Source organism: Streptomyces sp. NPDC045899, from assembly GCF_056431485.1.
The window spans coordinates 14973-72176 of sequence record NZ_JBWKKP010000005.1 but is presented as its reverse complement, the minus strand read 5'-3'; the positions used below and the strand labels follow the sequence as shown (position 1 = coordinate 72176).

Below are 57204 nucleotides of genomic sequence, written 5' to 3'. Positions count from 1 at the left end.
GGCGGACCGGTGAACACCAGCACGGGCGTGGGCAGTCGGGTGTCGACCGCCATGGTGGGCGGACCGCCCGGCTGCCGGAACACCGTGGACGGCGCGGACCAGGGGCGCGCCGGGAACGGAGCGCGGGCCGGGTCGGGATCGGCGGTACGCGCGCTGCGCACATGGTTCGCGACGGCCAGGCTGACCACGCGGTAGCGGGTGACTCCGTGGGCGTCCACGGTGGTGGTGACCAGCCCCCGGACCGGCACCAGCGCCTCCCGCACCTCGTAGAGGGAGGGCGGGGCGCCCCCGGACGTTGCGCACCGGCGCTGGATGTCGGTGTCCGCCAGTCCCCCGCCCCGGGTGTCCGCGAGGATCTTCAGCGCGGGCCGGGTCCAGGGGTTGCGGGCGTCGGCGAGCAGCAGTTCCACCACGTCGTTCAGGGTCGTCGGCACTCCGGAGCCGACCCTTTCGGCCTCGCCGATGCCCTCCAGCGGCTCGCCCCTGGAGGCGATGAACCCGGCGAAGGCGCGTGCTGTGACGATCTGTTCCGTGGGGGCGGCCCGCTCGACGAGCGTCTCGGCGACCGCGTCGCTGAACGCCCGGCGCACGGGGGCGTCTTCCAGGCGGCGGTAGAAGGGCGCCGAACCGAGCGTCTCCTCGCACACGTTGCGCACCGCCCGCCGCCGCATATCGCGGGTGGCGGTGAGCCGGACGGTGAGCGCGGGCCGGTCGTCCGCGGTCAGCTCCCTGGTGTGCCGCCCCGCACGGCAGCCGACGAGCACCCGGCACACCCCTGCGTCGAGCAGGGGCAGCAGCACCTCCCGCACGATGGCCCGGGCATACGGTGTCTCGTCCAGGGCGTCGACCACGATGATCGGCTGGTCCCCGCGGCGGCGGAGCCGCGCCACCACGTCGTCCACACCGCGCGGCCCCTCGTCCGTGGCACCGAGCCGCGCGGCCAGCAGATGGAGCAGGGCGGTGCTGTGGGCGCCGACCGCCGACACCATGAAGGCCACCGGGCGGCCGGATTCCTCCCGTACCCACTGCATGAGCGTGGCCAGCAGGGTGGTCTTGCCACTGGCCTCGGGGCCCAGCACCAGGGCGAGCCGCGGAAAGGTGGCGGGGCCGTCGATCCACCGGGTCAGGGTCCGGAAGGTCGGCGCGTCCCGCGGATACCTCCACAGGGTGCGCTCCGCCGCGCCCCGCTCCGGTGATGCCACAAAGCCGGGGTTGGGCAGGAACCCGGTGTGCACACCATCGGTGAACCGCGGACTCGAGCGCGGCCGCGACACGGTGGCCTCGTCGGTCAGCAGGTCGATGAGGCCGACCACCTCGTCCAGTGAGATGTACGGCTCGGAGGTCGGCTCCCTCCGGCTGCGGTCCGCCAGCCGTTCCAGGGCGTCGGCGAACGCGTCGGTGAGCTTCCCCGGGCGGATCCCCGGCGCGGGGACGACGAGGGTGTCGAAGCCGAGGGCGGCGAACCGGTCCACCGCGATCTCCTGGCAGTCGTCCGCGATCAGCACCCGGCGGCCGCCGCCCGGGTCCTGGTGCCGGGTGGCGAGCAGCGCGCCGGCGCCCGTGGTCCCGTGGCCCGCCATATGGACGATCAGGGTGTCCGCTTCGGCGAGGCCCGAGGTGACCTCGTCGATCACTCGCCCGTACTCCCACTCGGGCGCGTCCGTGGTGACACGACTGATCACGCCGAACTCACCGAAGGCCACGGCGAGCCGGCGGCATGCGGACGCGGTGACCGGGTCCGCCCGGGTTCCGTCGGCGAAGCTGAGGAACCAGCGCCGCCCGACGGGTCCGCTCGCCGCCGGAGCCGGTCCCATACCGCCGGGTTCCAGGATCCGGTCGCGCACCACCCCCTCGGTGTCCCCGGTGAACAGATGGGAACGGCCGCCTGCGGTGAGCACCGCCAGCGCCGCGACGTCCTCCGCGACGGGAACCGTGGGCAGGAACGGCACCCCGCTCTCCAGGTCGTACAGATCGACCCCGTCGGGCCCGGCCACCGCCACGATCCGCTGGCCGGCGACCTCACCGCAGGCCAGCGCCCCCGGGCGGGCACCCGCGGCCCGCCGCCACGACTCCCGCGACCGCGCGGTGCTGAGGTCGACGGCCACCACGGCCCCGTCCGCGTACAGCGCCACCGCCGTCGCCCGGCCCGACGCCGTGGTGGCGCACACCACGGCGGTGACCACCGTCTCCCCGCCGTGGACGGCCAGTCGGCCCCGGCCGGTGGTCAGGTCCCAGACCCACAGCTCACCGTCGGCGGAGGTGACCACCACGTCCCTGCCGGCCACCTGGGCGGCGGCCACCCGGACCCGGCCGCGCACACCGTCCTCGTCGGGCCCGGTCTCCTCGGCCGTGCCGCCGTCCCGCAGCGCGGAGTCGATCCGCCGGGCGTAGGCGGTGAGTGCACCGCCGAGACCACCGAGCACCGAGGCGGCCACGGTGGCGAACACCCGGCCGTCGGCCAGTCCGAGCGAACCGCCGGGGTCGGCGGCCAGCACCCGGAAGTCCAGGGAACCGCCGAAGGGTTCGGCCAGCGCCTCGGGGGCCGCGATCAGCGTGGTGAGCACCTCGTAGGCACGGGTGCGGGTGAGCCCGGAGGCCAGCTCGTCCCGGACACCGTCGCGGAAGTCGTACACCACCCGGTCGGGGTCCTCGCCCCGGTGGCGCTCGGTACCGCGCACCAGCAGCCCGGAGAGGAACACCTCGGCGAGCTGCGCCGGGCCGCTGTCCGGCAGCAGGGCCTGCTGGAGCCAGCGCATCAGCGGCAGGGTCAGGGGCGCCGCGGAGAGCAGGAACGCCAGCTCCACCGCGGCGGGCGTCGCCCAGGTGCGGAAGTCCTCCACCAGGGCGGCGGCCGGTGTCCCGTGGTCAGGCACCGGGGCGGTCACAGGGTCGGGCTCACCGTGCGCGGGGGCCGTCGCGAGGTCCACCGCCGAGCCGGGGCGCCAGGTGGTGCCGCTGCCGGAGACCGCCTGGGCCCACGGGCGCAGCCACGCCGGGTCCAGGGTCACCAGCGGCACCAGGTCCGGTGAGGGGCAGCCGCCTCCCGCGGCGACGGTGCCGCCGGGGCCCACGGGACGGACCGTCAGCCGGGCCGGGCCGGTGGCGCGCAGCGCGGCGCGCACCGGGGGCAGCCAGGTGCGGTGCCACAGATCGGGGGGAAGCACCTGGACCACGGTCAGGGAGGCGTGGCGCGCCCACTGCCGTAAGGTCCCGGTCATGGCCGGGGTGCCCCACAGTTCGCCGAGGCCGTCGGTGACCACGAGGATCAGACGGCGGCCCGCGGGGTCGTGGAGCTCGGCCGGATTGCGTCCCTCGGCGGCCGGGGCACCGCGCCCGTCGCCACCGCCGGGGCCGTAGCGGAGGACGAGTTCGGGGTCGTCGGCGTCGAAGCGCCAGATCCGTACGTCCCGGAACGCCCCGTGTCCCTCGACGAGCGCGCGGAAGTCGTCCACCGTGCGCCGCCACACGGACATGGACACGCTCTCGTCCACGACCAGGGCCAGCTCCAGCCAGCGCTCGGAGGCATGGCGCAGTGCCGGGAGCGGACGGCGGGCACGGGCGGAGCGGTCGGCGGTCAGCGGCTCGTCGAGCACCCGGCGGCCGGGGGCGCGCACCCGCCGTTTGAGCGGACGCAGGGCGCGGGCCAGCTCCAGCCGGTGCGGCAGGGCGGAGGGCACCCGCACCGGCAAGGGTGTGGCCCGGGCGCCGTCTCCGGTCCCGCCGCCGCCCGTGGCCCCGGGGGTGGCGGGGCTGTGCAGCGGAGTGGCGGGCACCCGGAGCGGCTCGGCGGGCAGCGTCTCCGGTGCGGTGTCGTCCGCGGGTTCCTCGGCGGGCTCCTCCGCCACCGGCGGTGGGGCCGGTGGCACCGGCGGCGGTACGGGGAGCTCATCGGGCGGCGGCTGTGCCGGTTCTTCCGCCGCCCGCCCGGCGCCCCTGACCTCCTCCGCGAGCCAGAGCAGTTCGGCCAGCTCCCGGGCGGTGAGCTCCTCGTCGCCGCTCAGCTCCCGCGCCAGGGCGAGCAGCCGGGTGAGGTCACTCATGCCGTGTCGTTCAGCGGGCGGAGAAGTTCGCGCAGGACGTCGGGCCACTCGGGGTCGTCGGTGTGCTCGGTCGTGCTCTCCATCTGGAGGGTGTTGAGCAGCTGGTCGGTGGCCAGCAGCTTGCGGCCCTCCTCCAGGTCGCGTGCGAACCGTTCCAGCCGGGGCGCTGAGGCCCGCAGCACCTCCGGGCCGAGGTGGGCCTCGACGATGCGCTCCAGCTTCTTCCGGGACGGGGGCCGGATGTCGAGCCGGACGCAGCGGCGCACGAACGCGGGCGGGAACTCGCGCTCGCCGTTGCTGGTGAGCACCACGACGGGGAACTCCGCACAGCGCACCCTCCCGTGCCGGACCGGCTCCCGCCGCCCGTCGTCGGTCATCACCCAGACGTCGCACGCGGGGTACCGCTGGAGTTCGGGGATGGTGAACTCGCCCTCCTCCAGCACCGAGAGCAGGTCGTTGGGCAGATCGACATCGCCCTTGTCGAGCTCGTCGATGAGCAGCACCCGGGGGCGGCCGGAGGGCAGCAGGGCGGTGCCGAGCGGACCGAGGCGCACGTACTTGCCGATACCGCCGGGGTGTTCGGCGGTGCCGGTGGCGGGGTCCTGGGTGCGCCGCTCGTCCTGGAGGCGGCCGATGGCGTCGTAGGCGTAGAGCCCGTCGGCGAGCGTCGTACGGCTGGTGACCGACCAGCGCAGCACCCGGCCGAGGTCCAGTTCATGGGCGATGCCCCGGGCCAGACTGGACTTCCCGGTGCCGGGCTTGCCGGTGACCAGGAGCGGACGGCGCAGCCGGAGCGCGGCGTTGACCATCCGGGCCTCTTCGCGCTCCGCGCGGTAGGTGGTGACGACGTCGGTCCGGGCGGGCCCCTCGTCCCCGTGCCGGGCGCAGATGTCCTCCCCGCCCCGCCCACCGGGCCCCCCGGTGTCCGCCCCGGGCGTGCCGTCCGTCCCGGTGTCCGGCCGGACCGCGCAGTCCGCCTCGGCCCCTTCGCCGGGGACCGGTCGCCTGCCGTCGAAGCGCCGCCAGGGCGGCGGGTCGGGGAGGGTCCACGCGGTGCGGCGGGCACCGTCGCCGTGGTAGATCCACCAACTCGGGGGCGCGGACACCTGGTCCGCCCCGGCGCGCGCCCCCGGCACCACGGCCCCCGTCCCGGGCGCCCCGGCGGGCGACTGCTGGTCTTCGGGGATCATCCGTTGCCTCCTCTGTGGGCCCTGGGGCCGCCGAGTCTTCTGAGCCGTTCGGGGTGCCAGCCCGGGTTGTCCCACAACACCGCGATACCCGCCCCGTCATGGGCCCCGCCGGCGCACCGGGCCGCTTCCTGGCGCAACGTCAGCACCGTGGCGGGCAGTCCGGACAGCCCCGCACCCGCCTCGGCCCGGGCGGCCACCCGCCGTGCGCGGCCGGGCGGTGACCCGCCATCCCGGTGGCCGCGCCACCAGACGGCGGCCGGTACGCCCTCCTGGATCGCGGAGAGCAGGGCGTCCGGTACCGCGGTGGTCAGATGCGGATAGGGGTAGGTCAGGATCAGGCAGCTGATGTCCTTGCGGGAGGCGACCTCGGCAGCCAGTACGTGCGGCGCCGCCCCGTCCGCCACCAGGGGCGGCGGGTCCTCCCCGGGCCGGTCCCCGGCCTCGTCCGCCGGGGTACCGTCGCCGTCCAGCCAACAGGCGCGCGGCGGCGGACCGTCGGCGGCCGGCGGTCCGTCCAGCGGCTCCCATCGCGCCACCCACTGGGAGGTGGACCAGCCGTCCCGCAGCCGGTCCAGCGAGCGGACGACCACCCGGCCGTAGCGGCCGATGGGGCGGTCCGCGGCCAGCCGTCCCCCGCCGCGCAGGTTCCACTCGTCCACCGGCCAGCCGAGCGCCTCCCACGGCAGCAGGAACTCGAAGGTCAGCTCCTCGGGGTCGAGGTGCTGGACGTACGGCTGGAGCCGGGCGATCAGCGCCTCGGCACGGCCCGCGATCTCGGCCGCGGTGTAGAGGGTGTCGTCCTGGACCTTGACGCCGAGGCAGCGGCCCCGGCGGTAGAGCCAGGCCGCGAGCCGGTACCGGTCGGCACCCGGCGCGGCGCCCTCGACCCGGACCAGACAACTGGTCACGGAGGCTCGACCGGTGTCGGGCACCGAGGCCGCCGCGTCCGCAGCGGCGCGCTCCTCCCCCAGCCGCTCCGCGGGCACCCGGTCGGCACGGGCGAGGGCCGCCCTGTCGATCCAGCGCCGCAGGTCGCCGCGGGCGGCGTCATCCGCGCGGGCGGCGAGGTGTTCGAGGAAGACGAGCAGCGGGGGGACCCGTCCGGCGGGGCTGTTGCGCGCGTCGAGCTCCTCGACCAGCGCGGTCACCGTCCCCGCCCGCTCCGCGGTCAGCAGCCCGTCCCGGGCGGCCGGGAGCCCCAGGGAGGAGGCCGCGGCCCACAGCGTCTCGCACAGCTCGGCCGGCTCGGCGGGACATCCGGGGTCGGCCAGCAGCGCGTCCAGGTCGGCCCGTTCCTCCGGGTCGAGCATCCCGGGGTCGATGGCCGGGAGGACGCCCCAGCGCTCGTCCTGGATCCTCTGGTAGCCCTGCCGCTGCTCGGCGATCCACGGCTGCTGTCCGTACTCCTCCTCCAGCGCGGTGAACAGCCGCCGCAGCGCGTCGGGGTTGTGCACATGGGGCCGCAGCACACCGTCCAGCGCCGCCTTCAGCGGTCCGGGGCCCTCGGCGGGCCACCCCACGGCGAATCCGGCCTGTTCCAGCAGGACCCGGGCCTGGGCGGGGCTGAGGCGGTGGTCCAGGACCGCGACGAAACGGCCGCACCACAGATTGCGCGCCCGTTCGGCCGCGAGGCCGGGCAGGCTCGCGGAGACGACTTCGCTCGGGGTGGCCACGGGGCGGTGCCTCAGGAGGTGAGGGTGGCGAGCAGCTCGACCAGGCGGCGCACCGGTGTGCCCTCGTTGCTGTAGACGCGTCCGGTGCCGTCCGGGGAGGGCAGCGTGCCGCCCGCGCGGTGGACGGCTGCGACCCGCCACTGGTCGTCGAAGGCCGGGGAGCCGGAGGAGCCGGGCAGGGTGTCGGTGAAGTACAGCAGCCGGTCCTCGTCGCTGTGGCTGACCACGTTGTGGTAGAGGGCGACCTTCTTGGGGCCGCCCGCGGGGTGCTGGACGATATTGAGGCGGTGCGGGGTCACGGCTTCGGCGGGGGCCGGCTCCAGCGCGCCCCACGCGGCGTTCAGCGGGGTGCCGGAGCGCACCACGGCCAGGTCGTGCTCCTCGGAGACGGCGAAGCCGAGGGCGGGGTCGAGTGCGAAGCTCCGGCCGCCGTCGATCTCACCGTCCGTCCGCTCCTGGTAGCCGAGGACGATCCGGGCGGTGGCGGCCGTCGCCGCGTCCGGCAGGACGTGGTGGTTGGTGACGACGAGGTCCCCGGCGACAAGGAATCCGGTGCCCAGGGCTCCGGTCGGTCCGCGCAGCAGCCCGACGGAGCGGGCCGCCCGCACCCCGTGCTCCAGGAAGGACAGTGGCAGCAGGGTGCTCTGACTGCCCATCAGCTTCTCGGCCCCGGTGGCGCTGAACCGGACACCCGGGACCGCCGGAGCGGGCACGGCGGACCGGTCGAACTCCGCGGCCAGCGCCGTCCGCAGCTCGGCGTTCTCCGGGTACTCGCTGACGGCGACGGTCAGCAGCCCCTCCAGCCGGCTCCGGTTGTCCGCCTCGCGCAGCACCGCATGCCACACATCGAGCGCGGAGCCGCCGAAGTCCACCATTCCGGCCGGGATGTCGGAGGCGTCCAGCACCCGCCGTATCGATCGCGCCTCCGGATAGAGCTTCGCCAGCAGGGCGGTGAGCATGGCCCGGACAGGCCCCCCGTGCGACACCATGACCTCCCGCCGGCAGCCGATGACGGACAGCTTACGACGCGTCACCCCATGGTTGCCATCTGTCCCCATGCCGGGATCGACGCCGATCCGCACCTCCCGGAACGGCGCGTGCCCACGGGACGTTCCCGGATCGCCCCCGTGCGCCGGTCCGGTCACCCGTCCGGACGATCCTGAGCGGCTCCGCGGGGCGTTCCCGGCCACCGGGGTTCCGCGACGGGGCCGGATCCGCGCGGCGCGCGGTGCCTCCCGCGGCGGCGGCCACCTTACAATCACGGGGAGAACGAAGCCCTGTTCAGCACGGACTTGAGGCTGCACCATGGCACCCGGCGCCAGGCGGACACGCCGCCCGCCGCCGTGGCGGGCCGCGGTGTAACGAAAGGCCGCAACCCATGCGAATCCAGCACCCGCGCCACGCCGATCCCCTGGCCGCGCTGAGTCCGGCCGAATCGGCGCGCCTGATGGCGGTCATGCGTGACACCGCGCTGAGCCGCGGCCGACTACCCCTGCCCGCACGCCCGGTGATCGGCCAGTCCTGGGACCGGATGCTGCGGCTGGGGCTCGATCCGGACCGCGGGGGCACCCCGCGCGCGCTGAGCCTGGACGAACTGGAGCGGCGGCGGCAGCAGACCCGGCTGGCCGATGTGCTGCCCACCCTGCACAGCGGACTGCTGGAGGCGGCGGAGGCGGCCGGTCATCTCATGATCATCGCCGATGGGGAGGGCCGGGTCCTGTGGATCGACGGCCACCGTGGCATCCGCCGCCACGCCGACGGCATCGCGCTGGTCGAGGGTTCGCAGTGGGCCGAGGAGGTCACCGGAACGACCGGGATCGGCACCGCGCTCGCCGTCCGCGCCCCGGTCCGGGTGCACTCCGCGGAGCACTTCGTCCGCGCCTTCCACACCTGGAGCTGTGCCGCCGCCCCGCTGCGCGACCCGCGGGACGGACGGCTGCTGGGCGTCATCGACATCAGCGGCCCGGCCCCCACCGCGCATCCGACCGTGCTCTCGCTGGTCACCGCGACCGCCCGGTGGGCCGAGGGCGAACTGCGGCTGGCCCACAGCCGGGAGCTGGACCGCCTCCGCGCGGTCGCCGCGCCGGTGCTCGCCCGGATCCGGGGCAAGGCGGTCGCGGTCGATCCGCACGGTTGGGTCGTCGGGGTCACCGGGGTGAGCCCCCGGGACCGGCGGCTGCTGCTGCCGAAGGCGGCGGCCGACGGACCGGTGTGGCTGCCCGCACTGGGCAATTGTGTGGTCGAACCCCTCCCGGGCGGGTATCTGTTGCGGGTCCTGGAGGGCGAGTACGGCCCGGACGGCGTCCCGGCCGCCGCCGGTCGGCTGGTGCTCGACGTCCGCCATCCGCACCACTGGTCACTGACGTTCTCCGGTCCCGCGGGCAGCTGGACCCATCAGCTCAGCGCCCGCCACGCCGAAGTGCTGCTGGTGCTGGCCGCCCGCCCCGAAGGGCGCACCGCCGCGCAGCTCGCCGAGGACCTGTTCGGCGATCCGACGCGCACGGTGACCGTACGGGCCGCGATGTCCCGGCTGCGGGGCCGGCTGGGGGCGGTGCTGGCGCACCGCCCGTACCGCATCGCCGACGGGATCCGGCTGGAGGTGACCCGGCCGGACCGGTCCCGGGACCTGCTGCCGCTCAGCGTGGCCCCGGCGGTGGTCCGGCTGCGGGACGGCCGCGGGTGACGGCGGACCGCCGGGCGGCTCAGCGCTGTCCGGCGATCTCCTCCGGGCGCAGCACGGCGGCGAGCCGGTCCGGCGGCAGCAGCCCCTTCTCCAGGACGAGTTCGGCGACACCGCGGCCGGTGGCCAGGGCCTCCTTGGCGATGCTGGTGGCCGCGCGGTAGCCGATGTGCGGGTTGAGCGCGGTGACCAGTCCGATGGAGTTCTCGACGGTGGCGCGCAGTTGCTCGGTGTTGGCGGTGATGCCCGCGACACAGCGCTCGGCGAGGACCAGACAGGCCGCGCGGAGATGGGTGATGCTCTCCGAGAGGGAGTGCAGGATGATCGGCTCGAAGGCGTTGAGCTGGAGCTGTCCGGCCTCGGCGGCCATGGTGATGGCCACGTCGTTGCCGATCACCTCGAAGGCGACCTGGTTGACGACCTCGGGGATGACCGGGTTGACCTTGCCCGGCATGATGCTGGAACCGGCCTGCATCGGGGGGAGGTTGATCTCGCCCAGTCCGGCGCGCGGTCCGGAGGAGAGCAGCCGCAGGTCGTTGCAGCTCTTGGAGAGCTTGACGGCGATGCGCTTGAGGACCCCGGAGAGCTGGACGAAGGCACCGCAGTCCTGGGTGGCCTCGACCAGGTTGGCGGCGGTGACCACCGGCAGTCCGGTGATGGTCTCGAGGTGGCCGCGGGCCGCTTCGGCGTAGCCCGCGGGGGCGTTGAGGCCGGTGCCGATGGCGGTGGCGCCGAGGTTGATCTCGTGCACCAGACCGGCGGCCTCCAGCAGCCGGCTCTGGTCCTCCTCCAGCATCACCGCGTAGGCGGAGAACTCCTGGCCGAGGGTCATGGGCACCGCGTCCTGCAACTGGGTGCGCCCCATCTTGAGGATGTCCCGGAACTCCTCGGCCTTGGCGGCGAACGTCGCGCGCAACGTCTCCATGGCGGTGTGGAGTTCACGCACCGCGATGATGGTGGCGACCTTGACGGCGGTCGGGTAGACGTCGTTGGTGGACTGGCTGAGGTTGACGTCCTCGTTGGGGTGGAGGTGGCCGTAGTCGCCCTTGGCGTGCCCGAGGATCTCCAGCGCCCGGTTGGCGATCACCTCGTTGGCGTTCATGTTGGTCGAGGTCCCGGCGCCGCCCTGGATCACATCGACGGTGAACTGGTCGTGCAGCCGCCCCCCGCGTATCTCCTCGCACGCGGCGGCGATGGCGTCGGCCTTGGCCGGGGTGAGCAGTCCGAGGTCCTCGTTGGCGCGGGCCGCCGCCTCCTTGACGGCGGCCAGGGCGTTGATGAGGTGCGGATAGGTGGCGATCGGGGTGCCGGTGACGGGGAAGTTCTCCGAGGCGCGCAGGGTGTGGATGCCCCAGTAGGCGTCGGCGGGGACCTCGCGGTCGCCGAGCAGGTCGTGTTCGCGGCGGTGGCCGGCGGTGGAGGTCATGGCGGTCGGTGCTTCCTCGTGTGGCTGTGGGGCGGTGTGGCGGGGATGACGGCGGGTCGGCGGTGGGGGCGGGTCAGACGGCGGGCGGGGTGAGGGCGTCGACCGCGCACAGCCGGCCGACGGTGGCACCGCCGCCGATCACCGGTGCGGTGGCGAACTCGGTGAGGACCGCGGGGTCGACCCCGCAGCGCGCGAGCAGTGCGGCGGTGACCGGCATCCGGACCCGGTCGGCGCCGTCGGAGATCTTCACCACGACCGCGTGGCCGTCGGGCAGCGCGGCCAGCTGGACGCCTTCGAAGCCGTCCTTGGCGATCAGTCCGGGTACCGCGGTCATCAGCCGGGCCACGTCGCGTCCGGTGCCGGACAGCATCTCGGGGTGGGCGCGCAGAGCGGCCGCGACCCGGCCCTCGGGGGTGTCCGGGGCGGCGGTGGCGATCCGCGCGGCGGCCCGTGCGAGGCCCTGGAGGGAGACGGAGAACAGCGGTGCCCCGCAGCCGTCGACCGTGACCCCGGCGACCCGCTGGCCGGTCAGGTCCTCCACGGTGTCGGCGATCAACCGCTGGAGGGGGTGGGCCGGGTCGAGGTAGTCCTCCAGCGGCCAGTCGTTGAGCCGGGCGGTCAGCAGCATCGCCGCGTGCTTCCCGGAGCAGTTCTGGGCCAAGCGGGTGGGTCCGTGTCCGGCCCGCAGCCACGCCTCGCGCTCGGCCGCGCCGTAGGGCAGGTCGGGGACGTTGCGCAGCGCGTCGCCGGTCAGTCCGGCCCGCTCCAGGATCCGCCGGGCGCCGCTCCGGTGGCGCTCGTCGCCGGAGTGGCTGGCGGCGGTGAGCGCGAGCTCGGCGCCCTCCAGCGGCAGTCCGGCGCGGACCAGCGCGACGGCCTGGACCGGCTTGAGCGCGGACCGCGGGTAGAACGCCACCTCGGTGTCACCGGTCGCGAAGACGGTGTGGCCACCGGGTCCCAGGACCACCGCCGAGCCGTGGTGCACTCCCTCGACGATCCCGCCGCGGACGAGGTGCGCCAGCGGGACGTGGCGGGGCTCACGGACGGCGGGGGGATCGGCGGGGACGTGGCGGGCGGTGTCGGCCGACAGCCCGAGGGGGGTCGTCATCACGGTGCTCTCGTGGTCGGAGGGATGGGTGGCGGGGGGCTGCCCGGCCGGGTGGTCCCGGCCGGGCGGCCCCCCGTGCCTGCGGGGTGGGGTCACCGGGGGTCGTTCATCCGGCGGCGTGCCGCGAACCAGCCGATGACCAGGGCCACGACGATCGCCGGGAGCGCCATCACGGTGATCCGGCTGGGCCCGCCGTCCGCCCACATCAGGACCAGGACGGAGGCGAGGAAGCCCAGGGTGACGATCTCGGTGTACGGGGAGCCGGGCAGCCGGTAGCCAGGCCGGGACAGCTGACCCGTCCGGGTGCGGCGCCAGAAGAGCAGATGGCAGAGCATGATCATGCCCCAGGTGGCGAGGATGCCGAGCGCGGCGAAGTTGAGCACGATCTCGAACGCGTCGCTGGGCACCACGTAGTTGAGGCCGACGCCGAGCACACAGAAGAAGGAGGTGAGCAGGATGCCGCCGTAGGGGACGTGGGTGCGGCTCATCGCGCCGGTGAACTTGGGCGCGGAGCCGGACATCGCCATCGAGCGCAGGATCCGGCCGGTGGAGTAGAGACCGGAGTTGAGACTGGACATGGCGGCGGTGAGCACCACCAGGTTCATCACTCCGCCCGCCGCCGGGACGCCCAGCTTGGACAGCACGGTGACGAACGGGCTCTGGTCGCCGGAGTAGGAGCCGGACGGCATCAGCAGGGAGAGCAGCACCACGGAGCCGACGTAGAACACGGCGACCCGCCACATGATGGAGTTGATCGCCTTGGGCATGATCTTCTCGGGGTTCTCGGTCTCGCCCGCGGCGACGCCCACGAGCTCGACGGAGGCGTAGGCGAAGACCACGCCCTGGATGACCAGCAGCATCGGGAGCGCACCGTGCGGGAACACCCCGCCGTGGTCGGTGATCAGGCTGGGACCGGGGGTGTTCCCGGCCACCTTCTCCTGGGTGACCAGGAGGAAGATGCCGATCGCCATGAAGACGACGAGGGCGCCGACCTTGATGATGGCGAACCAGAACTCCAGCTCACCGAAGATCTTCACGGAGATCAGGTTGACCGAGAGCACCACGGCGAGCGCGATGAGGGCGATCACCCACTGGGGTATGTCGGTGAACATCCCCCAGTAGTGGGTGTAGGTGGCCACGGCCGTGATGTCGGCGATCCCGGTCGTGGCCCAGTTGAGGAAGTACATCCACCCGGCGACGAAGGCGCCCTTCTCGCCGAGGAACTCCCGGGCGTAGGAGACGAAGGCGCCGGAGGACGGCCGGTGCAGCACCAGCTCACCCAGTGCCCGCACCACCAGGAAGGCGAAGATGCCGCAGACCGCGTAGGCCACGGCGAGGGAGGGTCCGGCGTCCTTGAGCCGCCCGCCCGCGCCGAGGAAGAGCCCGGTGCCGATGGCTCCGCCGATGGCGATCATGTTGACGTGCCGGGCCTTGAGGGACTTGCTGTACCCGGCGTCGCCCGCGTCCACGTGCTGGGGCGGCTCGGTGGGGGGTTGGTGGCGTTCTTCCTGCCGGAGGGACTGCTCGCTCACGCCTGCTGTCCGCCTTCCGTTCGTGCGCTTGGTGCGTTCGGTACTGGTCTGCGTTGTGGTGCGTGGGGGGTCGGGAGCCGTCGGCTCGGGGCTGGCGGGAGAGTCGGGGGTCCGGCGGCCTACGGTGCGCCGGGGGCCGGGGGGCCGTCCGCCGCAGGGGGCCGGACGATCGAGGTCAGGGTGGTCTCCACCCGTTCCAGGTGATGGGCCATGGCCTCGAGGGCGTCCTGTTCGGAACCGTCGGCGAGCGCCTCGACGATCGCCCGGTGCTCCCGGTTCGACTGTTCGCGGCGGCCGCCGAGTTCGTTCAGGAACGCCGACTGGCGGGCCAGGGCGTCGCGGATCTCCTCGATGACCCTGCGGAAGACCGGGTTGCGGGCCGCCTGGGCCACGGCGAGGTGGAAGAGGGTGTCCATGGCCACCCAGGCGGTGGTGTCGGTCTCCCGCTCCATCCGCTCCATCAGATGGGCCAGATGGTCGAGGTCCTCGGGGGAACGGCGCAGCGCCGCGTAACCGGCCACCGGGATCTCGATATGGCGCCGCACCTCCATCAGGTCACTGGCGGCGTAGTCACCGAAGGTGGGGTCCTCCACCGGGCCGCTGGAAATGACGAAGGTGCCCTTGCCGGTGCGGGAGGCGGTCAGCCCCATGGTCTGCAGGGCCCGCAGGGCCTCGCGGAGCACCGGACGGCTGACCTCCAGGCGCCGGCACAGCTCCGCCTCGGAGGGGAGTTTGTCCCCCACCGCGTAGTCGCCGCGCTCGATCGCGTCCCGGAGATGGCTGAGCACCGCTTCCATCGCGCTGACGCGACGGAGCGAGCCGCCCTCACCTGTCTGGCTGTCTGACAAGTTCACGCGCAGATCCTCAATCGCACACCTGAGCGTTGTCAAGAGATTCCGGAGCATGAGATTCCGGGGGCGGCGCAGGTGAGCCTTACCTGACTCTCACCGTCGGCCACCACGACCTTCCAGAGCGCGACGCGGAGGGTGAGCAGCAGGACCGGAAGGGGTGGAAGTCATAGTATTAAGGGAAATGTATCCGCAGATGGGACGGGTGCGATGGCCATCCCCGAGGGAGTCGCGCCGACCGAGACGCATGTCCCCTTCGACCTGGCGGATGCGGCGACGGCGCTGATCGACGCGACGGGGGCCGTCATCGGCTGGACCGCCGCGGCGGAGGAGCTGGTCGGCTATCCATCGGCCGAGGTGATGGGGCGGCCGGCCACCACACTGCTGGCGACACCGGAGGACACCGCGAAGGCCCTGGTCATCGCGGAGCGGTGCGTGACCGGCGGCAGCTGGGGCGGTATGGAGGAAATCCGCCACCGGGACGGCCGCCGGATCGATGTGGGACTGCGGGTCTGCTCGATGCAGGGGCCGGACGGCGGACGGTGCTGGCTGGTCTCCGCGATCGACATGGGGAAGATCCCGGCCTGGGCGGTGAGCGGTTCACTGCTCACCGCCTTCCTCACCCGTGCCCCGATCGGCATGGCGGTGCTGAGCCCCGATCTGCGGTACGTGTGGATGAACGACACCCTGGAGCGCTACGGCGGGGTGCCGCGCGCCGAGCGGCTGGGCCGCCGGATCGCCAACAGCATGCTCCCCGGTCTGGACACCGAGGCGATCGAGCAGCAGATGCGGCAGGTGCTCACCACCGGGGAGCCGGTGATCGACTTCGAGTACCGGGGCTGGACCCTGGCCGAACCGCACCGCGAGCACGCCTACTCCACCTCCTTCTTCCGCCTCGACGGCGCCGACGGCAATGTGGTGGGCGTCTGCTACATGGGCATGGACGTCACCGACCGCTGGCGGGCGCGCGAGCGGCTGGCCCTGCTCAACGAGGCCAGCGCCCGGATCGGCAGCACCCTGGACGTGATGGGCACCGCACAGGAGCTGGCCGAGTTCGCGGTGCCCTCGCTCGCCGACTTCGTCACCGTCGATCTGCTGGACTCGGTGCTGCGCGGTGAGGAGCCGCGGCCCGAGCCCGGGGACACCCTGCCCGCCTTCCGCCGTGCCGGACAGAGCTCCATCCGCGAGGGCTGCCCGGAGTCCATCGCGACGCCCGGGGACGCCGTGGCCATCTCCCCCGACTCCCCGTTCGCCTGCTGCTTCTTCTCCGGGGAAGCCGTGCTCGACCCGGCGATGGACGCGTCCATCGGGGCGTGGAGCGGGGACGATCCGGCACGGACCGCGAAGGTCCGCGAGTTCGGGATGCGTTCGCTGATGGTGGCGCCGATCGGCGCGCGCGGCACCGTGCTGGGCGTGGCCTCGTTCATCCGCTCCCGGCATCCGGTGCCGTTCGAGGAGGACGATCTGCTGCTCGCCGAGGAGCTGGTGGCGCGGGCGGCGCTGTGCGTGGACAACGCCCGGCGGTACACCCGGGAGCACACCGCCGCGCTGGCACTCCAGCGCAGTCTGCTGCCGCACGCGCTGAGCGGCGGCCGGGCCCTGGAGGTGGCCTCACGCTATCTGCCGACGGATGCGCGCGACGGGGTCGGCGGCGACTGGTTCGATGTGATCCCGCTGTCCGGGGCGCGGGTGGCGCTGGTGGTCGGGGACGTGGTGGGGCACGGCATCAACGCGGCGGCCACGATGGGGAGGCTGCGCACCGCCGTGCACACCCTCGCCGATATGGACCTGCCCCCCGAGGAGTTGCTGGCCCATCTGGACGACCTGGTCATCCGGCTCACCGACGAGGAGGCGGAACAGGCCGGTGACACCGGGCAGGAGGGCATCGCCGCCGCGGTGCTGGGCGCCACCTGTCTGTACGCGGTCTACGACCCGGTCACCGGGCGCTGCACGATGGCCCGCGCGGGCCATCCCACCCCCGCGGTGGTGGACCCCGACGGTGAGGTGTCCTTCCCGCCGCTGCCCGCCGGTCCTCCGCTGGGGCTGGGTTCGCTGCCGTTCGAGTCCGCGGAGCTGGAACTGCCCGCGGGCAGCCTCATCGCGCTCTACACCGACGGGCTGATCGAGACCTGTGACCAGGACATCGACGTCGGGCTCGGACGGCTGAGGAACACCCTGGGCCAGCCCGGTATGCCGCTGGAGGAGCTGTGCTCCACGGTGGTGGACACCCTCATGACCGGGCGGCAGTGCGATGACGTGGCGCTGCTGCTCGCCCGCACCCGCGCACTGGGGCCGGGCCATGTCGTCTCCTGGGACCTGCCCTCGGACCCGGCCGTGGTCGCCAACGCCCGGTCCCTGGCGGTGCGCCAGCTCGCCGAATGGCAGCTGGACGGGCTGGTGCCCACCACCGAGCTGATCGTCAGCGAACTGGTCACCAATGCCATCCGGCACGGCACCGGCCCCATCCGGCTGCGGATGATCCAGCACGACATGCTGATCTGCGAGGTGGCCGACACCAGCAACACCTCACCGCGGCTGCGCCACGCCCGCACCACCGACGAGGGCGGCCGCGGGCTGTTCCTGGTCGCGCAGCTGACCCGCCGCTGGGGCACCCGCTACACCGAGGGCGGCAAGCTGATCTGGGCCGAACAAGACCTCCCGGAAGCGGTATGACGAACAGCGGATCCGCGCGGGCGCTGCCGTGCCCTATCGATGATCCGCTTCCTGCCGCACACTGGTCACCGGCCTGGTCATCGGCCAGGAAGTCCACGAGGAAGGGGGCGCCCGGGGTGCGGTGGTCGGTCGGCGGCGGGGACCGGTGGAGGCATCGGCTCGCCTCCCGGTGGTGGCGCGGCGGGATGGCCCTGGCGGCGGGCGCGCTGCCCGCGCTCGCGTTCCCCGCGCCCTCGCTGTGGTGGCTGGCGTACGCCGCGCTGGTGCCGTGGCTGCTGCTGGTCCGCTCGGCGCCGGACGGCCGCCGGGCGATGGCGGACGGCTGGCTGGGGGGTACGGGTTTCCTGCTCGCGGCACACCACTGGCTGATGCCGAGTCTGCATGTGTTCATCGTGGTGCTGGCCGCGCTGCTGGGGCTGTTGTGGGCGCCCTGGGGCCGGCTGGCGCACCGGCTGCTGCACGGGCGGCCGGGTCCCGGCCGGGCCGCGGCGGCACTGGTGCTGGTGCCGTCGGCGTGGCTGATGGTCGAGCTCGTACGGTCCTGGGAGTACCTGGGCGGTCCATGGGGTCTGTTCGGCGCGAGTCAGTGGCAGGTCCCGGCCGCGCTCCGGATGGCCTCGGTGGGCGGGGTCTGGCTGGTCGGCTATCTGCTGGTGCTGGTGAACGTGGCGCTGGCGGTGCTGATCGCGGTCCCCCGGGCACGCGCGGTGGCGGTGGCCGGGATCACCGCGTGCGGGGCCGCGGGGGGTGCGGTGTGGGCCTGGGCCCCGGTCGCCGGGGAGTCGGGTACGGCGCGGATCGCGGTGGTGCAGCCGGGGGTGATCCACGGCCCGCAGCCGCGTTTCGAGCGCAGCGCGGAGCTGACCCGGCAGCTCGCCGGACGCGATCCGGACCTCGTGGTGTGGGGGGAGAGCAGTGTCGGTCACGACCTGGACGAGCGGCCCGGCCTGGCTCGCGAACTGGCCGCGCTCTCCCGCGCGGTGGACGCCGAGCTGCTGGTGAACGTGGACGCGCGGCGCAGCGACCGGCCGGGCATCTACAAGAGTTCGGTGCTGATCGGCCCCGACGGCCCCACCGGTCAGCGCTACGACAAGATGCGGCTGGTGCCGTTCGGCGAGTACATCCCGGCCCGGCCGTTGCTGGGCTGGGCCACCTCGGTGGGCAAGGCCGCGGGCGAGGACCGCAGGCGCGGCACCGAGCAGGTGGTGATGCGGCTGCCGGAGGGCTTGCGGATCGGACCGCTGGTCTGCTTCGAGTCCGCGTTCCCCGATATGAGCCGCTCCCTGGTGCGGGACGGTGCGCAGGTGCTGGTGGTGCAGTCGGCCACCTCGACGTTCCAGCGGAGCTGGGCACCCGAACAGCACGCCTCGCTGGCCGCGCTGCGGGCGGCGGAGACCTGGCGGCCGATGGTGCACGCCACGCTGACCGGGGTGAGCGCGGTCCACGGACCGCGCGGAGAGTCGGTCGGCCCCCGGATGGGCACCGACACCAGCGCGGCCACCGTGTACACGGTGCCGCTGGGGCAGGGCACCAGCCCGTACGTCCGCACCGGCCCGTGGATCGTGTACGGGGCGATGGCCGCGCTGCTCGGCTACGCCGGGTACGAGGGGCTGCGGGCACTCAGGACGACGTCGCGGCGCCCTCCGTCGCATCCCTGATGACCCGTTCGCACAGCTCATGGGTGCGCAGGGCGTCCTCGGCGGTGAGCAGCACACCGGCGCGCACGGCGTCCAGGAAGGTGTCGGTGATCTGCTCGAGACCGCGCTGACGGGCGACCGGCACCCAGTCGCCGCGGCGGCGCACGCTCGGCTGGCCCTTGTGGTCGACGACCTCGGCGAGGTTGACCACCTGGCGCTTGGTGTCCTGGCCGGAGACCTCCAGCAGCTCCTCGGCGGAACCGCTCATCCGGTTCATCACTCCGAGCGCGGTGAACCCGTCCCCGGACAGCTGGAGCACCACGTGGTGCATCAGCCCGTCCCGGATCCGGGCGCGGACATCGATGTGGTCGGCCTCTCCGGGCGCCAGGAAGCGCAGGGTGTCCACGACGTGGATGAAGTCGTCCAGGACGAGGGTGCGGGGGTCCTCGGCCAGCCCCACCCGGTTCTTCTGCATCAGGATCAGATCGCGCGGATGGTCCAGGCACTGGGTGTAGCCGGGCGCATGGCGACGGTTGAAGCCGACCATCAGGCTCACCCGGCGGTCCTCGGCCAGCCGCACCAGCTGCTCGCTCTCGGCCAGGTGGTAGGCGAGCGGTTTGTCGACGTAGGTGGGGACCCCGGCCTCGATGAGCCGGGTCACCAGGTCGGCGTGGACGGCGGTGGGGGCGTGGACGAACGCCGCGTCGAGGCCCGCCGCGAGGAGCGAGTCCAGCTCGGTGTGGCGCTGGGCGTCGGGCACCCGGTAGGTGGCGCCGACCCGCTCCAGGGTGGCGGCGGTGCGGGTGTACAGATGCGGTTCGAGACCGGGGCGGGCCATCAGCACCGGCAGGTACGCCTTCTGCGCGATGTCTCCGAGGCCGATGCAGCCGACCCTCACGGTGCCTCCCGGTCCGTCCCGCCGTCCGTGCGCGCGCCCTGGGCGCCGGGTTCCCCCGTCCGCGCCCCCGCGCCTGACCCCGAAGGATACGCGGCGCCCGGCGGCCGCCAGTCGGCGACGCCGTCGAAGGTGCGCAGCACCAGGTTCGGCAGCAGCCTGCCGACGGCGGTGATGGCGGTGTTGCGCAGGGCCACGGAGACGGTGCCGGTCAGGGTGATCATGCGTGCGGCGCGGTCGGAACGGCGCACCACGTCCATGGTGCGGGGCAGCCGGTCGGCGGTGTAGGCGGCCAGACCGGAAGAGAGGTCGCCGCTCGAGTCCCCCAGGTGGTGGGCGAGGACGACACCGTCCTCGATGGCCTGGTTGCCGCCCTGCCCCATGGTGGGGGCCATCGGATGGGCGGCGTCCCCGAGCAGGGCCACCCGGCCGCGGTGGTAGGCGGGCAGCGGCCGGGTCATATGCCAGATGTCATGCCGCAGGATGTCCTGCGGGGCGACGGCCGCCAGGATCTCGGGGATCGGCTGGTGCCAGTCGCCGAACAGCCGGAGCAGCTCGGCCCGTTCGTCGTCCGGTGCCCGGCCACCGGGCGGGGCGACCGCCGAGCCGTAGGTGTAGATCCGGCCGTCCCTCATCGGCTGAGTGCCCCACAGCCGTCCCCTGCCCCAGGTCTCATGGGGTGGGAAAGGGGTCTCGGGCGGGGGTATGACCATGCGCCACGCGGTGAGTCCGGTGTACTCGGGCCCGGGGTGGCGGGGGAAGAGGGTGCGCCGGACGTCCGAGTGGACCCCGTCGGCCGCGATGACGAGCTCGGCCTCCAGCACCTCGCCGTCGGTGCTGACCAGGGCGGGCCGGCCGTCGGTGCCGGGGTCGGCCAGCTGGGCCGGGGTGCCGGTGCGCACACAGCCCTCGGGCAGCCGCGAGACCAGCAGCTCGACGAGGGTGGCGCGGTGCAGGAGGACCATCGGTCCGCCGAACCGCTCGGTCATCACGCTGCTGTCGGTCCGGGAGAGCCAGCGGCCCGAGGGGGTGCGGAGTCCGCCGTCGCCCTGCCAGGCGGCCAGCGCGCGGACGTCGTCGCCGAGACCGATCGTCTCCAGGGCGCGCAGGGCGTTGGGGGCGAGTCCGATCCCGGCGCCGACCGGTTCCAGGGTGGTCGCGCGTTCCAGAACGGTGACGGACCAGCCGCGGCGGCACAGGGCCGCGGCGGCGGTGAGACCGCCGATTCCGGCGCCGATGACGACGGCACGGGAGTGGTGCATGGTGATTCCTCCAGAGCACTACGGGTGTAGTGATGCCCAATGTACTACACCTGTAGTTCGCGGGATAGATTGGGGGCATGACCGCTGATCGACCCGCCGAGACCGCCGGATCCGGCACCGGGGCCCGGTCCGGGCCGCCCCGGCCGGGATCCCGCGCCGAACTGATCGCCGACACCGCCCTCGCGCTGCTGGCCGAGCGCGGGATGCGGGGGCTGACGCACCGCGCGGTGGACGAGGCGGCCGGACTGCCGCAGGGCTCGACCTCCAACCACGCCCGCACCCGCGCCGCGCTGCTGAAGGCGGCGGTACGGCGGCTCGCCGAGCGGGAGGGGCGGCTGCTGGCCCCCGAGGAGATGCCCCCGCTCTCCGGCGGCCCGGACCGGGCACACGGCACGGCGGCGGACCCGCTCGCCGCCCTGGCCGACGCCCTCTCCCTCGCCCTGCACCGCTCGCTGACCCAGCAGCGCGACCTGCTGGTGGCCCGCTACGAGCTGGCGCTCGAGGCCACCCGGCGGCCGGAGCTTCGGGAGTACTACGACACCGCGGGCCGCGGCTTCCGGCAGCTGCTGGAGGGGATGGTGGCGGCGGCGGGCTCCACCGAACCCCGCCGCCACGGCCGTTCGCTGACCGCCTGGTGCGAGGGGCTGATGTTCGGCTGCGCGGCGGGGGTGGACCACGCCGATCCGCCCGGCCGCGCGGAACTGCGGGCCGGAGCCGAGGAGTTGCTGCGCGGCATGGTGCCGAAATCACGTGGCGGTGCGGAGCACACCCGGTCATGATGCTCGCCATGACTTCTGCCGAACGTTCCGTACCGCCCCGCGTCGCCGATGAGCGCACCATGCTCGAGACCTGGCTGGACTTCCACCGGGCGACCCTCGCCCTCAAATGTGAGGGGCTCGACGACAAGGCCCTGCGCGAGGCGTCCGCGTCACCGTCCGAACTGACCCTGCTCGGACTGGTCAGGCATATGGCCGAGGTGGAACGCAACTGGTTCCGGCGGGTGCTGGACGGTGAGAAGGCCGAGCCGATCTGGTACAGCCGGGAGGACCCCGACGGTGAGTTCCACTTCGCCGACGGGAACACCACGGAGGAGTGTTTCGCCATCTGGCGGGAGGAGATCGCGGGGGCCCGCACGGCGGCCGAGGGGCGGTCGCTGGAGGATGTCGTACCCGGTCCGGGCGGCCACGACTACAGCCTGCGCTGGATCTACGTCCACATGATCGAGGAGTACGCCCGCCACAACGGCCACGCCGACCTCCTGCGCGAGCGGATCGACGGCGCGACCGGCGACTGAGCCCGGTCCCGCCGCGGTCCCATCGGGACCGCGACGACCGAGGGCGGCGGCCCCGCTCAGGCCGCTCCCTCCAGCCGGAGGGCGAGCCGGGCGATCGCGGCCCGTACGCCGTCACCGTGCGGATCCTCGCCGAGCGCGCCCGCGCTGGCGCGTGCCAGGGCCAGCTGACCGCGTGCCGCGTCCTCCCGGCCCAGCTTCACGTAGTCGACCGCGAGGTTGAGGTGGAGCGAAGGGTAGAGGGCGCGCACCTCGTCCGCTCCGGGCCGCCGCTCCCCCACCCCGGTGTCCGCGCCCCGGCCGCCGGTCAGCCCGTCGGCGGCGCCGAGCGCCAGCAGGTCCCAGATCAGCTCGTCGTCGGGGTCGTCCTGGGTGTCGGCCATGTAATGGGCGAGGGCACAGCGGTGGAAGGGCGCGCCGTCACGGCCGAGCTCCCGCCACAGCAGGGCCAGCCGGTTGCGTGCCTCCTCCCTGTCACCTCCCCGGTGGAGCATCACCGCCTGCCCGATCCGGGTCAGTACGGCGTCGTCCTCCGGTGCCGTACGCTGCGCCTCCGCCATCGCGGCCTCCCGCTCGTTCGCCGGGGTTCTCACCCGCGCGGATGCTCAGGTGCTGGGTGCTCCAGCGCGACGCTAGCCGCCCGCGCGGGGGCGTCCGGCGTGTCGCGGTCCGGCCGGGTGGTGGCCCGGCGCGCCGACCGGACGGACGGGTGGCGCGGGGTTCAGCCCGGCGTCCGGTAGCGGCGGGCCAGTTCCCCGACGGCGCCGGCCACCGCCTCCCGCAGCTCCGGCGGCCCGAGCACCTCGGCCTCGGTGCCCAGCCGCAGCACATCGTGGACGGCCACCGGCAGCGACTCCACCGGCAGTGTCACCCGCACCCGCCCGTCGGCGTCCGGCGGCCCCGCCCCGGCCGCCGCCACCGCGCCGGCCGTGCCGAACTGCATCGGCAGCAGTTTCCGTCCGCGCTCGGTCAGCAGCAGTTCGGCCTCACCCTGGAAGCGGGAGGTCTCCAGCCGCCGGGACACCTCCAGCCAGTGGGCCGCGAGGTCGAAGCCGGCCGGGCGCTCGAAGTGTTCCGCCAACAGCTCGGCGTCGAGGATGCGCGCGACCCGGTAGCTGCGCACACGGTCCTCCGCGCGCGCCACCAGGTACCAGATGCCGCCCTTGAGAACGAGGCCAAGACCGTGCAGATCGCGCCGCACCTCGCCGCGCCAGCGCCGGTAGTGCACCCGCAGCACCCGCCGCTCCCACACGGCCTCGGCGGCCGCGGCGAGGTGGGGCACCGGTTCGGCGTCCCGGAACCAGCCGGGGGCGTCCAGGTGGAACCGCTCCTGGATGCGGCGGGACCGCTCCTCAAGACCGGCCGGGAGCGCGGCGCGCAGTTTGAGCTGGGCGGTGGCGAGGTCGGCGCCCAGCCCCAGTTCGGCGGCCTGGCCCGGCATCCCGGCCAGGAAGAGCGAATCGGCCTCGTCGCCGGTGAGCCCGGTGAGCCGGGTGCGGTAGCCGTCGAGCAGCCGGTAGCCCCCGGCCGGACCGCGGTCGGCGTAGACGGGCACCCCGCTGGCGCCCAGCGCCTCCACATCGCGGTAGACGGTGCGGACCGACACCTCCAGCTCGGCGGCGATCTCCGGCGCGGTCATCCGGCCCCGGTGCTGGAGCAGCAGGAGCAGCGAGAGCAGACGGTCGGCGCGCACGGCTCCCATTGTGCCGCCGTACCTGACAGAAGATGTCAGGTACGGCGGAGATCGTGGTCGGCACAGCCCACCCGCGGGGCGAGGCCCCGCCGAAAGGACCCGCCATGACCACGCACGCCACCGGCCACTTCACCTTCGCGGACTGGCAGGAGGTCGGGACCGGGCAGGCCGCGGACGGTGCGCGGATCGCCCGCGCCCAGGTCACCAACGGCTATGCGGGCGCCCTCACCGCACCGGACACCGTGTGCCAGTACTCGATCGTCTACACCACCGCGAAGACCGGCTCCTTCACCGGTCATGAACTGGTGGACGGCGAGCTCGACGGCCGCCGGGGCGGCTTCGTCCTGGCGCAGCACGGCACCTTCGGTGAGGACGGCACCGTGCACTGCTCGTTCGAGGTGGTGCCGGGCTCCGGCAGCGGTGAGCTGGTCTCGCTCACCGGCCGGGGCTCCTTCACCGCGCCGCACGGCGTCCAGGAGGTCGCGTACGCCTTCGACTACGAACTGGCGGACTGACCCGGTCAGCCCTGGGCGGCCAGGTCCGGGATCCGCCAGTCGATCGGGGTGTGGCCCTGGGCCTTCACCGCCTCATCGATCTGGGTGAAGGGGCGCGAGCCGAAGAACTTCTTCGCCGACAGCGGGGAGGGGTGCGCCCCCTTCACCACCACATGACGCTCCTCGTCGATCAACGGCAGCTTCTTCTGGGCGTAGTTGCCCCAGAGCACGAAGACGGCCGGGTCGGGACGGGAGGCGACCGCGCGGATCACCGCATCCGTGAACTTCTCCCAGCCCTTGCTCTTGTGGGAGTTGGCCTCACCGGCACGGACCGTCAGCACCGCGTTGAGCAGCAGCACGCCCTGCTGGGCCCACGGCATCAGATAGCCGTTGTCCGGGACCGGGTGGCCCAGCTCCTCCTTCATCTCCTTGTAGATGTTCCGCAGCGACGGCGGGGTCTTCACCCCGGGCCGCACGGAGAAGCACAGACCGTGCCCCTGGCCCTCGCCGTGGTACGGGTCCTGCCCGAGGACCAGCACCTTCACCTGGTCGTACGGGGTGGCCTCCAGGGCGGCGAAGACCTCCTCGCGCGGCGGGTAGACCGGGCCCCTGGCCCGCTCCTCCTCGACGAACTCGGTGAGCTCCTTGAAGTAGGGCTTCCCCAGCTCCTCGCCGAGGACGCCGCGCCAGGACTCGGGCAGCTCGTAGGGCACGTCAACAACCTCCGGTCGGTGTTCCGTCTATGGGCACAGAACCTACCGGTGGGCACTGACAACGCCTCATCCGCCGGCCGGCTCCCGGCCGCGGCCGGGCCGGGAGCCGCGCCGCACGGTCAGCCGGCTCCGGCGTTGAGGTAGATCCCGCCGTCCACCACCAGGGTCTGCCCGGTGATCCAGGCCGCCTGGTCGGAGGTGAGGAAGGCGGCCGCGCCGCCGATGTCCTCGGGCATCCCGAGCCGTCCCAGCGGGTACTGGGCGGTGACCTGCTCCTCACGCCCCTCGTAGAGCGCGGTGGCGAACTTGGTCTTCACCACCGCGGGGGCGATGGTGTTGACCCGCACTCCGGGCGCGAACTCATGGGCGAGCTGCACCGAGAGGTTGACCATGGCGGCCTTGCTCACGCCGTACGCGGCGACGAACGGGGAGGGCGAAAGCCCGGCCACCGAGGCGATGTTGACGATCGAGCCGCCGTTCTCCCGCTGCCACGCCTTCCAGGTCCGCTGGGCGAAGCCGAGCGCCGAGACCACATTGGTCTCGAAGACCTTGCGCAGCACGGCGAGGTCCATATCGGCCACCGGCCCGAAGACCGGGTTGGTCCCGGCGTTGTTGACGAGGTGATCGATCCGGCCGAACGCCTCCATCGCACGTTCGACGGCCACCGCCTGGTGTGCCTCGTCATGGGCCTTGCCGGCGACGGCGATGACCCGGTCGGCGCCGAGCCGCTCCACCGCCTCCTTGAGCGAGTCCTCGTTGCGGCCGGTGATGCACACCCGGTCGCCGCGTGCCACCAGCGCCTCGGCGATGGCGTATCCGATACCGCGGCTGGCCCCGGTGACGAGTGCCGTCCGCCCGCTGTCCTTGATCTCTGCGGTCATGTGGTCCACGACTCCCGTCAGTTGAGCGGGCCGCCGGCCACGTACAGGACCTGGCCGGAGACGAATCCGGCGGCGTCACCGGTGAAGAAGGCGATGGCGTTGGCGATGTCCTCGGGGTGTCCGACCCGGGCCACCGGGATCTGACTGGCCGCGGCCTTCTGGAAGTCGTCGAAGCCCATGCCGACGCGCTCGGCGGTGGCGGCGGTCATATCGGTGGCGATGAAACCGGGCGCCACGGCGTTGGCGGTGACACCGAACTTGCCGAGTTCGATGGCGAGCGTCTTGGTGAAGCCCTGCAGACCGGCCTTGGCGGCCGAGTAGTTGACCTGACCGCGGTTGCCGAGCGCCGAGCTGCTGGAGAGGTTGACGATCCGGCCGAACTCCGCGTCCACCATGTGCTTCTGGCAGGCGCGGGACATCAGGAACGCACCCCGCAGATGCACGTTCATGACCGTGTCCCAGTCGGTTTCGCTCATCTTGAAGAGCAGGTTGTCGCGGAGCACCCCGGCGTTGTTGACCAGGACCGTCGGCGCGCCGAGCTCCTCGGCGACGCGCCCGACCGCGGTCTCCACCTGCGCGGCGTCGGACACGTCGCAGCCCACGGCGATGGCCTTGCCGCCCGCCTTGGTGATCTGCTCCACGGTGCCCGCACAGGACGCCTCGTCGAGGTCGAGCACGGCGACGGCGCGACCCTCCTCGGCCAGACGCACGGCGGTCGCCGCGCCGATGCCGCGGGCCGCGCCCGTCACGATGGCAACGCGCTGCTCGGTGGTGGACATGCGGGTTCTCCTCGCCTCGATAGCGGCTCACCTCCGCGGTCCCGGGGGTGAGCAACCGCTTAGTCGCTTCAGCAGACGAGACGCTATGAGGACCGCACCCGCCTGTCAACGACCCCCTTTTTATGCCCTCGCTCACCTCCGGGCACCCGGTGCGGCGCTCACCGCACCAGCAGGTCGAGCAGCCGCTCGGCCTCCGCCTCCGGGTCCGCCGTCAGCCCGGTGTGCACCGGGCCGGGCTGGACCACCGTGGAACGCGGGGCGACCAGCCAGCGGAACCGCCGTCCGGCGTCGTCGCCCGCGGCCTGCCCGGCCCCCTCGCCCCCGCCGCACACCCCCGCCACGGCGCCCAGGGCGGCCCGTACGCCCGCCACGTCCGCCGAGGGGTCGAGCGCCCGCAGCCGGGCCTCGTCCAGATGGATCCGCGCGGTCACGAAGGACCGCGCGCGGCAGTAGAGGACCACCCCCGCGTTGATCAGCTCCCCGCGCTCGACCCGGGGGACCACGCGCACCACCGCGTACTCGAAGACATCCCGGCCGTTGTGCAGCCCGCTCACGTGCCCGCCTTTCCGTCGACCCACACCCGCAGCCAGTCCGGGGCCTGTGAGGGACCCTTCCCGGCCCGTTCGCCCAGGGTGATCTTCTCGCCCACGGTCGCGGCGCGCTCCAGCAGCACCTCGACATAGGCGCGGCGCACCGCCGCGGGACCGTCGAATCCGGGCTCGTCGAGCAGCCAGGCGTCGGGAACGTCGGCCACCACCTCGGTGAGCAGTTCCTCGGTGATCCGCGGGGCCAGTGCCCCGGCGGCCGCGGCGACATCCGGCGCGAACGGTGCCAGGACGTGGTCGGAGGCGTCATAGGGCTTGGCGGCGGCCGCCTCGAGACCGCGCCAGCTGTGGTGCCAGATCAGGGTGGCCCCGTGGTCGATGAGCCACAGCTGTCCGTGCCAGACCAGCAGGTTGGGGTTGCGCCAGGACCGGTCCACATTGCCGATGAGGGCGTCGAACCACACCACGTGTCCCGCCTCGGCCGGGCCCACCTCGAAGGCCAGCGGGTCGAAGCCGAGCGAACCGGGCAGGTAGTCCATGCCCAGGTTGAGCCCGCCACTGGCCTTGAGCAGCTCCTGCACCTCCTGGTCCGGTTCACTCAGCCCGATCACCGGGTCCAGCTGGATCCGCACCAGGTCCGGAACCCGCAGACCCAGCCGACGGCCCAGCTGGCCGCAGATGACCTCGGCGACGAGGGTCTTGCGACCCTGCCCCGCACCGGTGAACTTCATGACGTAGGTACCGAGATCGTCGGCCTCGACGATGCCGGGGAGCGACCCGCCCTCACGCAAGGGCGTGACATAGCGGGTGGCCGTGACTTCGGAAAGCATTTCCTCAAGCTATCCGAGACATCGACCGTGCCATCAGTGATTTTCTCCCGGTGCGCGGACGCCGGGCGATACGCCGCGGCGGGCCACGGGGGAAGGGTCCGGCGTCGGGCCACACGGTGGGCGTGCGGAGGGCCGAGGCGTAGGCTGAGATCTTGGACCGGAGCCCCGGGACCGGGACGCCCATCACACGATGAGGGAGTTGTCGCCTTGCCGCCACAGGCCCCCCGGAGCGCTGACGCGCAGCGTCCACTCGACCGGCGCTAGGTGCCGCGATGGCTGCCACCGCCGACACCGCCTTCGTGGGGCGCGCCCCTGAGCTGGAGCGCATGCACACGTGTCTGCGCGAGGCGCGCTCCGGCAAGGCGTCGAGCGTGCTCGTCCAGGGGCCGGCGGGGATCGGGAAGACCGCGCTGGTACGCCACTGGCTGGAGGGGCTCGCGCCGGAGGGCTTCCCGGTGCTCCGAGCCACCTGTGACACCTCCGAGGAGGATCTGGCCTTCGGCATGATCGGGCAGCTCACCTCCCGGGTGCCGACGGTGCTCCTGGAGCGGTTCCCGCTGCTCGCGGGGGCGATCCCGGCGGCCTCGGAGCCGTTCCAGGTGGGCGCCGAACTGCTGGGACTCCTCGGAGAGCTCCAGGGCGGCGGACCGGTGGTGATGATCGTCGACGATGTCCAGTGGGCCGATCAGCCCTCGGCCCAGACGCTGGGCTTCGTGCTGCGCCGTCTGGAGGCCGACGCGGTCCTCACCGTGCTGCTGGCCCGCAGCGATACGGAGCCCGGCCGGGCCGGCGGGCTGGATCTGCACCGCCTCATCGCCCGTATGCCGCACAACTGCGAGCTGAATCTGACCGGGCTCGGTGTCGCCGAGGTGGCCGAGCTGGCCGGGCTGGTCCACGGGCGTCCCGTCGGCAGCGGAACGGCCGAGCGGCTGCGGAAGCACACCGGCGGCCATGCGCTGTACCTCCGGACGCTGCTCACCGAGGTGTCGCTGGAGGGGGCGGCCGACGGGCGGGACACCCTGCCGGTTCCGACCTCCCTGGTACAGGCCCTTCGGCGGCAGTTGGAGGCCCTGCCCGGCGAGGCGCGCGCCCTGATCGAGGGCATCGCCGTCCTGGGCGTCCCGGCGCCCCTGGCCACGGCCGCGCGCGTCGCCTCCGTCGCGGAGCCCGACGCGGCGCTCGCGCCCCTGCTGCGCCACGGCATCGTGCGCTGGTGGCCCCACCGGCCGTCCACCCCGGTCGCGATCGCCCACGCGTTGCAGCGGGAGGCCATCATGGGCGCCACTCCGCCCGACCGGCTGCGGGCGCTGCACGCGACCGCGGCCACCCTCGTCGATCGCGCCGCGTCCTGGTCGCACCGGGTCGCGGCCACGCACGGCGCCGACCCCCGGCTCGCCGGTGAGCTCGAACGGGCCGCCGGGGAACACGACTCGGCGGGTGAGGCGGTGCGGGCGGCGAACCTCCTGCTGTGGGCCTCGGAGGTGGCGCTCCCCCGGCGGGAGCAGGAGCGCCTGCTGCTCACGGCGGCCGCACGCCTGCTGTGGGCCCAGCAGTACCTGCGCGTGGAACCGCTCCTGACGAGGATCGAGGCCGCCGAACCGTCCCCGCTGCGCAGCCTGGTGCTGGGCGGCTACGGAACGCCCCGCGGCACTCCCGGCGCCGCGGAGCTGCTCAGGGACGCGCTGGAGGCCCGTCCGGCCGAACCCGGCGCGGAGTTCGTGCCCGCCATGGCGGGCACCTGGCTCGGTATCAAGCACGTCGTGGACGGACACGGCGCGAAGGCCGTGCCGGTGCTCCGGGACGTGCTGGCGATCGACCGCCTGGAGCCACAACTGGCACCGTGGGCGGCCGGCGGCCTGGGACTGGCCCGCGCCTACGCCGACGGGGCACGCGCGGCCCTGGGCGAGTACAACACCGTGGCCCCGCCCGGCAGTCCGCGCTCCGCCGCGGACCAGGCCCTCCAGCGCGCCTACCGCGGCATGCTCCAGATGTGGGCCGGGGACCTGGCCGACGCGCAGCATGAGCTCGCCGCGGCCCTGGACACCGCGCGCACCCAAGGCTCCGCCGTGACCTCGGAGTTCACCTACGCCAATCTCGCCGCCTCGCAGTACCTCCTCGGCCTCTGGGACGAGGCCGCGATCAGCGCCGACCACGCCCTGGCCATCGCCGACGCCGAGGAGAAGCCCTGGGCGTTCTCGTACGCCTACTCCATCGCGTCATGGGTGCCCTCCGGACGCGGACAGTGGCAGCGGGCCCGGGAACTGGTGGAGCGCTCGTACCGGTGGTCCAGGGAGATGGGACCTGACTACGGAGTGCCGCTGGCCGCCCTGGGGAACGCCGTGCTGGCGCAGGCCCGGGGCGACCACCCCACCATGCTCGCCGCGCTGCGGGCGGTCCTCGGGGCCCGTCCCGACGCGGGTCCGCTGGCGTTCCAGACCTGGTGGCGCCCGCTGCACGTCGAGGCCCTGATCGCCGGTGGCGACCTGGACAAGGCCGCTCCGGCCATGACCTCCCTGGCGGCGCTGGGCGAGGAGGCGCCCTCGCTGCGTCTCGCGGTGGCATGGCTCTCGGGCCGGCTGTCCCAGGCGCGCGGGGACGCCAAGCGGGCCCGTGACACCTTCGAAGAGGGGCTCGCCGCCCCCGCCGGCGCCGATGATCCGCCCCTGCACCGGGCGCTGCTGGCGCACGGCCACGGTCGGCTGCTGGTCCGTGCCGGGGAGCACCACCGGGCGGCCGCGCGCTTCGCCGAGGCCCGTGACCTCTTCGCGGCGCTGGGGGCGCAGCCGTTCCTCCTGCGCTACCGTGACGACTTCGCGGACTGGCCCGCCGCCCGGCCCCACTCGGCCGGGGCCGCGCTGTCCGGACTGACCGACCGCGAGCGGGACATCTCCCTGCTCGTCGGCCGCGGGCTGACCAACCGGGAGATCGCCGCCAAGCTGTTCATCAGCAGCAAGACGGTCGAATACCACCTCGGCCACGTGTACCAGAAGCTCGTCATCTCCGGACGCCGCCAGCTCCGGAACCTGATCCAGCAGGACGGTTCACCCGGCGGCTGAGGCGCGTCACGCCGCCCTTCCCGGGCACTCGCGCGCGGACGACTACGCGGAATCGGGGCGGAGTCGCTCCCCCGGCATGTCGCGCACACCGAGGCGCAGATGTTCGACGTGGTAGAGGGCCTGGTCGAGGAGTTCGGCGACATGGTCGTCGTAGAGGGCGTAGACGATCGAGCGCCCGTGCCGCTCACCGGTGACCAGACCGAGGTTGCGCAGCAGGCGCAACTGGTGGGAGCAGGCCGAGGCTTCCATCCCGACGGCGTCCGCGAGGTCGCCCACCGCGCAGGGGCCCTCCTGGAGCCGGGCCAGGATGCGCAGCCGGGAGGGGGTGGCCAGGGCCTGGAGGGTGGCGGCGACATCGGCGGTGCCCACCGCGTCCAGGCGTTCGCGGGTGGTGGCACTGCTGGTGGCGTCGCGTCCATGGCCCATGCGGTCATGATACCGACGACAACTGAAGACCTGTTCAGATGTTCCTGTACGGTGGACGCCGTCGCCCCGTCCGCCCCGCGAAGGGTTGCTCCGTCATGTCTTCCGTCCTGGACCAGCAGGCCGCGCCACCCGTCGGCGGTGCGAGAGCCGTCACGCCGCGCCGTCGTACGCGCCTCCTGGCGCTGCCGGAGGCCCGGTGGGCGCTCGCCGCGCTGGCGCTGTTCCTGCTCGCCCTCCCGCTCCACGCGTTCGGGGCGCCGGGATGGCTGTGGGGGACGCTGTTCGCCGCCACCTACGTCACCGGCGGCTGGGAGCCGGGGTGGGAGGGGCTGAAGGCGCTCCGGGACCGGACGCTGGACGTGGACCTGCTGATGGTCGTCGCGGCGCTCGGCGCCGCCGCGATCGGCCAGGTCCTCGACGGCGCACTGCTGATCGTCATCTTCGCCACCTCCGGTGCCCTGGAGGCGGTGGCGACCGCGCGGACCGCGGACTCCGTACGCGGTCTGCTCGACCTCGCCCCCGCCACCGCGACCCGGCTGCTGCCCGACGGCACCGAGGAGACCATCGACGCGGAACGGCTCGCCGTCGGGGACACCATCCTGGTCCGCCCCGGCGAGCGGATCGGCGCCGACGGCACGGTGGTCGGCGGGACCGGCGAGGTCGACCAGGCCACCATCACCGGTGAACCCCTGCCGGTGGCCAAACAGGCGGGGGACGAGGTGTTCGCCGCCACCGTCAACGGAACCGGCGCCCTGCGGGTACGCGTCGGACGCGACCCCTCCGACTCGGTGATCGCCCGGATCGTGAAGATGGTCGAGGAGGCCTCCGAGACCAAGGCCCCCACCCAGCTGTTCATCGAGAAGGTCGAACAGCGGTACTCGATCGGCATGGTCATCGCGACCCTCGCCGTCTTCGCTCTCCCCCTCGCCCTCGGCTCCGCGCTCCAGCCGTCCCTGCTGCGGGCGATGACGTTCATGATCGTCGCCTCACCGTGCGCGGTGGTGCTCTCCACCATGCCGCCGCTGCTGTCCGCGATCGCCAACGCCGGGCGCCACGGCGTACTCACCAAGTCCGCCGTCGCCATGGAACGCCTGGGCCAGATCGACACCGTCGCCCTCGACAAGACCGGCACCCTGACCGAGGGCACGCCCCGCGTCACCGACGTCCGCCCACTGCCCGGCGGCCGACTGGACGAGACCGCCGTGCTGGCCCTGGCCGCCTCGGCCGAGCACCCCAGCGAACACCCCCTGGCCCGTGCCGTCGTCGACGCCGCCCGCGAACGGGGGCTGCGCCTGTCGGACGCCGACGGCTTCACCTCGGCCCCCGGCCGGGGCGTCAGCGCCACCGTCGACGGCCACGGGGTCCAGGTCGGTTCCCCCGCCCGCCTCCTCCCCGACGGCGCCCCGGAAGCGGTGGTACGGGAACTGGAGGAGGCCGGGCGGACCGCGGTGGCGGTGCTGCGCGACGGCCTCCCCGTGGGTGTGCTGGGGATCGCCGACCGGCTGCGGCCGGAGGCCGCCGCGACCGTCGCCGCGCTCACCCGTCTGACCGGCCGCGCCCCGGTGCTGGTGACCGGCGACAACGAGCGCGCCGCCCGGCAGTTGGCCACCGAGGTCGGCATCACCGAGGTCCGGGCCGGACTGCTGCCGCAGGACAAGGCGGCGGCCGTCCAGGAGTGGGCGGCCGCGGGGCGCCGGGTGCTGGTCGTCGGGGACGGTGTCAACGACGCCCCGGCGCTGGCCGCCGCCCACTGCGGTATCGCCATGGGCCGGGGCGGCTCCGACCTCGCCCTGGAGACCGCCGACGCCGTCGTCGTCCGCGACGAACTGGCCACCGTCCCCGCCGTCGTGTCGCTCTCCCGGACCGCCCGGCGCCTGGTCGTCCAGAACCTGGCCGTCGCGGGCGTGTTCATCACCGCCCTGGTGGTCTGGGACCTGGCCGGCACCCTCCCGCTGCCCCTCGGCGTCGCCGGACACGAGGGCTCGACCGTCGTCGTCGGCCTCAACGGCCTGCGTCTGCTGCGCGAGGCCGCCTGGCCGCGCCCCACCGCCGGATGAGCACCCACCGCCCGCCGTCCGCCGTCAGGACGCGGTCCGCTTCCTGGCCGTCTTCTTCGCCGGGGCCTTCTTGGCGGTCTTCGCGGCGGTCTTCGCGGCGGTCTTCTTGCCCGCCGCCTTCTTCTTCGACGGCTTCGACGGCATCTCATGCACCTCGCCCTCGCCCGCGGTCCCGTCCGGGGCCTCGCCGCGCGCCTTCCTGGCCTCGCGCACGCTGTCCTTCAGGGCGGCCATGAGATCCACGACCTTCCCCTCGGCCCTGGCCGGTGCCTCCGTCTCCGGGGGCTCCACACCGGCCGCCTTCGCCTGGACCACGGCCTCGACGGCTTCCCGGTACTGGTCGCGGTACTGGCTGACGTCGGCTCCCCCGATGGCGTCCATCAGGGTGATGGCCTCGTCGACCTCGGAGTCGGTGAGCTCCACACCCGTCGGCGCGAGACCCTGGCTGGAGCGGATCTCATCCGGCCAGTGCAGCGCCTGGAGCACGATGGCGTCGCCCAGCACCCGCAGCGCGCCGAGCCGCTCACGGCCGTGCCAGGCGAACTTCGCGATGGCCACGTTGGCGCTGCGCTCCAGGGCCTCCCGCAGCAGGGTGTACGGCTTGGCCGCGACGGCCCCGTCACCCTGGAGGTAGTAGGGGCGTCCGAAGCGGATCGGATCCAGTGTCTCCGCGGGGACGAAGGCCTGGACGTCGATCGCCTTCGCGGTCGGCAGCGGCAGCTGGTCCAGCTCCTCGTCCGCGATCGGCACGAGGTGGTCCTTGCTCTCCTCGTAGGCCCGGCCGATCTCGTCCTGTTCCAGGACCTTCTCGTCCAGCTCGCAGACCTTGCGGTACCGGATCCGGCCGCCGTCGGTGGTGTGGATCTGCCGGAAGGACACCGAGTGGTCCTCGGTGGCGGGCAACACCTTGATGGGAATCGTGACGAGCCCGAACGACACGGCACCTGACCACACGGGGCGCATCACGACCTCCACAGGCTGCACCCCCCTGGGGTGTCCAGCGTAGGCGCGCGACGCGTTTTCCGGCATGGCATAGTCCCCCGCATGGCTGCCTCCCCTGCCCCTTCCGTCTCCTCCGCGGTGCGTGACTTCCCGCGCCGGCTGGCCCGCACCCGCCGCTTCGCGCTCGGTGTGCCACGGCACTTCGGCGTCTCGCCGGACGGGGAGCGCGTGCTGTTCGTCCGCACCGGCGGCGGTACCGATCCGGTGAGTCTGCTGTGGGGTTACGACACGGGCCCGGACGGGGGCGAGCGGCTGCTGGCGGATCCGCGGCGGCTGGCGGGCGGCGGTACGGTCCCGGCGGCCGAACGGGCGCGGCGGGAGCGGACCCGGGAGCACTCCGAGGGCGTGATCGGCTACGCGGCCGACCGGGAGCTGCGGGTCGCGGTGTTCGCGCTGGGCGGGGCGCTGTGGGCGGTGCGCACCGACGGCGGCGCGCCGTTCCCGGTCACGGCGGCCGGTCCGGTGACCGACCCGCGCCCCTCCCCCGACGGACGGCTGATCGCCTATGTGACGGGCGGTGCGCTGCATGTGGTCGGCCTCGACGGGACCGGGGACCGGCCGCTGGCCGTACCGGAGGAGCCCGAGGTGACCTATGGGCTGTCCGACCATGTCTCCGCCGAGTCCATCGGACGGCTGCGCGGCCACTGGTGGGCACCGGACGGCGACGCCCTGCTCGTCGCACGGACCGATCCGAGGGCGGTGGCCGTCCGCTACCTCACCGACCCCTCGGATCCGTCCCGGAAGCCGCGTGCGCTGCGCTATCCGGCGGCGGGCACCGCCAACGCGGAGGTGACGCTGCATCTGGTGACCGTCGGCGGACGGCGGGCCGAGGTCGACTGGGACCGCGCGGCCTTCGAGTACGTCGTGGACGCCCGCTGGGACGCACAGGGGCCGATGATCACCGTGCAGAGCCGGGACCAGCGCACGGTGCGCACCCTGGCGGTGGACCCCGTCACCGGGGCGACCCGGCCGCTGGACGAGCGACGCGATCCGGCATGGGTGCAGCTGGTGCCCGGCACCCCGGCCCGTACCGCCTCCGGCGTGTCGGTCGGGGTGGTGGAACGGGACGACACGCGCGGGCTGCGGATCGGTGAGGCGCTGTCCCCCTCGGGGCTCCAGGTCCACGAGGTGCTCGGGGTGGACGGGGAGCGGGTGCTGTTCACCGCGTGCGAGGAGCCGACCGAGTGTCATCTGTGGGTCCACGACCCCGCCGACGGCTTCCTGCGGATCAGTGCGGAACCCGGGATGCACCACGGCGCGATCGGCGGACCGACCACGGTGCTGGCGAGCCTCACCCCCGGCGGCGGCTCGGTGACCGTGCTGCGGGACGGCGCGCCGGCCGGCCGGATCGGCTCGCTCGCCGAGGATCCGGGGCTCGCGGTCGCGCCGCGGCATCTGCGGCTCGGTGAGCGCGCCCTGCGCGCCGCGCTGTATCTGCCGTCCTGGTACGAACCGGGCACGCGGAAGCTGCCGGTGCTGCTCGATCCGTACGCCGGGGCGGGATTCCAGAAGGTGGTGCGCGCCCGTGCCTGGTGGGCGTGTATGTCGCAGTGGTTCGCAGAACAGGGCTTCGCGGTGCTGGTCACCGACGGCCGGGGCACACCGGGGCGCGGTCCGGCCTGGGAGAAGGCGATCCGTGGCGACCGGTTCGGCCCGGTGCTCCAGGACCAGTTCGACGCGCTGCGCGAGGCCGCCCGGCACTGCCCCGATCTGGACCTCGGGCGTGTCGCGATGCGTGGCTGGTCGTTCAGCGGCGCGCTGGCCGCGGCGGCGGTGCTGCACCATCCCGATGTCGTGCACGCCGCGGTCGCGGGTGCCGCGCCGACCGACCGGCGGCTGTACGACACCCACTGGGAGGAGCGGTTCCTGGGCCACCCGGACGAGGAACCGGCGAACTACACGCGCAACTCCCTGCTCGGCCACGCCCACAAACTGCGCCGGCCACTGCTGCTGATCCACGGACTCGCGGACGACAACGTGGCCCCCGCCCATATGCTGCGGTTCTCCGCGGAACTCCTCGCCGCCGGACGTCCGCACCGGGTGCTGCCACTGCCCGGGGCGGGCCATGTGCCGACGGACGAGGCGGTCACCGAGCACCTCCTCCGCTTCCAGCTGGACTTCCTCCGGGAGGCGCTGGCCGGTGAGCCCGGCCCGGCCGTGCCGGAGCGCGACACGGCTCCCGCTCGACGGACCGGCTGAACCGGCCGGCCGAACTCGCCGACTGAACAAGGGGACCGCCCGTTCCGTATGGAAGGGCCAATCGTCCCCCTGACAGGAGGCACCACCATGACGCAGCCGGCCATCACCGGGCGGGGCTCCACCCGTCGCGCCGTCGTCTCGGCCGCGGGAGCCGCCGGACTCGCCGCGGCGCTCACCGCCTGTGGCAGCGACGACGGCGGGTCGGACCAGCAGGGCGGGGGCAGTGCGCAGGACGCGGGCGACGGACAGCCGTCGCAGGGCGGCCGGTCCGACGCCGGTGACAGCGGTGGGACGGGCGGCGCCGGGGGTGGGGGCGACGGGACGGAGCTGGCCAAGACGTCCCAGATCCCCGAGGGCGGAGGCATGGTCTTCAAGGACCACAAGGTCGTGGTGACGCAGCCGAAGGCCGGTGAGTTCAAGGCGTTCTCGTCGGTCTGCACCCATGCGGGCTGCTCGGTCGGCGATGTGACCGGCGGAACCATCAACTGCCCCTGCCACCAGAGCAAGTTCGACATCACCGACGGCAGCGTCAAGGGCGGGCCCGCCACCAAGGCACTGCCCGGGGCGCAGATCAAGGTGCAGGGAAGCTCCATCTGGATGGCCTGAGCCCGTCCGCCGGACGGGCTCATCCGCTCCAGCCGGAGATCACCTCGTCGGTCGTGGTGACGGCGGCCACGAGGGAGAGGGTGTTGCGGACCATCGCCGGGGTGTACGAGGCGGGCACCCCGGCGATCGCGTCTTCGGGCACCACCACCGCGTAGCCCAGGTTGACGGCGTCGAAGACGGTGTTGGGGATGGCCACGTTGGCCGACACCCCGCAGATGACCAGGGTGCGGCAGCCCAGGTTGCGCAGCAGCGCGTCCACTTCGGTCCCGGCGATCGGCGACAGCCCGTGCAGTCGTCGCACCACCAGGTCCTGGTCAGCGACCGGGATGGGCTCGGCGACACGGACCGCCTCGCTCCCTGCGAGCTGCTGGACCGGCAGCCGCTCGGCGGCCCGGAACAGCCGGGCGTTACGGCTGGCGCCGCGTCCGTCGGCGCGCCGCTCGGCCACCGCGTGCAGCACCTGTACACCCGTGTCGTGGGCGGCCGAGACCAGCCGGGCGACACCCCCGAGCGCCCCGGACTGCCGCGCCGCGGCGGCCAGTTCGGGCAGCGCGCTGTCCGGGCCCACGACTCCGCGCTGGCACTCGACGGTCAGCAGGGCGCAGTGCCCGGGTGCCAGGAGGCCGGCCAACCCGGCTGCTTTTCGGGGTGGTTCGGATGGGGGTGGGGTCACGGCGCGGGAGGCTAGCGGCCCTTGCGTATGGAAGGAAGAGCCTCCATCCTGTGCCGCACCACATCAGCCAGGGAGGTGCCGGAACGGATGGCCGTCACCCAGCGGCGGGGCCGCCGCATCATGATGACCCGGGACGAGCTGGACGCCTTCCTCACCGAGCAGCGGGTGTGCCGGGTGGCGACGGTGGGCGCGGACGGGCGGCCGCATGTGAGCGCGCTGTGGTTCGGCTGGGACGGCACCGCGCTGTGGCTGTACTCCCTCACCCGCAGCCGCCGCTGGGCCCAGGCGCGCCGCGATCCGCGGATCGCCGTGGTCGTCGACGACGGACACGACTACGGGGAGCTGCGCGGCGCGGAGCTGTCCGGGGAGGCGGTGGCCGTCGGCGAGGCCCCGCGCTCCGGCGTGCCGTGTCCTGAACTCGACGCGCCGGAGCGGCTGTTCGCCGCGAAGTACTTCGGTCTGGACACCATGCCGTACGACGGGCGCCACGCATGGCTGCGGCTGGTCCCGGAGACGGTCGTGTCCTGGGACTTCCGCAAGCTCCCCGGCGACCGGCCGGTGCGCGCGGGCTGAGCGGCCGGTCGACGGGCCCGGACGGGCCGGGCCCGCCCCGCCGAGCGGTCAGTCGCCGATCTCCTCCCCCACCGAGCGCAGCACCTCGACGGCCGCGCGGATGGAGGGCCTGCGGTCGGCGTCGGCCCGCCAGATCGCGTAGATGTGGCGCAGCATCGTGGGTGGGCTGACCGGGACCATCCGCACTCCCGGCGGCACCGGGCCACGGCCCAGCCGGGGCACCACGGCGACCCCGAGCCCGGCGGCGATCAGCGCCAGCTGGGTGTGGTGCTCCCGGGCGGTGTGCCGGACCCGGGGCTCGATGCCCTTGCTGCGCAGGGTCACCATCAGCCAGTCGTAGCAGAACCCGCCCTGCGGCCAGGAGATCCACTCGTCCTCGACGAAGTCCTCGGGCTCGACCGAGAGCCGGTCGGCGAAGGGGTGGTCCGCGGGCATCGCCACATCCACCGGGTCGTCCATCAGCGGCGCCTTGACCAGCCCGTCGGGCACCGGCAACGGCTTGTTGTACCAGTCCAGGACCACCGCGACGTCGATGTCCCCGCGCACCACCGCGGGCACCGACTCGTCCGGCTCCATCTCCTGGAGCCGGGCGCGCAGCTGGGGGTGCTCGGTGCGCATCCGGGCCAGCGCCTCGGGGAACAGACCGCGCACCGCCGTCGGGAAGGCGCCGAGCAGCAGCTCGCCCACCGCGTGTCCGCGCTGGGCCTCCAGATCGGACTGGGCCAGCTCCACCTGGGAGAGGATGCGCGCCGCGTGGTCGGAGAGGAGTCTTCCGGCGTCGGTCAGACGCACTCCGCGGCCGTTCTTGGCGAGGAGCTGCTGACCGGTCTCCCGCTCCAGCTTCGACAGCTGCTGGGAGACGGCGGAGGTGGTGACGTGCAGCCCTTCGGCCGCGCCGCTCACGGAGCCGTGGCGGGCCACGGCGTGGAGGGTCCGTAGGCGATCCAGGTTCAACATGTAAGCAATGCTACGCGACGCCGGGCACAAAATCTCACTTGTTCTAAGAGGTTCGGGTCCCTCAAGGTGTTGCCATGACCACAGCTCCCGCCCCGACGACCGCTCCCGCCCCGGTGGCCCCGGACCTCTCCCCCGCCTCACCCGCCCCGCGCCGCCCGCTGCTCGACTGGCGGATCCGGTTCGGGGTGCTCTCGCTGATCTGGGGTTTCAGCTTCCTGTTCATCAAGGTCGGCAACGAGGCGTTCGCACCGCTCTACGTCACGCTGGGGCGGATGCTGTTCGGCACGGCGGTGCTGTTCGCGGTCCTGGCGGTGAAGCGGGAGCGGCTGCCGCGCGGCGGGCGGGTGTGGGGGCATCTGGCGGTCTCCGCCTTCCTTCTCAACGCCCTTCCGTTCTCGCTGTTCGCCTACGCCGAGCTGACCATCCCCTCGACCCTGGCGGGCATCTGCAACGCGGCATCGCCGCTGTGGGCCATGCTGCTCGCGGTGGTCGTGGTCTCCGACGACCGGCCGACCCGGCAGCGGGTCGCGGGCCTCGGAGTCGGTTTCATCGGCGTGTTGATCGTACTCGGCGCCTGGCAGGGCTTCTCCGGGCAGGACCCGCTCGGCACCGTGCTGGCCCTCGTCGCCTCGGCGAGCTACGCGGTGGGCTGGAGTCACGTCCGCCGCACCCTGGTCGGTACGGGCGCCTCGCACCTGTCGATGTCCGGCACCCAGCTGCTGCTGGGCACCATCCAGCTCGCCGTGGTCGCACCGGTGTTCGCGAGGACGCCCCACTCGTTCCCCGCGCTGCCGCTGCTGTCGGTGCTCGCCCTCGGCGCCCTGGGCACCGGTGTGGCGTTCCTGATCCAGTACGGCCTGGTGGAGGAGGTCGGCCCGACGACGGCCATGATGGTGACGTACTTCGTCCCGGTGATCGCCACTGCCGCCGGTGTGGCGATCCTCGGCGAACACCTCAGCTGGAACACGCCGGTGGGAGCGCTGGTGGTGCTCGTCGGCGCGGCACTGACCCAGAGCGGGGGGCGCGGGCCGCGCCGGGAGCGCCGGGCCATCATGAGGGGCCGGGACACCATCAAGGGGTGACGGCCGCGGCCGCCCGGCCGCGGCCCGCGCCGCCCGCTCAGTCATAGCGGCCCGCCGGGGCCGGTCCCGTCGCCGCCGCCACCGCGTCCGCGACGGGACCGATGTCCTCCGGGGCCAGCGGCGAGACCGTCAGCCGCACCCCCTGTGGTGACGCCACCCGGAAGCGCGCACCGGGCGCGACCGCCCAGCCCGCCTGGAGCAGCCGGGCCACCGCGCCCGTCTCGTCGGCCACCGGCACCCATACGTTCATCCCGCTGCGGCCGTGCGCGGCGATCCCCCGCTCCCGCAGCGCGCGCACCAGCGCCCCGCGCCGCTCGCCGTACGACGCCGCGACCGCTCTGGGGTCCACCGCGTCCCCGCGCCACAGCCCGAGCACCGTCTCCTGGAGCAGATGGCTGACCCACCCCGGGCCGAGCCGCTGCCGCCCGCGCACCCGGTCCAGCGTGACGTCGTCGCCGGTCAGCACGGCGAGCCGCAGATCGGGTCCGTACGCCTTGGCGGTGGAGCGGACCAGCACCCAGTGGTCGGTGCCGCCCGCGAGCGGATGCAGTGGCAGGTCCACGATGCCGTGGCCGTGGTCGTCCTCGATCAGCAGCACCCGGGGATGCCCGGCGAGAACCTTGCGCAGCTCACGGGCGCGCACGGCGCCGATCGCCGCACCGGTCGGATTCTGCGCCCGGTCGGTGACCACGAGCGCCCGCGCGCCCTGGCGCAGCACCCGTTCGACCTCCTCGGGCCGCGGTCCGTCGTCGTCGACCCCGACGGGCACGGCACGCAGCCCCAGCGCCGGGATGATGTCGAGCAGACTGCCCCAGCCCGGATCCTCGACCGCGACCGCGTCACCGGGCCGGAGATGGGCCGTGAGCACCCGCTCGATGGCGTCGAGCGAACCGGAGGTGACGGCGACGGGTCCGCCCGGCACACCGTCGGCGTCGAGCGCGGCACGGGCCCGTTCGGCGAGTTCCGGTGCGACCTCCGGCGCGCCGTAGAGCGTCGGACGCTTCGCCGCGCTCGCGGCGGCCGCCGCGAGGGCCTCGCCGAGCGGGGGCAGCAGGGCGGGGTCGGGGTTGCCCGTGGCCAGGTCACGGGCGCCCGCCGCGTCGACCCGGATCCACTCACGGGGCGTGCTGGCGGGGCGCGGGCGCACCCGGCTCCCCCGGCGGCCCGCCGTCTCGATCACCCCCCGTTCCCGCAGGACGCGGTAGGCGGCCGCGACGGTATTGGGATTGACCCCGAGCTGTTCGGCCAACTGCCTCAGCGGAGGGAGGAGTTGCCCGGGTCCCAGCGCACCGGTGCCGACCGCGCGCTCCACACTGGCCGCGATCTCAGCTGCGCGCCGACCTTCGATCGGATATTCTCCTAGCACAAACCGTATTTTGCACTAGTGCAATGGAGGACGCAAATGACCGCGCCCACCGCGCCGGACGCCTACGCGACCACCGACCGGACCGTGCCGACCCGCGCCCGCGAGCGCGCCTCGTACGACCGCGAGGTGGTGCACGCCATCCTCGACGCGGGCTCCGTCTGCCATCTGGGCTTCATACGCGACGGCGCGCCCGTCGTGCTGCCGACCCTCTACGGACGGGTCGGCGAGAGCCTCTACGTCCACGGTTCGACCGGCTCCCGTCCGCTGCGGAGCGCGGCGGAGCGGCCGGACGACGGGGAGCCGGGGCTGGCGGTGTGTCTGACCGTGACCCATGTGGACGGTCTGGTGCTGGCCCGCTCGGCGTTCCACCACTCGATCAACTACCGCTCGGTGGTGGTGCACGGCACCGCCCGCCCGGTCCTCGACCCCGAGGACCGCGCCGCCGCCCTCGACGCGCTGGTGGACCACGTACTGCCCGGCCGTGCCGCCGACTCCCGCCGTGCGAACGCCAAGGAGCTGGCCGCCACCGCCGTGCTGCGGCTCGATCTCACCGAGGTCTCCGCCAAGATCCGCACCGGCGGACCCAGTGATGACGCCGAGGACCTGGCGCTCCCCTACTGGAGCGGGGTACTGCCGGTCACCAGCGGCTACGGCACACCGGTGCCCGCCGACGACCTCGCGCCGGGCACTCCGCTGCCCGACTACCTCACCCGGCACTGACCGCCGGTAAGGAGTCCGGCGCATGCTGATCCACCCCTGGGACGCCCCGAACGACGACGCCGAGTGGCAGGAGTGGCTGGCCGGCCACGACTTCGGCCAGCTCGTGGTCAACGGCCCGCCCGGTGAACCCCCGTTCGCGCAGCCACTGCACTTCGCCTACGACGCGGAGCGCGGCGAGGTGGCCACCCATCTCGCACGCGCCAATCCGCTGTGGTCCGCCCTGGAGGCGAACCCGTCGGTGCTGCTGAGCGTGGTCGACGACTACGCCTTCATCCCCGCCGCGTGGCAGGCGCCTGACGGGGTGCCACCCGAACACGGAACCCCCACCAGCTTCTACGCCGCGGTCCAACTGCGCTGCACCGCGGAGATCGTGGACGACCCGGAGGAGAAGGCGGCCCTGCTGCGCGCCCAGCTCGGACACTTCCATCCGGCGGGCGACCACGGCCCGGTCGCCCCCGGCGAGGCCCCGTACGGGCGGCTGCTGCCGGGCATCCGGGGACTGCGGCTGGTGGTGTCCGAGGTCCGGGCCAAGTTCAAGTACGGCAGCCACAAACCGGAGTCGGCGCGCCGACGCACCGCGGCCGGGCTCGCCGAGCGTGACGCCCCCGGTGACACGACAGTACGGGAGCACCACCTCCGGCGCGCGGTGACCATGGCCCCCGCGCGCCGGGGCGGGTAGCGCCCGGCCGTACCGGGCGCCCCGGCGCGTCAGCCCGCCGGGGCGCCGGTGCGCGCCTCGGTGACGGCCAGCACGGCGACGGCGCCGAGCAGGACCGCCGTACCGGCCACGGTCGCGGCGGTCAACCGCTCCCCCAGCAGCACCACGGCGATGACCGCGGCCGTCACCGGTTCGATGAGCGTGATCACCGTGACCGTGGTGGCTCGGAGTACGGCGAGCCCCGCGAAGTACAGCCCGTACGCGAGGGCGGTGGGCACCGCGGCGATATAGACCATCAGCGCGAGCGTGCGGACCAGGTCCTGCGTATCCGGCCACAGCCCCTCCGCGGCGGCGAACGGCAGCAGCAGCACCGCGCAGACGGCGAACGACTCCAGGGTGGTGCGGTACGGGTCGGCCGCCGCACCGCGGCTGCCGAGGTGGCGGGCATAGAGGGTGGTGAGGGAGTAACCGGCGGCGGACAGCAGGGCCAGGCCGACCCCCGCGGGCCGTACGGTCCCCGCTCCGTCACCGCCGAGCACCAGCACCAGCAGCCCGCCGAGCCCGCCCGCGACGGCCAGCGCACCGCCGGTGCCCAGGCGTTCGCCCATGGTCACCCGCCCGGCCAGCGCCACCATCACCGGTGCGGCACCGAGGGTCACCACGGTCGCGACCGCGAGTCCGGTCGCCTCGACCGCGGCGAAGTAGGCGCCTTGGAAGACCGTCAGCCCGACCCCGGTGACCAGGATCCGCACCGCCCGGCGCCGTGGCGCCTCGGCCGGGCGCGGGGAGTCGGCCCGCCCAGCGCGGCGGCGCGTCCGCGACGCGCGGACGGCCAGCAGCAGGACGCACCCGCCCAGCGCCCGCCAGAAGGTCAGCGCGAGCGGCCCGAGCCCGCTGGCGCCGTAGAGCAGCGCGGCGGCGGCGCCGGCGGTGCCCCAGGCGGTGGCGGCGACGATGACGTAGAACAGCCCCCGGCCCACGGGCAGGACAGGGGACGGCGAAAGGGTGTGCAGCACGAGGAGTTCTCCCGCGGAAGACATGAATCGGATCGCGTCATTCCGTATGCGGGCGGCCGGGACGCGCCCGGGACGGTCCGGGCGTCATCGCGGGGTCCGGTGGTGAACCGGCAGGATCGATCGGTGGGATGCGCTCCGCCGGACCGGAAGCGGCCGTCAGCGGGCGCGGCCGTCGTCTGCCGGAACCCTCGGTGGCATCGCACGCCGGAACGGGCCGGTCGGCCGGGGATCGTTCCCCGGTCCCGGCTCCACGGCGGCGGCAGCCCGCGTCAGACGGCGGGAGGGGGCAGCACGGTGAGTCGCATGCCGGGATGCTAACCCATACCCCGGACACCAGTCCGGACCAGGCCACATGGCGGACGCCACATCCGCGGGCGAACCGCGGGGACGCCCGGCCGGGAGCGTGCGGGCGCATCCCGTGGACGCGCGCCCCAGGGCGGGACCGCGTGGGCCCAGCCCGCACAGGACAGACCTCGCAGACGCCCGACAGCACGGGCGAAGCTCGTGATCCTCGGCCCGGCCGACTCGCGGGCCGACCCCACGGACGCCGGTCCGCGGGCGAACCGCGGAGACGCCCGACGACGCCCGGCCACGCGGGCGCACCTGGTCGACGCCGACACACGAGCGAACGCCGTAGCCGCCCGGCTCGCGAACGGCCCGTGGGAGCGCACCTCGCGGATGCCCGGCCCGCGGGCACATCTCACACGCCCGGCCCGGAGCGTGCCTCGTGGACGCCCCCACGCGGGCAGACCTCACACACACCCCGACAGGCGGGCCCACCCGTGGCCACCCGGCCCGCGGGCAGGCCTCGCGGACGCCTTGCCCGGGGCGCACCTATGCGCCCGGCACACGGCGGACCGTCAGCGCCCCGTCGGGTCCTCCGTCGGAACGCGCCGGACGGCGTCTTCCGGTAGGGGGCCGGATGTCGCCACCGGTCCGGGGGGCGCCGCCTTCGGCGCCGAGGTCTGCGCGATCAGCGCGCCCGCCAGCACCACCGCACCGCCCACGACCTGGACGGCCCCCAGGTGTTCGTCCAGCAGCACCCAGGCGAGCACGGTCGCGATGACCGCCTCCAGACAGGCGACCACCCCGGCCACCTGCGGCGAGAGCCGCCGCACCGACAGGACGCCGGTGAGGTAGGCGACGACCGTGGCGACCAGCACGATCCACGCCAGCAGCAGGATCGCGGGCACCCGGGCGCCGCCCAGATCGGCCCGGCCGGTCAGCACCGACCAGTCCATCTGCCAGGGCCGGCCCACGACGGTCAGCATCGCGGCGCCGATGAGGAGCCCGTAGGCGATGACGCCGAGAGGATCGGCCGGGTCCTGACCGTCACTTCCGTGGTCGGAGAGGACGAAGTAGCCGACCTGGCAGCAGGCCGCGCCGAGGGCGAGCAGCAGTCCGACGGCGTCGAAGCTGAGCCCGGCCCACACCTCCACCACACACGCCAGTCCGCCCACGGCCAGCACCACACCGACCGCCGCGGCACGGCTGACCGGTCGGCGCTGGACGAACCGGACCCACCCCAGCACCAGGGCGGGCGCGAGGTACTCCACGAGCAGGGCGACGCCGACGGGGATGCGCGAGAGCGCGGCGAAGAAACACGCCTGCACCCCCGCGACGGCCAGCAGGCCGAAGCCGAACAGCAGGCCCGGGCGCCGGGTGAGCAGTCGGCGGTGCTGCCAGGCCAGGGGCAGCATCACCAGGGCGGCGCCCATCACCCGCAGCCAGGTGACCTGGAGCGGTTCGAGCCCCGCCTCGATCAGCGGCTTGGCGGTCACCCCCGACCCGCCGAACGCGAGAGCCGACGCCAGGGCGAGCCACAGCGCCGTGTTCCGTTCCTGATTCCCACTCCGACCTTGCGATACGTGCACCGGGACATCATGTCAGCTCCGGTCAGGACCGTCATCCCGTTGACTGCTGGCAGATGCTCCCCTCCACGGCCATGACCAGGAGTTCCACCTCCACCCCCGATCGGCGCAGCACCTCCACCGCCCGGCAGTCGGGGTCACGCAGGAGCGCCGCGAAGAGGTCGGGGCCGTCGGCGTACACCGCACCGCGGGCGGCCGCCCGCCGGACCGCCGCCTCCAGCGCGACCGCCGCGGACGGTGACCAGCGAGGGGCGGACCGGCCCGGCGCCGCGGACGCCTCGTCGCCGTCGCGCTCCGCCGCGGCCGCCACCGGACCGGTGCCCGGTTCCTCGACCGTGCGGCTCCACCGCAGGCCGTAGCCGATGGTGCGCTGCACCAGATAGCCGAGCAGCCGCACCACCTGCGGCGGTCCCCCCGCGAACGCGTCATGTACCCGCGGGTCGGACTCGACCAGGGAGTGCAGCAGATGGGCGGTGTCGATGTGCCGGTCGCCGTCGCGGAACGCCCGTCTGCGGGCACCGGCGACCACGGCGGTCAGACGGCCGCCGAGCCGGTCCTCGATCCCGGCGGCGGCCGCGCCGCTGGAAACGGTAGGACTTCGCACCCTCTCACCCCATCAGTCCCCGAGGGGTCGGAGCATCCTCGTCGGGAAGCATGTGCGCATCCCTCCGTAGTTGGGCACCGATGACCGGATCTCCTCCTCGGGGAGGAGGGGTTCGGAGAGGACGGCGTGCGCGGCACTGCAACCGCCGCCCGGCCACCGGACGTCCCTGAGAAGCAACCGCGCCTTTCCGCCACCCGGCGCCGCAGTGAAGGAGTCCGATGACCGACCGGCCGCTGCTGTTCCTGGACATCGACGGGGTGCTCAACCCGGTGCTGCCCGCCGAGGGCTTCACCGGGTACGACATCCTCGACTTCACCGTCCTGCTCTCGGCGACCCACGCCGACTGGCTGCGCGAGCTGTCGGAACGCTATGACCTGGTGTGGGCGACGACCTGGGAGCACGAGGCCAACCGCCATATCGCGCCACTCCTGGAACTGCCGGTGCTGCCGGTCGTGGAGTTCAGCGGCTACCGGGACCAGCCCGGCGACCCCAAGCTGCCCGTCCTCGAGCTGCTGACCGGCCGGAAGTGGGCGCCGATCCTGCGGTTCGCGGCGGGCCGCCCCTTCGCCTGGGTGGACGACGTCATGCCGGACCGGCTGGTACGGCGTTCCCGCTGGCGCCGGGACCGGCTGCTGCTGCCGGTCGAACCGGGGCGCGGGCTGCGCCGGGAGCATGTGGACCGGCTGCTGGAGCGTCCGCCCGCCCGTCGGCGGCTGTCCCCGCGGCGGCGCCCGGCCCTCGCCGGGACGTCCGGATCTGACACTCCATCAGGCTTGAGGGTTGAGGCCCCCGGGGCTACGGTGCGCGATGCCGCCGGGGCACCCGAGCCGCGGCGCCCGGCGTAGCGGCCGCTACCGCGCACCGAAGGGATCGCCCCATGGCCGAGGTCAGCGCGCAGACACGTATCGAGGCACCGGCCGAGCGGATCTGGGCCACCCTGACGGACTTCTCCACGCACGCGCGGTGGAACGCCACCCACACCGGCTTTCCGCAGGGCGGTCCCGAGCGCCTCGACGTGGCGACCACGTACTCGGAGAACATGAAGCTCATGGGCTTTCCCGCCGAGGTGAGCTGGACCGTGGAGCATTGCGAACCGACGCGGGTGCTGGCCACCCGGGGCAAGGGTCCGATGGGGGTGAACCTCCAGATGCGCTACACGCTCACCCCGGACGGCGACGCCACGACGATGCGCATCGACGGGCAGTTCACCGGGGGCGCGGTGTCCCTGATGGCCGCGAAGCTCACGGAGTCGGCGACCGCCGCACTCGAGGAGTCCCTGCGCCGGCTGGGCACCCTGGTCACCTGAAGGCCCCGGCCGCCCGGTCGTCCGAGAGCCCCGGCCACGGACGGCCGGCGGGGGCCGAAGCCCCTCGGCCCCGGCCCCCGTATCCCCCTACGGCATCAGCTCTCACCGCTCGCGGCGCGGTCATCGTCCTCGCCGCCCTCGTCGTCCTGTTCGGCGAGGATCAGATACATCCGCTTGCGCGACTCGTTGATGATGGCGACGGCCTTCTTGCGCTGCTCGGGCGTACCGGTCTTCCAGACCTGCCCGAACGCCTCCATCAGCCCGAACCCGGCCTGCCGGATCTCCTGCATCGCCTCCCAGTCGACGCCGCGACCGGCCTCCTCCCAGGGGGCCTGCGCTCCGGCACCGGCCTCGGCGCGGCCCTCCTCGGTGAGCGCGAACAACTTCTTGCCGCCCTCGCTCTCACTGCTGATGAGCCCCTCGTCCTCGAGCAGCTGGAGGGTCGGATAGACCGAGCCGGGGCTCGGCTTCCACGCGCCTCCGCTGCGCTCGGCGATCTCCTGGATCATCTCGTAACCGTGCATCGGGCGATCCTTCAGCAGGGCGAGGATCGAGGCACGCACATCGCCGCGCCGCGCCCGGCCCCGCGGGCCCCTGCCGCCGGGTCCGCCCCGTCCACGGCCCCCGAACGGAGGGCCGCCGAAGGGCGGCCCGAACGGGCCGAAGGCCGCGCGCCGCCCCTCGCCGTCGCCGCGGCCCCGGTGGCCGGGTCCGCACTGTCCTTGCCGGTGTCCTTGGGTACGCATCGTGACGCTCCTTTCATCGTCGATCCATCACGATGCTTCGACGATATATCGGAACCGATCGCATGGCAAGGCACCGATATCACCCGCCCAGGCCACGCCGCGCCTATTGGCCATGGTCGACATCGCCGGAACCTGCCTACGGTCGAGCCATGCGGATACGAATCGTCGACGCGTTCACCGACCGCCCCTTCGCCGGGAACCCCGCGGGAGTCGTCCTCCTCGACACCGGCGCCTTCCCGGACGACGCCCGGCTCCAGCGGATCGCCAACGAGGTCAACCTGTCCGAGACCGCGTTCGCCCACCCCCTTCCGGAGGAGGCCGCGGCCGACTGGGCGCTGCGCTGGTTCACACCCACCACCGAGGTCAGCATGTGCGGTCATGCCACCCTCGCCACCGCCCACATCCTGCGCACAACGGGTACCGCGACCGGCACCGTCCGGTTCGCCACCCTCAGCGGGGTGCTGTCCGCGACCGCGGGGGACGGTGCCACGATCACCCTGGACTTCCCGACCGCCGAACTGACCGAAATGCGCGTGCCGGACACCCTGACCGAGGCGCTCGGGGCGCGGATCCTGACCGCCCGGGACACCGGACCGCATGTCGGCGACATCCTGGTGGAGGTGGCCGACGAGAAGACCGTCCGCGCCCTGGCCCCCGATCTGGCGCCGCTCGCCCGGCTGACCGGACGGGCCGTGATCGTGACCGCCGCGGCCGAGGACCCGGCCCGCGGCTATGACTTCGTCTCCCGGGTCTTCGCACCGGCCGTCGGTATCGACGAGGACCCGGTGACGGGCAGCGCGCACACCGCGCTCGCGCCGTTCTGGTCCGCGCGGTTCGGCCGCACCGAGCTCACCGGCCTCCAGGCATCCGCCCGCACCGGGCTGGTGCACACCGCGCTGCGCGGTGACCGCACCCTGCTGACCGGCGGCGCGGTGACGGTGCTCGACGGCGAGCTGCTGGTCTGAGGCCCCGCCCGCCGCCCGGCCGGTGCCCACGGGCGCAGGTCAGGCGGTGGGCAGCCAGTCCACCCGGCCCTCCAGCAGGGCGTAGCCGACGAACGCCACGATGTCGATCAGCGCGTGGGCGGCCACCAGCGGTCCCACCCGCCCCCACCTGCGGTAGAGCAGGACGAAGATCACGCCCATCGCCATATTGCCGAAGAAGCCGCCGATGCCCTGGTAGAGGTGGTAGGAGCCGCGCAGCACCGAACTGGCCAGCAGCGCGGCCATCGGGGTCCACCCCAACTGCCCGAGCCTGCGCAGCAGATAGCCGACCACGATCACCTCCTCCAGCACGGCGTTCTGCACCGCGGAGGCGATCAGGACCGGGATCTTCCACCACACGTCGGGGAGCGCCTCGGGCACCACCGTGAGATTGCCCCCGGCCGCCCGCGCGCCCAGGTAGAGCAGCAGCCCGGAGCCGCCGATACCGGCCGCGACCACGGCTCCCCATGCCAGGTCGAAACGCGGCCGGGTCAGGTCGAAGCCGATCGTGCGCAGCCCCACGCCCTCCCGCAGCAGCAGATGGGCCACCAGCGCGACCGGGACCAGCGCGGTCGAGATCCCGAAGAGCTGCCAGACGAGGTCCAGCCAGGGCCGCCCCGGCGCGTCGGAGGCGTTGAGCGTGGCCGCCTGGTCCTTCAGCCCGCCGGGCTTGGTCACCGAGCCGATGAAGTCGATCAGCGCGGACAGTCCGCTCGCCCCCAGCGACAGCGCGAGCACCAGCAGCGTCTCGTTGCGCAGGGTCCGCCGCGCGAGCCCGCCCTCGTACACGGGCAGCTCCGCGTCGCGCGCCTGTGACCGCACTCCTGCCTCCACTCCCTCCGGAGCGCCCGCGCCGTCCGCCACCTGGACGGCTGAGGGTCACCCCGGCCTCACCGGCCCTTCCCGACCGGACAATACGTGGTCGCCGGGGTGGACGTACGGCGAGGCCGGAGGTTGCGGAGCGGGCGCCCCCGCGGCGCCCGGGCCTCAGCCGCCGACGTAGTCCGCGAGGTGCTCACCGGTGAGGGTCGACCGGGCGGCGACCAGGTCGGCGGGGGTGCCCTCGAAGACGACCGAACCGCCGTCATGACCGGCACCGGGGCCGAGGTCGATGATCCAGTCGGCGTGCGCCATCACCGCCTGGTGGTGCTCGACGACGATCACCGACTTGCCGGAGTCCACCAGCCGGTCGAGCAGACCGAGCAGCTGCTCGACATCGGCGAGGTGCAGACCGGCGGTCGGCTCGTCGAGGACGTAGACACCGCCCTTCTCCGCCATGTGCGTGGCCAGCTTCAGCCGTTGCCTCTCACCGCCGGACAGCGTGGTGAGCGGCTGGCCGATGGTGAGGTAGCCGAGCCCGACATCGGCCAGCCGCTCCAGGACGCGATGCGCGGCCGGGACGCGCGCCTCCCCGGCCCGGAAGAACTCCTCCGCCTCGGTCACCGACATCGCGAGCACCTCGCTGATGTCCCGGCCGCCGAGCCGGTGGTCGAGGACCGCCGGCTGGAAACGCTTCCCCTCGCAGTCCTCGCAGGTGGTGGCCATACCGGCCATCATCGCCAGATCGGTGTAGATGACCCCGGCGCCGTTGCAGGTGGGGCAGGCGCCCTCGGAGTTGGCGCTGAACAGCCCCGGCTTCACACCGCCCGCCTTGGCGAACGCCTTGCGGATCGGTTCGAGCAGTCCGGTGTACGTCGCCGGGTTGCTGCGCCGCGAACCGCGGATCGGGCTCTGGTCGACCGACACCACGCCCTCGGCGGGGATCGAGCCGTGGACGAGGGAGCTCTTCCCGGAACCGGCCACGCCGGTGACGACGGTCAGCACGCCGAGCGGGATGTCGACATCGACCTCGCGCAGGTTGTTCGCCGTGGCGCCGCGGATCTCCAGCGTGCCGCTGGGCTTGCGCACGGTCTCCTTGAGCGAGGCCCGGTCGTCGAAGTGGCGGCCGGTGACGGTGCCCCCGGCGCGCAGCCCCTCGACGGTCCCCTCGAAGCAGACGGTGCCGCCTGCCGCCCCGGCGCCGGGGCCGAGGTCGACGATGTGGTCGGCGATGGCGATCGTCTCGGGCTTGTGCTCCACCACGAGCACCGTGTTGCCCTTGTCCCGCAGCCGCAGCAGCAGGTCGTTCATCCGCTGGATGTCATGGGGGTGCAGACCGGTGGTGGGCTCGTCGAAGACGTAGGTGACATCGGTGAGCGAGGAGCCGAGGTGGCGGATCATCTTGACCCGCTGCGCCTCGCCGCCCGAGAGCGTGCCCGACGCCCGGTCCAGCGAGAGGTAGCCCAGACCGATCTCCACGAACGAGTCGAGGGTGTGCCGCAACGCGGTGAGCAGCGGCGCCACCGACGGCTCGGTGAGACCGCCGACCCATGCCGCGAGGTCCCTGATCTCCATCACGCAGGCGTCCGCGATGGAGATCCGCTTGATCTTCGAGGAGCGGGCCCCTTCGCTGAGCCGGGTGCCCTCACACTCGGGGCAGGTGGTGAAGGTGACCGCGCGCTCCACGAACGCCCGGATGTGCGGCTGCATCGCCTCCTTGTCCTTGGACAGGAACGACTTCTGGATGCGCGGGATCAGACCCTCGTAGGTCATGTTGATCCCCGCGATCTTCCGCCGGGTCGGCTCGTGGTGCAGGAAGTCCTGCAGCTCCTTCTTGGTGTACCCGCGGATCGGCTTGTCCGGGTCGACCAGGCCCGACTCGGCGTAGAGCCGGTGGTTCCAGCCGCCCGCCGTGTAGCCGGGGATGGTGAGCGCCCCCTCGCTGAGCGATTTGGTGTCGTCGTAGAGCTGGGTGAGGTCGATGTCGGAGACGGCTCCCCGGCCCTCGCAGTGGACACACATACCGCCGGTGCGCTGGTAGGTCGCCTTCACCGTCTTCTTGGCGCCGCGCTCGACGGTGATCGCGCCGCTCGCCCGCACCGAGGCGACGTTGAAGGAGTACGCGCTGGGCGGGCCGATATGCGGCTTCCCGAGTCTGCTGAAGAGGATGCGCAGCATCGCGTTGGCGTCGGTGGCGGTGCCGACGGTGGAGCGGGGGTCACCGCCCATCCGCTGCTGGTCGACGGTGATGGCGGTGGTCAGCCCGTCGAGGACGTCGACCTCGGGCCGGGCCAGCGTCGGCATGAAGCCCTGTACGAAGGCGCTGTAGGTCTCGTTGATCAGCCGCTGCGACTCCCCGGCGATCGTGTTGAACACCAGCGAGCTCTTGCCCGAGCCCGAGACACCGGTGAACACGGTGAGCCGGCGCTTGGGGATCTCGATACTGACGTCCTTGAGGTTGTTCTCCCGCGCGCCGTGGACGCGGATCAGATCGTGGCTGTCGGCGGCGTGCGGCGCAGGCGACCGCGCATCCGTCTGCTGGGCCTTGCTCATGGAATCTCCATCTGTGTCGGCGCCTGGCTCGCTCTGACCGGCTTCGAGCAGTATTTCTGGTTCTCTTCGATCCGGCTTTCTCCGGAGGGCACCGGCGGAGACGCAGCACGGGCCGTCAGCCTAGGCAGGCGCCGGTGACCGGTGCTTCTCCATTCCTGACCGGTCCGCTCATGGCTTCCGGCCCGGGGCGCTGTGGGAAACTGATCCGGTGAAGAGGCAGGATCTCGACGATCTCGTCCGGCTGCGGCGGGCCCGGGACCGGATGGACCGCGACTACGCCGAGCCACTCGACGTCCCGGCGCTGGCGCGCGGCGCCCTGATGTCACCGGGCCACTTCTCCCGCAGCTTCCGCGCCGCCTTCGGCGAGACGCCCTACGGCTATCTGATGACCCGCCGCGTCGAGCGGGCCAAGGCGCTGCTGCGGCGCGGCGACCTCACCGTGACCGAGGTCTGCTTCGCGGTCGGCTGTACCTCGCTGGGCTCGTTCAGTTCGCGTTTCACCCAGCTGGTCGGCGAGAGCCCGAGCGCCTACCGGGCCCGCAGTCACGATCATGGCGCCGCGATCCCGGCCTGCATCGCCAAGATCCACACAAGACCGGTCAGGAACGGAGAAGCGCGCCCCGCCGCTCAGCCGTAGCGTGAGCGGCATGACCATCACGCTGTCCCAATGCTTCATCGCCGTCGACGACCATGACAAGGCGATCGCCTTCTACCGTGACGTACTCGGCCTGGAGGTCCGCAACGACGTCGGTTTCGAGGGGATGCGCTGGGTGACCGTCGGGGCGCCTTCCCAGCCGGACGTGAACATCGTCCTGGAACCGCCCCTGGCCGACCCCAACGCCTCGCCCGACGACAAGCAGGCCATGGCCGAGCTGATGGCCAAGGGCCTGCTGCGCGGCGTCATCTTCGGCACCGACGACTGCGACGCCACCTTCGAGCGCATCAGCGCCGCGGGCGGCGAGGTGCTCCAGGAGCCCATGGACCAGTTCTACGGCGTGCGCGACTGCGCGTTCCGCGATCCCGCGGGCAACCTGATCCGCTTCACCCAGCCTCTGTCGAAGTGAGCCCGGCCCGACCCCCTGTCCGGCGTCAGCCGGACAGGTCGGTCGGCCAGGTGTGCACCGGTGCGTCGGTGCGCATCAGGGCGCAGTAGCGGCGGGTCATGGCGGCCAGTGCCGCCTCCCGCCCCAGTCCGCTGCCCAGCGCCCGGTGATAGGTCGCGGCCTGCCAGGACGCGCCGTTGGTCCGCAGTTTGCAGCGCTCCTCGATCACCCCGAGATAGCGGTCGCGGTCGGCGGGTTCGACGCCCCAGCCGTCCAGTCCGGCCGCGGCCAGCGGCAGCAGCTCCTCACGTATCAGCCGGACCGCGGGGGTCCGGGCCAGGGCGGCCGAACGGCCGGGCTTGGGCCACTGGAGGACCGCGTCGATGCCGTGGCGGCAGGCCGCGTCGAAGTTGTTCGCGGCGGCGGTGAACGGCAATCGCGACCACACCGGGCGGGGTTCCTCGGCCAGCGCCCGCACCAGTCCGTAGTAGAAGGCCGCGTTGGCGATGACGTCGGTGACGGTGGGGCCCGCGGGCAGCACCCGGTTCTCCACGCGCAGATGCGGCACTCCGCCGGCGATGTCGTAGACCGGCCGGTTCCAGCGGTAGATCGTGCCGTTGTGCAGGACCAGTTCGTGCAGGGCGGGCACACCGCCGTCGTCCAGCACCCGGAGCGGGTCCTCGTCCTGACCGGTCGACAGCAGCGGGGGGAAGTAGCGCAGGTTCTCCTCGAACAGCTCATAGGCGTCGCTGATCCAGCGCTCCCCGAACCAGGTGCGCGGCCGGACGCCCTGTGCGGCGTACTCCGGTGGACGGACGTCGGTGGCCTGGAGGAACAGCGGCGGCCTGGACTCCCGCCACACCTCCCGCCCGAAGACGAACGGGGCGTTGGCGCCCACCGCGATCTGCACCGCGGCCACCGCCTGCGCCGCGTTCCACACCGCCGCGAACCGCCCGGGCGTGACCTGGAGATGGAGCTGTACCGAGGTGCAAGCGGCCTCGGGGGCGATCGAGGCACTGGCGTAGGTGAAGCGCTCCTGCCCCTCCATGTCGATGAGGAAATCCTCGCCGCGGGCCGCCAGCATCTGTTCGTTGAGAAGTTTGTAGCGATCGTCGTAGGACAGGTTCGCCGATCCCAGGTCCCGGGCGGCGAGGGTGGGCAGAATTCCGATCATCACGATCTCGGAGGACACTTCCCGCGCCTTGCGGTCGGCATATGACAACCCGGTTCGAAGCTCCTCCGAGAGCTGATCGAGAACCCTGCCGTGCAAACGGTGGGGCACGATGTTCACTTCAAGATTGCACTGCCCGAGTTCCGTCTGGAAATCATGGCTCGCGATGCGCTCCAGAACCTCCGCGTTCATCATCCTGGGCATCCCGTCGGCACCGGCGAGATTGAGTTCGATCTCCAGCCCCATGAGATTCCGCGGGCGGTCGAATCGCTTCTCCGCCAGGAGCCGGCCGAGCCCGTCCAGGCACTGCCGGAGCCGACCGCGCTGCCGCTGCCGACCGGACGGGTCGAACTCACCGGCTACGACCTTCTCCCCCATCGAAGCGTCCTTCCTCGTGTGGATCACCGGCTTCAGCCGCGTACACCACGCTCGATGATGCCCACCAATGTGATCGATAACGCCCCGCGCGGACCCCCCTACCGGTACGCTCTCAACCACGGCGCAAAGGGCCGGGAAATGCACCGGCGAGATCCAGCCTACCGCGATGGCGACAAAAAGCCAGGTCATATCCATGCATCTGGCACAGAATCGGGGAAAATCCCCACGCCTGCGCGGTCCTGAATACCCCTTGTCGGCAATACCGCGCACAGCTAGCGGAAACATGCCGGGAACATGGTTCGTATAAACTCGGTTAACGAGGCGGAGAGATAACGCCCGGACAGTTTGTCCCGGCGCCCTCTGACCCGCGTATGACCCCCGCACACCGACAGCGTTGTCGGCACAACGGCCCGCTGCCGCTTCACCGTGTCTCCTGAGTGAGAGGCCACCCACCATGCCGCTGCTCGTGCCCCCGGCTCCCGCGCCCGCCCTGCGCAGCGTCCTCACGGCCCTCGGTTCCCCCACCGCCGTCCATGAGGTCCGCACCCCGGGGCTCGCCGCCCTTCCGGGCCCCTTCGATCCCGAACTCCCGCTGCCCGTACACGTCTTGGACGCCGTCAACGTACCCTCGGGGTCACCGCGGACCCGGCTCCACGGATGGCGCTTCATGATCCGTGACGAGGGCCGTACGGTGGCCGCCGCCGAGGCCGTACTCACCGCGGACGGCTGGGCGTTCTCGCACTTCTCCGAGGGGCCGTATGTCGCGTCGGCCGAACTGGCCCTGCGCGAGGCGGAGTCGCTGCCGGTGGGCTACCAGCCGAGGCTGCTGTCGATCCCGGAGATGTACATGGTCACGCTGTGGCTGCACGAGAACCCGGCGGCGGAGGCAGCCGACGGCTCGCTGGGCGCGGACGACCTCCTGGTGCCGCTGGCCCCGGCGCCACCCGGGATCGCGGCCCACCGGGCGCACCGCGCGGCGGATCTGCTGCCCGCCCTCACCCTGCGGCTCACCCGGGCACCGCTGTTGGGCCAGCCTGCCTGACCAGTGCTTTCACCAGGAGCGGGGGGGGGGGGGGGGGGGGGGGGGGGGGAGGGGGGGAGGGGGGGGGGGGGGGGGGGGGGCGGAAAGGGAGAAGGGAGGGGGGGAGG

49 protein-coding genes (1 of these 49 cut by a window edge) are annotated in these 57204 nt (G+C 73.3%); 20 read left to right on the top strand and 29 right to left on the bottom strand.

The features are described 5' to 3' along the window. From AC07FT_RS09315 to AC07FT_RS09300, 4 genes are all read right to left on the bottom strand, one after another. On the bottom strand, window positions 1-4040 hold the 5' portion of the coding sequence (locus AC07FT_RS09315) for an SAV_2336 N-terminal domain-related protein (RefSeq protein ID WP_479175312.1). Its footprint begins 1108 nt before the window's first position; 4040 of the gene's 5148 nt are visible here — the first part of the coding sequence; the start codon lies at window positions 4038-4040; the stop codon falls past the left edge of the window. Then, window positions 4037-5146, bottom strand: a complete 1110-nt coding sequence (locus AC07FT_RS09310) for an AAA family ATPase (protein ID WP_479175675.1) — start codon at window positions 5144-5146, stop codon at window positions 4037-4039. Before AC07FT_RS09310 ends, AC07FT_RS09315 begins: the two co-directional genes overlap by 4 nt. An 80-nt stretch (window positions 5147-5226) precedes the next feature. Beyond that, window positions 5227-6903, bottom strand: coding sequence for a VMAP-C domain-containing protein (locus AC07FT_RS09305; protein WP_479175310.1), 1677 nt, complete (start codon window positions 6901-6903; stop codon window positions 5227-5229). An 11-nt stretch (window positions 6904-6914) separates the two neighbouring features. Continuing rightward, a complete protein-coding gene (locus tag AC07FT_RS09300) occupies window positions 6915-7937 on the bottom strand; it encodes a trypsin-like peptidase domain-containing protein (protein ID WP_479175308.1) in 1023 nt (340 codons plus the stop codon). Between the two features lie 344 nt (window positions 7938-8281). Between AC07FT_RS09300 and AC07FT_RS09295 the strand changes: the two genes are divergently transcribed. Next, the gene (locus AC07FT_RS09295; RefSeq protein WP_479175306.1) at window positions 8282-9586 is read left to right on the top strand and encodes a GAF domain-containing protein; all 1305 of its coding nucleotides are present in this window, start codon (window positions 8282-8284) and stop codon (window positions 9584-9586) included. Window positions 9587-9605: 19 nt separating this feature from the next. Here the strand turns inward: AC07FT_RS09295 and aspA are convergent, their stop codons facing one another. The 4 genes from aspA to AC07FT_RS09275 form a co-directional block, all read right to left on the bottom strand. Further along, window positions 9606-11009, bottom strand: coding sequence for an aspartate ammonia-lyase (aspA, locus tag AC07FT_RS09290; RefSeq protein WP_478773136.1), 1404 nt, complete (start codon window positions 11007-11009; stop codon window positions 9606-9608). 73 nt (window positions 11010-11082) lie between these two features. Beyond that, the gene (locus AC07FT_RS09285) at window positions 11083-12117 is read right to left on the bottom strand and encodes an asparaginase (RefSeq protein WP_479175304.1); all 1035 of its coding nucleotides are present in this window, start codon (window positions 12115-12117) and stop codon (window positions 11083-11085) included. Window positions 12118-12209: 92 nt separating this feature from the next. After that, window positions 12210-13649, bottom strand: coding sequence for an amino acid permease (locus tag AC07FT_RS09280; RefSeq protein WP_479175302.1), 1440 nt, complete (start codon window positions 13647-13649; stop codon window positions 12210-12212). Between the two features lie 119 nt (window positions 13650-13768). Then, window positions 13769-14503 (bottom strand): FadR/GntR family transcriptional regulator, encoded by a 735-nt coding sequence (locus tag AC07FT_RS09275; RefSeq protein WP_479175300.1) that lies wholly within the window; start codon window positions 14501-14503, stop codon window positions 13769-13771. A 204-nt stretch (window positions 14504-14707) separates the two neighbouring features. On the opposite strand from AC07FT_RS09275, the gene AC07FT_RS09270 reads away from it, so the two are divergent. Both AC07FT_RS09270 and lnt read left to right on the top strand, forming a co-directional pair. Next, window positions 14708-17170, top strand: a complete 2463-nt coding sequence (locus AC07FT_RS09270) for a SpoIIE family protein phosphatase (protein WP_479175298.1) — start codon at window positions 14708-14710, stop codon at window positions 17168-17170. Between the two features lie 185 nt (window positions 17171-17355). Further along, window positions 17356-18828, top strand: coding sequence for an apolipoprotein N-acyltransferase (gene lnt / locus AC07FT_RS09265; RefSeq protein ID WP_479175296.1), 1473 nt, complete (start codon window positions 17356-17358; stop codon window positions 18826-18828). Here the strand turns inward: lnt and AC07FT_RS09260 are convergent. Both AC07FT_RS09260 and AC07FT_RS09255 read right to left on the bottom strand, forming a co-directional pair. Next, on the bottom strand, window positions 18791-19705 hold the full coding sequence (locus tag AC07FT_RS09260; RefSeq protein WP_479175294.1) for a Gfo/Idh/MocA family protein: 915 nt from the start codon (window positions 19703-19705) through the stop codon (window positions 18791-18793). The two genes, lnt and AC07FT_RS09260, sit on opposite strands and share 38 nt — an antisense overlap. Beyond that, window positions 19702-20964, bottom strand: a complete 1263-nt coding sequence (locus tag AC07FT_RS09255) for an FAD-dependent monooxygenase (protein ID WP_479175292.1) — start codon at window positions 20962-20964, stop codon at window positions 19702-19704. The genes AC07FT_RS09260 and AC07FT_RS09255 overlap by 4 nt, the downstream gene beginning before the upstream one ends. A 77-nt stretch (window positions 20965-21041) precedes the next feature. Here AC07FT_RS09255 and AC07FT_RS09250 point away from each other — a divergent pair, with 77 nt between their 5' ends. Both AC07FT_RS09250 and AC07FT_RS09245 read left to right on the top strand, forming a co-directional pair. Then, window positions 21042-21743 (top strand): TetR/AcrR family transcriptional regulator, encoded by a 702-nt coding sequence (locus tag AC07FT_RS09250; protein WP_479175290.1) that lies wholly within the window; start codon window positions 21042-21044, stop codon window positions 21741-21743. Between the two features lie 8 nt (window positions 21744-21751). Then, window positions 21752-22258 carry a DinB family protein gene (locus tag AC07FT_RS09245; RefSeq protein ID WP_479175288.1) on the top strand — a complete coding sequence of 169 codons (507 nt, stop codon included), beginning with the start codon at window positions 21752-21754 and terminating at the stop codon, window positions 22256-22258. A 56-nt stretch (window positions 22259-22314) separates the two neighbouring features. Here the strand turns inward: AC07FT_RS09245 and AC07FT_RS09240 are convergent, their stop codons facing one another. Both AC07FT_RS09240 and AC07FT_RS09235 read right to left on the bottom strand, forming a co-directional pair. Next, the gene (locus AC07FT_RS09240) at window positions 22315-22815 is read right to left on the bottom strand and encodes a hypothetical protein (RefSeq protein ID WP_479175673.1); all 501 of its coding nucleotides are present in this window, start codon (window positions 22813-22815) and stop codon (window positions 22315-22317) included. Between the two features lie 161 nt (window positions 22816-22976). Then, window positions 22977-23948 carry a helix-turn-helix transcriptional regulator gene (locus AC07FT_RS09235; RefSeq protein ID WP_479175286.1) on the bottom strand — a complete coding sequence of 324 codons (972 nt, stop codon included), beginning with the start codon at window positions 23946-23948 and terminating at the stop codon, window positions 22977-22979. A gap of 104 nt (window positions 23949-24052) precedes the next feature. On the opposite strand from AC07FT_RS09235, the gene AC07FT_RS09230 reads away from it, so the two are divergent. Then, a complete protein-coding gene (locus AC07FT_RS09230; RefSeq protein WP_479175284.1) occupies window positions 24053-24463 on the top strand; it encodes a DUF3224 domain-containing protein in 411 nt (136 codons plus the stop codon). A 5-nt stretch (window positions 24464-24468) separates the two neighbouring features. On the opposite strand, the gene ung is transcribed toward AC07FT_RS09230, so the two are convergent. The 5 genes from ung to AC07FT_RS09205 form a co-directional block, all read right to left on the bottom strand. Continuing rightward, window positions 24469-25155, bottom strand: coding sequence for a uracil-DNA glycosylase (gene ung, locus AC07FT_RS09225; RefSeq protein WP_471196088.1), 687 nt, complete (start codon window positions 25153-25155; stop codon window positions 24469-24471). A 119-nt stretch (window positions 25156-25274) separates the two neighbouring features. Continuing rightward, window positions 25275-26036, bottom strand: a complete 762-nt coding sequence (locus AC07FT_RS09220; RefSeq protein ID WP_479175282.1) for an SDR family oxidoreductase — start codon at window positions 26034-26036, stop codon at window positions 25275-25277. Between the two features lie 17 nt (window positions 26037-26053). Continuing rightward, window positions 26054-26815: a 3-oxoacyl-ACP reductase FabG gene (gene fabG / locus AC07FT_RS09215; RefSeq protein ID WP_435240818.1), complete on the bottom strand. Its 762-nt coding sequence runs from the start codon at window positions 26813-26815 to the stop codon at window positions 26054-26056. 158 nt (window positions 26816-26973) lie between these two features. Beyond that, window positions 26974-27369, bottom strand: coding sequence for a DUF3037 domain-containing protein (locus tag AC07FT_RS09210; protein ID WP_471196079.1), 396 nt, complete (start codon window positions 27367-27369; stop codon window positions 26974-26976). After that, complete coding sequence (locus tag AC07FT_RS09205) at window positions 27366-28190, bottom strand: HipA family kinase (protein WP_479175280.1); 825 nt, start codon at window positions 28188-28190, stop codon at window positions 27366-27368. The genes AC07FT_RS09210 and AC07FT_RS09205 overlap by 4 nt, the downstream gene beginning before the upstream one ends. A gap of 272 nt (window positions 28191-28462) precedes the next feature. Between AC07FT_RS09205 and AC07FT_RS09200 the strand changes: the two genes are divergently transcribed. Further along, window positions 28463-31246: a helix-turn-helix transcriptional regulator gene (locus tag AC07FT_RS09200; RefSeq protein WP_479175278.1), complete on the top strand. Its 2784-nt coding sequence runs from the start codon at window positions 28463-28465 to the stop codon at window positions 31244-31246. Between the two features lie 42 nt (window positions 31247-31288). Here AC07FT_RS09200 and AC07FT_RS09195 read toward each other — a convergent pair whose 3' ends face one another. Further along, on the bottom strand, window positions 31289-31672 hold the full coding sequence (locus AC07FT_RS09195) for an ArsR/SmtB family transcription factor (RefSeq protein WP_479175276.1): 384 nt from the start codon (window positions 31670-31672) through the stop codon (window positions 31289-31291). 95 nt (window positions 31673-31767) lie between these two features. Here AC07FT_RS09195 and AC07FT_RS09190 point away from each other — a divergent pair, with 95 nt between their 5' ends. Beyond that, window positions 31768-33729, top strand: a complete 1962-nt coding sequence (locus AC07FT_RS09190; RefSeq protein WP_479175275.1) for a heavy metal translocating P-type ATPase — start codon at window positions 31768-31770, stop codon at window positions 33727-33729. 24 nt (window positions 33730-33753) lie between these two features. On the opposite strand, the gene ku is transcribed toward AC07FT_RS09190, so the two are convergent. Further along, complete coding sequence (gene ku / locus AC07FT_RS09185) at window positions 33754-34692, bottom strand: non-homologous end joining protein Ku (RefSeq protein WP_479175273.1); 939 nt, start codon at window positions 34690-34692, stop codon at window positions 33754-33756. Between the two features lie 81 nt (window positions 34693-34773). On the opposite strand from ku, the gene AC07FT_RS09180 reads away from it, so the two are divergent. Next, on the top strand, window positions 34774-36930 hold the full coding sequence (locus tag AC07FT_RS09180) for a S9 family peptidase (protein WP_479175272.1): 2157 nt from the start codon (window positions 34774-34776) through the stop codon (window positions 36928-36930). Between the two features lie 87 nt (window positions 36931-37017). Continuing rightward, window positions 37018-37536, top strand: coding sequence for a Rieske (2Fe-2S) protein (locus AC07FT_RS09175; RefSeq protein ID WP_479175270.1), 519 nt, complete (start codon window positions 37018-37020; stop codon window positions 37534-37536). Between the two features lie 19 nt (window positions 37537-37555). Here the strand turns inward: AC07FT_RS09175 and AC07FT_RS09170 are convergent, their stop codons facing one another. After that, complete coding sequence (locus AC07FT_RS09170; RefSeq protein WP_479175268.1) at window positions 37556-38167, bottom strand: cysteine hydrolase family protein; 612 nt, start codon at window positions 38165-38167, stop codon at window positions 37556-37558. 129 nt (window positions 38168-38296) lie between these two features. Between AC07FT_RS09170 and AC07FT_RS09165 the strand changes: the two genes are divergently transcribed. Then, window positions 38297-38782: a pyridoxamine 5'-phosphate oxidase family protein gene (locus AC07FT_RS09165; protein ID WP_479175267.1), complete on the top strand. Its 486-nt coding sequence runs from the start codon at window positions 38297-38299 to the stop codon at window positions 38780-38782. Window positions 38783-38830: 48 nt separating this feature from the next. Here the strand turns inward: AC07FT_RS09165 and AC07FT_RS09160 are convergent, their stop codons facing one another. Beyond that, a complete protein-coding gene (locus tag AC07FT_RS09160) occupies window positions 38831-39739 on the bottom strand; it encodes a LysR family transcriptional regulator (protein ID WP_471196052.1) in 909 nt (302 codons plus the stop codon). Window positions 39740-39813: 74 nt separating this feature from the next. Here AC07FT_RS09160 and AC07FT_RS09155 point away from each other — a divergent pair, with 74 nt between their 5' ends. Next, entirely contained in the window at window positions 39814-40821 is a 1008-nt protein-coding gene (locus AC07FT_RS09155; RefSeq protein WP_479175265.1) for a DMT family transporter, read from the top strand. 37 nt (window positions 40822-40858) lie between these two features. On the opposite strand, the gene AC07FT_RS09150 is transcribed toward AC07FT_RS09155, so the two are convergent. Further along, the gene (locus tag AC07FT_RS09150; RefSeq protein ID WP_479175263.1) at window positions 40859-42187 is read right to left on the bottom strand and encodes an aminotransferase class I/II-fold pyridoxal phosphate-dependent enzyme; all 1329 of its coding nucleotides are present in this window, start codon (window positions 42185-42187) and stop codon (window positions 40859-40861) included. A gap of 36 nt (window positions 42188-42223) precedes the next feature. Between AC07FT_RS09150 and AC07FT_RS09145 the strand changes: the two genes are divergently transcribed. Beyond that, on the top strand, window positions 42224-42907 hold the full coding sequence (locus AC07FT_RS09145) for a pyridoxamine 5'-phosphate oxidase family protein (protein ID WP_479175262.1): 684 nt from the start codon (window positions 42224-42226) through the stop codon (window positions 42905-42907). 22 nt (window positions 42908-42929) lie between these two features. After that, window positions 42930-43586 (top strand): FMN-binding negative transcriptional regulator, encoded by a 657-nt coding sequence (locus AC07FT_RS09140; RefSeq protein ID WP_479175260.1) that lies wholly within the window; start codon window positions 42930-42932, stop codon window positions 43584-43586. A gap of 29 nt (window positions 43587-43615) precedes the next feature. On the opposite strand, the gene AC07FT_RS09135 is transcribed toward AC07FT_RS09140, so the two are convergent. From AC07FT_RS09135 to AC07FT_RS09125, 3 genes are all read right to left on the bottom strand, one after another. Continuing rightward, on the bottom strand, window positions 43616-44605 hold the full coding sequence (locus AC07FT_RS09135) for a DMT family transporter (protein WP_479175258.1): 990 nt from the start codon (window positions 44603-44605) through the stop codon (window positions 43616-43618). Window positions 44606-45441: 836 nt separating this feature from the next. Beyond that, a complete protein-coding gene (locus AC07FT_RS09130; RefSeq protein ID WP_479175257.1) occupies window positions 45442-46455 on the bottom strand; it encodes an EamA family transporter in 1014 nt (337 codons plus the stop codon). Between the two features lie 31 nt (window positions 46456-46486). Next, window positions 46487-47056 (bottom strand): Clp protease N-terminal domain-containing protein, encoded by a 570-nt coding sequence (locus AC07FT_RS09125; protein ID WP_479175255.1) that lies wholly within the window; start codon window positions 47054-47056, stop codon window positions 46487-46489. A 218-nt stretch (window positions 47057-47274) separates the two neighbouring features. Between AC07FT_RS09125 and AC07FT_RS09120 the strand changes: the two genes are divergently transcribed. Together AC07FT_RS09120 and AC07FT_RS09115 are read left to right on the top strand one after the other, a co-directional pair. Continuing rightward, the gene (locus AC07FT_RS09120; RefSeq protein WP_479175253.1) at window positions 47275-47901 is read left to right on the top strand and encodes an HAD domain-containing protein; all 627 of its coding nucleotides are present in this window, start codon (window positions 47275-47277) and stop codon (window positions 47899-47901) included. Between the two features lie 32 nt (window positions 47902-47933). After that, the gene (locus AC07FT_RS09115; RefSeq protein ID WP_479175252.1) at window positions 47934-48362 is read left to right on the top strand and encodes a type II toxin-antitoxin system Rv0910 family toxin; all 429 of its coding nucleotides are present in this window, start codon (window positions 47934-47936) and stop codon (window positions 48360-48362) included. A 95-nt stretch (window positions 48363-48457) separates the two neighbouring features. Here AC07FT_RS09115 and AC07FT_RS09110 read toward each other — a convergent pair whose 3' ends face one another. Continuing rightward, window positions 48458-49108, bottom strand: a complete 651-nt coding sequence (locus tag AC07FT_RS09110) for a PadR family transcriptional regulator (protein WP_471196022.1) — start codon at window positions 49106-49108, stop codon at window positions 48458-48460. A 149-nt stretch (window positions 49109-49257) separates the two neighbouring features. Here AC07FT_RS09110 and AC07FT_RS09105 point away from each other — a divergent pair, with 149 nt between their 5' ends. Next, entirely contained in the window at window positions 49258-50073 is an 816-nt protein-coding gene (locus tag AC07FT_RS09105) for a PhzF family phenazine biosynthesis protein (protein ID WP_479175250.1), read from the top strand. Between the two features lie 39 nt (window positions 50074-50112). Here the strand turns inward: AC07FT_RS09105 and AC07FT_RS09100 are convergent, their stop codons facing one another. Together AC07FT_RS09100 and AC07FT_RS09095 are read right to left on the bottom strand one after the other, a co-directional pair. Further along, window positions 50113-50913, bottom strand: coding sequence for a CPBP family intramembrane glutamic endopeptidase (locus tag AC07FT_RS09100; protein ID WP_254752403.1), 801 nt, complete (start codon window positions 50911-50913; stop codon window positions 50113-50115). Window positions 50914-51078: 165 nt separating this feature from the next. Next, complete coding sequence (locus tag AC07FT_RS09095) at window positions 51079-53463, bottom strand: ATP-binding cassette domain-containing protein (protein WP_479175248.1); 2385 nt, start codon at window positions 53461-53463, stop codon at window positions 51079-51081. 208 nt (window positions 53464-53671) lie between these two features. On the opposite strand from AC07FT_RS09095, the gene AC07FT_RS09090 reads away from it, so the two are divergent. Together AC07FT_RS09090 and AC07FT_RS09085 are read left to right on the top strand one after the other, a co-directional pair. After that, window positions 53672-54100, top strand: coding sequence for a helix-turn-helix transcriptional regulator (locus AC07FT_RS09090; protein WP_254752399.1), 429 nt, complete (start codon window positions 53672-53674; stop codon window positions 54098-54100). A gap of 10 nt (window positions 54101-54110) precedes the next feature. Beyond that, on the top strand, window positions 54111-54527 hold the full coding sequence (locus tag AC07FT_RS09085; RefSeq protein WP_479175246.1) for a VOC family protein: 417 nt from the start codon (window positions 54111-54113) through the stop codon (window positions 54525-54527). Between the two features lie 25 nt (window positions 54528-54552). Here the strand turns inward: AC07FT_RS09085 and AC07FT_RS09080 are convergent, their stop codons facing one another. Then, window positions 54553-56055, bottom strand: coding sequence for a glutamate-cysteine ligase family protein (locus AC07FT_RS09080; protein ID WP_471196009.1), 1503 nt, complete (start codon window positions 56053-56055; stop codon window positions 54553-54555). Between the two features lie 454 nt (window positions 56056-56509). Here AC07FT_RS09080 and AC07FT_RS09075 point away from each other — a divergent pair, with 454 nt between their 5' ends. Beyond that, on the top strand, window positions 56510-57097 hold the full coding sequence (locus tag AC07FT_RS09075; RefSeq protein WP_479175244.1) for a hypothetical protein: 588 nt from the start codon (window positions 56510-56512) through the stop codon (window positions 57095-57097). Window positions 57098-57204: the final 107 nt, after the last annotated feature.

Bases quoted from the DNA above. Each gene is read 5' to 3' on its own strand.
- AC07FT_RS09295 (WP_479175306.1), top strand. From the start codon at position 8,282: ATGCGAATCCAGCACCCGCGCCACGCCGATCCCCTGGCCGCGCTGAGT.
- aspA (WP_478773136.1), bottom strand. From the start codon at position 11,009: ATGACCTCCACCGCCGGCCACCGCCGCGAACACGACCTGCTCGGCGAC.
- AC07FT_RS09285 (WP_479175304.1), bottom strand. From the start codon at position 12,117: ATGACGACCCCCCTCGGGCTGTCGGCCGACACCGCCCGCCACGTCCCC.
- AC07FT_RS09270 (WP_479175298.1), top strand. From the start codon at position 14,708: ATGGCCATCCCCGAGGGAGTCGCGCCGACCGAGACGCATGTCCCCTTC.
- lnt (WP_479175296.1), top strand. From the start codon at position 17,356: ATGGCCCTGGCGGCGGGCGCGCTGCCCGCGCTCGCGTTCCCCGCGCCC.
- AC07FT_RS09255 (WP_479175292.1), bottom strand. From the start codon at position 20,964: ATGCACCACTCCCGTGCCGTCGTCATCGGCGCCGGAATCGGCGGTCTC.
- AC07FT_RS09250 (WP_479175290.1), top strand. From the start codon at position 21,042: ATGACCGCTGATCGACCCGCCGAGACCGCCGGATCCGGCACCGGGGCC.
- AC07FT_RS09245 (WP_479175288.1), top strand. From the start codon at position 21,752: ATGACTTCTGCCGAACGTTCCGTACCGCCCCGCGTCGCCGATGAGCGC.
- AC07FT_RS09240 (WP_479175673.1), bottom strand. From the start codon at position 22,815: ATGGCGGAGGCGCAGCGTACGGCACCGGAGGACGACGCCGTACTGACC.
- AC07FT_RS09230 (WP_479175284.1), top strand. From the start codon at position 24,053: ATGACCACGCACGCCACCGGCCACTTCACCTTCGCGGACTGGCAGGAG.
- AC07FT_RS09220 (WP_479175282.1), bottom strand. From the start codon at position 26,036: ATGACCGCAGAGATCAAGGACAGCGGGCGGACGGCACTCGTCACCGGG.
- fabG (WP_435240818.1), bottom strand. From the start codon at position 26,815: ATGTCCACCACCGAGCAGCGCGTTGCCATCGTGACGGGCGCGGCCCGC.
- AC07FT_RS09205 (WP_479175280.1), bottom strand. From the start codon at position 28,190: ATGCTTTCCGAAGTCACGGCCACCCGCTATGTCACGCCCTTGCGTGAG.
- AC07FT_RS09200 (WP_479175278.1), top strand. From the start codon at position 28,463: ATGGCTGCCACCGCCGACACCGCCTTCGTGGGGCGCGCCCCTGAGCTG.
- AC07FT_RS09195 (WP_479175276.1), bottom strand. From the start codon at position 31,672: ATGGGCCATGGACGCGACGCCACCAGCAGTGCCACCACCCGCGAACGC.
- AC07FT_RS09190 (WP_479175275.1), top strand. From the start codon at position 31,768: ATGTCTTCCGTCCTGGACCAGCAGGCCGCGCCACCCGTCGGCGGTGCG.
- ku (WP_479175273.1), bottom strand. From the start codon at position 34,692: ATGCGCCCCGTGTGGTCAGGTGCCGTGTCGTTCGGGCTCGTCACGATT.
- AC07FT_RS09180 (WP_479175272.1), top strand. From the start codon at position 34,774: ATGGCTGCCTCCCCTGCCCCTTCCGTCTCCTCCGCGGTGCGTGACTTC.
- AC07FT_RS09175 (WP_479175270.1), top strand. From the start codon at position 37,018: ATGACGCAGCCGGCCATCACCGGGCGGGGCTCCACCCGTCGCGCCGTC.
- AC07FT_RS09165 (WP_479175267.1), top strand. From the start codon at position 38,297: ATGGCCGTCACCCAGCGGCGGGGCCGCCGCATCATGATGACCCGGGAC.
- AC07FT_RS09160 (WP_471196052.1), bottom strand. From the start codon at position 39,739: ATGTTGAACCTGGATCGCCTACGGACCCTCCACGCCGTGGCCCGCCAC.
- AC07FT_RS09155 (WP_479175265.1), top strand. From the start codon at position 39,814: ATGACCACAGCTCCCGCCCCGACGACCGCTCCCGCCCCGGTGGCCCCG.
- AC07FT_RS09145 (WP_479175262.1), top strand. From the start codon at position 42,224: ATGACCGCGCCCACCGCGCCGGACGCCTACGCGACCACCGACCGGACC.
- AC07FT_RS09140 (WP_479175260.1), top strand. From the start codon at position 42,930: ATGCTGATCCACCCCTGGGACGCCCCGAACGACGACGCCGAGTGGCAG.
- AC07FT_RS09135 (WP_479175258.1), bottom strand. From the start codon at position 44,605: ATGTCTTCCGCGGGAGAACTCCTCGTGCTGCACACCCTTTCGCCGTCC.
- AC07FT_RS09120 (WP_479175253.1), top strand. From the start codon at position 47,275: ATGACCGACCGGCCGCTGCTGTTCCTGGACATCGACGGGGTGCTCAAC.
- AC07FT_RS09115 (WP_479175252.1), top strand. From the start codon at position 47,934: ATGGCCGAGGTCAGCGCGCAGACACGTATCGAGGCACCGGCCGAGCGG.
- AC07FT_RS09110 (WP_471196022.1), bottom strand. From the start codon at position 49,108: ATGCGTACCCAAGGACACCGGCAAGGACAGTGCGGACCCGGCCACCGG.
- AC07FT_RS09105 (WP_479175250.1), top strand. From the start codon at position 49,258: ATGCGGATACGAATCGTCGACGCGTTCACCGACCGCCCCTTCGCCGGG.
- AC07FT_RS09095 (WP_479175248.1), bottom strand. From the start codon at position 53,463: ATGAGCAAGGCCCAGCAGACGGATGCGCGGTCGCCTGCGCCGCACGCC.
- AC07FT_RS09085 (WP_479175246.1), top strand. From the start codon at position 54,111: ATGACCATCACGCTGTCCCAATGCTTCATCGCCGTCGACGACCATGAC.
- AC07FT_RS09080 (WP_471196009.1), bottom strand. From the start codon at position 56,055: ATGGGGGAGAAGGTCGTAGCCGGTGAGTTCGACCCGTCCGGTCGGCAG.
- AC07FT_RS09075 (WP_479175244.1), top strand. From the start codon at position 56,510: ATGCCGCTGCTCGTGCCCCCGGCTCCCGCGCCCGCCCTGCGCAGCGTC.